The sequence below is a fragment of the Antarcticirhabdus aurantiaca genome (assembly GCF_009765365.1).
In the GTDB taxonomy this organism is placed as follows: Bacteria; Pseudomonadota; Alphaproteobacteria; order Rhizobiales; family Rhizobiaceae; genus Antarcticirhabdus; species Antarcticirhabdus aurantiaca.
The window spans coordinates 224,851-280,587 of record NZ_VTOM01000006.1 but is presented as its reverse complement, the minus strand read 5'-3'; the positions used below and the strand labels follow the sequence as shown (position 1 = coordinate 280,587).

Sequence of the window (55,737 nt, the reverse complement as noted above, 5' to 3'; positions counted from 1 at the left end):
CCATGTTCACGCGGGCGGGCAGGCCATCGTCGGGCCTGTGACGCATGGATCTTCCATGGAGGTCGCGCCTGCCGCTATCGGCAAATCCGAAGAGGTACCGGTGGTGGTCGAAGGGGCAGAAGAGATCGACGCCGCCCTCCTCGCGACCGGGGGGAGCTACGGAAGGTGACGGACAACCCCATGCACAGGGCTATGCTGGCGCCCCGCTGCTGCGCCCATGCTCGAACGACGGGGCGGCCGTGCTGCTCGCCCGCTATGGCGAACGGCCGGTGCCGGATGCACGGTGGGCGCTCAGCGGGAGCCCCGAGAGGAAATCAGAACGCTTGGAAGCACGGCGCCCGCTCGGCAGGGGCAGTCGAGTGGCGGAAGCGTATGAACGAGATCCTACAAGAGAGCCGCAACCTCATCTGCCAGGTGGCGGAATAGTTACTCCGGGCTCGGCCCGGCTGGGACGATCGGGATGGTGAAGGGCGAGGGCGAGGCGACCTTCCGCGACTATGGCGAGCAGCGGTTGCCTAAGCGCATCCTCCACCACATCACGCAGACGACCAAGGGGACGTTTAGCTGACCTAAAGCCAGATCCGAACTCACGGGGTAAAAGCCGAGCGTGCTGAGGTCCCGTTGGCGGGAATGCCAGCAAACCACCGTCGCGCAGAGAGCGCGACGGGGAATGCTCAGCAAGACTACACTTACGATCAGCCGTAGGCGAAACCTTCGCTGATGGCGGGAGCCACCAGCGCCACGTTCTCCGGGCTTTCCGCAAAGCCGGCCAAAACGTCGGCTCGGCTGGCTTTGCCGGACGTCAGCACGTCCATGTAGAAGGCAACGCCGCCTGCCTCGCCGGCCCGACCGAGAACGTTCTGGTAGAGCCTGCCGATGAACTCCTCGTTGGTAGCGTTCGCGCCGTAGACGGAGGCGAACTCCGGCGAGTTGACGAAGTTCTGCGCGATGCTGGAGAATGATCGTCCGCCATCGATGAGGTCGATGTAGAAGCTCAGGCCGCCCGCATCCGGCGCCCTGTCGAAGGCCGCCTGGTAGATGCGGTAGGCAAAGCCGGCGGTCTGGCCCGCCCCGGTGTCGATGGCGAAATTCTGATCGTTGAAGATGAGGCGCTCGATATTGAGGAGCGTGTCCGTGCCGTCGGAAGACGTGATCGTGAAGTTCGACGATCCATTGCGCGTGACTGTGGAAGCCGCGCGGGCGGCATCAATATAAGCGAAGTCGGTTCCCTCTCCGCCATCGATCCGATCGTTGCCGAGGTTGCCGCCGAGTTCGTCGTTGCCGCCGAGCCCGCGAATGTCGTCGTTTCCGTCGAGACCCCGAACGGCGTTGGCACCGTCGCTGCCAACGATCGTGTCAGCGAACAATGAAGCGCGAACTTCGTCGATGAGGGTAAGCGCCTCGCGATTGCCGTAGCCGTCGACCGCGAAGCCTTCACCCAGATTGACGATGACGCCTGCCGCGTCCTGCCTGAAATCGACTTGTTCTACTCCGGCCGCAGAGCCGATGTAGGTGTCCGTGCCTTCTTGGCCGCGGAAGCGGACGAATGACGTACCCTGATTGATGAAGGTGTCGTTGTTGCCACCGCCGACGATCTGCTCGATCCCGAAGAACGTGTCTCGTTTTCCGTTGTCAGCCTCTACTGTTCCCGATCCTTCTCCGGTGAAGGTCGCTCGTATCGTCAAGCCGAGCCGGCTGTAGACGATCGTGTCAAACTGGTTGCCGCCGATGATGGTGTCGTTGCCGAGCCCCGGCAGGAAATCATTCTCCTCGTTCGGACCCTCCAATCGGTTGCTGCCGTCATCGCCCCGGATCGTTGCCATCATTTCCTCCGATCAGCTTAGCTGCTGATGAAGAAACGCACGACGAGGCCCTTGCGGCAAGTACCTGCAGCGGCCAGTTGGATTTTAATATTCTCATGTATAGGCCATGAAAATCGGCGCTTATCACCCGAATGGGGGTTGCCGAGCTATTCGTTATCGAAAGTTCGCCGCGTAGCGTGCTGGCTAGCGCATGGTGCGCGCTTGTGGGCCGCGCGTCAGAATTGGCTCCAAGCCGGCGGCGGGACGAGATTGGGTCGATCGCCCCGCCGCTGGCCGGAAAGCTCAGGGCTGGCGTCAGCGAACAACCGCCCGAGGTGAGAGGATGATCGGCTGAGTCGGTAAAGGCGAAGTTAGCGCCCGCAGTCAGTGCACCAGCCCCCGGCTCCGCGCCTCGGCCATCTGCGCCACGGCCTTATCGAGCTCATCGATCGCCGTCAGCACCTCTCGCCCGGCAGCTGTCAGCCGCGATCGCTTTGGCCAGTCCTCCTTGCCGTGCCACTCAGCTCAGCCGCGCAGCAACATGCGCCAGACGACGTCGATTACAGGCCCGGGCAGCTCGTCGAAGGTGCGGTCGTCGCCGTTGGCCTGGTTCAGGAAGCGCAAGGCTGCAATCTGCTATGACGTTGGATAGACGTCAGACACTCCGCAACGTAAGTTTTGTTGAGTCGGCTTGCAGAGCCGGTGGAGTCGCTCGAGGGTCGCATGGAAGAGGCTGCATTTCTGGCCCTTGTCGAGCGTTGCTACGATACCGCCTTCGATGCCGCTGGTTGGGCAGACTTGCTCCAGGATATGGCGATCGCCTTCGACTGCGTAGGGGGCAACATCGTTCAGTTGGGCGCAGGTGAGCCACTCGTCGCCTACTCGCCCAGCATCGCCCATGCCGCGTCAGCCTATGCAACGGAGTGGGTCGGCCGCGATCCCTGGTTCGCCTACATGCAGCGACATCGACTCGGCGCCGGCTTCTATGTCGATACCGACTACATCGCCCCGGAAGTGCGGGCTCGCGATCCCTTCTACCAGGACTTTCGGCGCTCCCTTGGTATGTCGAGCACGTTGTCTCTGATCTTGCACCCTTACGAAGGGATGCAACTCGGGCTGGGGGCTTCGCGGCTCAGGCACTCTGAGTTCGTGTCGCAGCAAGAGCGAGAGCGCTTCGCCGCGCTCGGGCGACACCTGGGACGTGCTGCTACCCTAAGCTTCCGTCTCAATGCCGCCGAGACCCTCAATCAGAGCCTTCTCGACCAGCTGGGACGCTTTGACTGCGCAGTGGCGATCGTGAGCAAGGGCGGAAAGCTTCTGCGCAGCAACAGCTTGCTGCACAGCCTCGAAGCCGATGGGCTCGCGATCCGCCGCGGCCGCCTTGCGTTGGGGCAGCCTGCTCTCCAAGCCCGCCTCGAGCGCTACATCTCTCAGGCGCTGTTGAGCCCGACGCAAGCGCCACCCGTTGAGGTGCTCGCTCTTCCGAGGCCCGGAAGCGCTCTGCCGCTGCTGTTAAGGGCAGTCTTCCTCGGTGCCCAGGTTGCTGATCGGCGCCTCGGCGCATCTGAACCAGCTGTGGTCCTCCTAGTCCTTAGGCCCGACATGCCAGGATATCCACCGCTCGACCAGGTGCTCGTCGCTCTTGGCCTCACGCGCGGGCAGGCGCGCTTCGCCCTTGCGGTCGGTGCTGGGCACTCGCTGAAGGAGGCAGCGGAGCTGTTCAAGGTCAGTGACGAGACAGCGCGTAGCATGCTCAAGCAGGTTTACGCGCGCCTCGGCATCAACCGCCAGAGCCAGCTCGCGCGCCTGATAGCCAGGGTTGCACCTTTCGAGGCGTGAAGATCATCGCTGATACTGCGCGCGGCAGCTTCAGAAGGGTTGGCCATGATTGCGTTTAGCGTCATCCTCTACCTACTCCTGTCCGCTGCACTGCTGGCAACGGCGGCCAAGTACGCCTTCGGCCCGGTGCCAGCACCACACCATCGGCAAGCCTTGGAGAATGACGGCGTACCTTTGGCGCCGAACCTCCTGGTTCTCTTGAAGGCCCTCTATGTGCCAATGGCAGCTGCTTTTGCAGCTGTGGCCATCCTCATCGCGGCCTTAGCGTTGGGGCCAATTGCGCGAGGTGAGATCTGGGCCAGCATGGCCGCCACCGGAGCCGCATTGGTGCTCGGGCTGCCGACGACCTACGGCACCTGGCATTTCGAGCGGGCAACCGGCGTGCGAGGGCCGGCCAAGTTGGCGGCAGTGCTCACGCTGTTGGCTGTGACCGCCGCCCTGGTGGCATTTACGGCTTAGCGCATGGAACTTGGCGATGCCGGTTCGTGCCATGGGGTATGTCCTGATCGCCGCGAGATATGAGGGCTAGCATCAGCCTGACCTCTCCACACAAAGCCGACGAGACAATTTCCGGCTATTTGCTTCCAGGCGAGCAGCGAGCTGAGCCCTGGCTACTGATGCGGCTGACCAATCACGAGCGCTGTATCCTTGCAGTTTAGCTACCTGTGAACAGCCAATAGCCGACGGCGAAGGCGACGCCAGCGGCAACCAGCCCTCCCAGAACAAGCATGGTCAAGCGGTTGTCGCTCATGGCGTATTTTGCCCCCGCGCGGTCAATCCATGCAGCTTTGGTCTTCGACGCCATCACCCGCGCGCATGCAGGTGGCACGAACAAACTGCTTAAAGCATGATTGCCAGCAGCAGGACCACGAAGGAGGGTGTCTCCATGAGCGAGGAGCGAACGGACGGCGGCACTCGTCGCTGCCCAATGCGCGCATCGTCCTTGCCTGACCAATACGCCTGAACCCAGGCAATCGGGCCAAAACCAAACCGGCGCGATGTGCCCCAGCGCTCCGTGCCGCTTCTTGCCACCTCGTGCGGGCGCGGCGCTCCATGGAAGACGACGAGGCTGGCCGAGGCTGGCGGGAGCCGATTGGGCAGAACGAGGTTGAAGGGATAAAGCCAGACGCAGCTCTTCTTGAAGCTCACGGCCCATTTGTGTGGCCAGTAACGAAGCCCGCGGGCCATGCGGCGGATGAACTGCTGGTCGTTCTTGAAGGCAGCAAAGGAAGCCTCAGGATCAGCGCGGAGCGCTTCGTAGATGTGCTGCTGTTCAGTCGGGCTCCAGGCGAAGACGGAGGATTGGGCGCCGCGATCAGGCCGCAACGCCAACGGCAGGAGGTTCCAAAGACCCGAGTTCCATTCGCGTAGGATGTAAAGGCCACCCTCGGCATGCTGCTGATCGACAAAGCCGTCGAGCGAGCCCGTGACGATGACGTCGAGGTCTAGGAAGAGAGCGCGGTCCTCCTCGATCAGCTTAGGCTGGAACAGGCCGATTTTGGGCCAGCAGCCCATGCGGAAGCGCTTAGGCGGCAGAAAGCTGAGTTCGGGCAATGGGCGCGCAACAATGCCATCGGCAAGGCCAGCCGGATTGTCGGTGAAGCAGTAGAAGCTGAAGGGCTCGGACAGGTTCTGTTTGACACCGCGAAACAGGACGTTGACATATTCAGGGCCGAACGCCGTGCCCCACTTCATACAGACAACGGCGATCAAGCGAGGTACACCTTCAACGGCAATTTAGCCGCGCAGCTAGGTGATGCGCTCAAGGAAGGCAAGGGGAAGCGAGATAGGCTACGTCGGCTCCCGCGCCTAGTCGCTGCCAAAGGGGTGGCGCTTGATCGTCTCGGCGACGTTCCGGTGGATCTCGTCGAGGAAGGCCAAGCTCTTCTGGGGCTCGTCCGCGCCCTGCAAAACCAACAGCTCAGGCTGACGAACGGCAATGCCGTTCTCATGGTTCCTCTACGCTTAGTAGGCGAATATCTGCCGTTAACGTCAATTCTTGTGAGCCCGCGTCGGTTTGTCCAAAGATCGGCTCGCGGTTGTCCTCAGGCTCGCGCTTGTCGCCGGCATCGTCCTCGCGATCGTCGGTCAGTCCTCGTCACCCAACTGGAGGCGTGTGTCAGATCGTTGCGAACTTCGAACTGACGAAGGGCTAACCGCTGCACCTGTTGCAGATCGCGGACGCCGGCGAACAAGGACGCACAGCGCAGAAGCGGAGTGGGGACAAAAGTGGGGACGTACCCATCCACTTCAGAATAAAATCAATTGGATCAATGGTATAAAGACTAAGTGAGGCGTCCTCCATAGACACCATCTTCCCGCGCGCCGGCCGGATCGCGGCGCTGGCGCCATGCACCCCCGTCTGCCGTTCTCAGTCGGCCTTGGCCGCGGCCGGTCCTTGCAGTCCCGGCGGCGGGACCGCCGCTTCGGCGTCGGGGTCGCGCCCCTGGCTCCGGTCGAGCCACCGCATGACGGGCGTCACCGTCAGCCCGTGCAGCAGCACCGAGAAGACGACGACGAGGCCGATGATCGCCCAGAGGTGCTCGCCGCCCTCCACCTCCATGTGGTTCAATCCGTAGGCGACGTAGTAGATCGAGCCGACGCCGCGGATGCCGAAGAAGGCGAGCGTCAGCTTCTCGCCGAGCGACGCCTTGAACCCGGCCAGGCCGATGAGGCCGGCCAGCGGGCGCACCAGAACCAGGATCGCCACCGCGACGACGACGTCCATGGCGCGCAAGGGGGCGAGAAGACCGCTGACGAGCGCGCCGCCGAACAGGATCAAGAGCACCATCATCGCCAGGCGCTCGATCTGCTCGGTGACGTCGTGCAGCTCCTCGTGGAACGCGTGGTTCCGGTGGGCGCCGCGCAGCGTCAGCGCCGTCACGAAGACGGCGAGGAAGCCGTAGCAGTGGATGATCTCGGTGAGGCCGTAGGACACGAAGGTCGCAGCCAGCGCGATCAGCCCGTCGCCGGTCTGGGCGAGCTTGGTTTCCGCCGGGATGTGGAAGGTCAGCCAGCCGAAGGCGTAGCCGACCAGCCAGCCCCCGGCGATGCCCGCGCCGATCTCCCACAGGACGTTGTAGGTGAACCACTCGACGACCCAGGGCTGGCCGGCGATCCCCGCCGTGCCGAGCGCGATGGCGAGGTGCACGAAGGGAAAGGCGGCGCCGTCGTTGAGGCCGGCCTCCGAGGTCAGCCCGAAGCGCACCTCGTCCTCCTCGCCCGTGCGGGGCGGCCCGACCTGGACGTCGGCCGCGAGCACCGGATCGGTCGGCGCCAGGCTCGCGGCCATCAGGAGGGCGGCGAACCAGGGAAGGCCGAGCAGCCAGACGCCGAGAAGCGTGATCGCCGCGATGCTGAGCGGCATGGTGATGCCGAGCAGACGCCAGGTGACGTTCCACCGGCGAAGGCTGAAGACGCGGTCGAGCTTCAGCCCGGCGCCCATGAGCGCGATGATCACGACGAACTCGGTGAAGCGCTCGGTGAAGTCCGGGTAGCGCATCGGCAGCGGCCGGTCGGAGATGACGGGCAGCGAGAACAGCCCCATGCCGATGGCGATGCAGACGATCGGCAGCGACAGCGGCAGCTTCTTCAGCGCGAGCGGCAGCCACGCCACGAGCGCGATCAGGAAGCCGAAGCCCGTCAGAACGAGGATGTAGGGCTCGGGCGCCCATTCGCCGGCAAAGGACATGAGCGTTCAACTGCCGGAGCGCGCCGTCCGATCCTCGGCAAGAGCGTGCCCGAACAACGATCGGAGCGACCTGGGCGGGCCGCGCCTCTCGCTACGACGTGATCAGCTCGCGGATGCGCGCGGCCAGGGTGTCGACGGCGAAGGGCTTGGTCAGCACCGCCATGCCGGCCTCGAGCTGGCCGTTGCTGATCAGCGCGTTCTCGGCGAAGCCCGTGATGAACAGGACCTTCAGGTCCGGGCGGTTCACGCGCGCCGCATCGGCCATCTGGCGGCCGTTCAGGCCGCCGGGCAGCCCGACGTCGGTGATCAGGAGATCGATGCGCGCGTTGGATTGCAGCACCTGGAGGCCGCCGGCGCCGTCGGCCGCTTCGATGGCGGCGTAGCCGAGATCCTCCAGGACGTCCGTCACCAGCATGCGCACGGTCGGCTCGTCGTCGACCACCAGAACCGTTTCGCCGGCCTGGGCGAGCGGCCGAAGGTCCCCTTGCGGCGCGGCCTCGTCCTCTTCCGCATCGCCGCGATGGCGCGGAAGGTAGATGCTGACGGTGGTGCCTTCGCCTTGCGTGGAATGGATGCGCACCTGTCCGCCGGACTGCTTGGCGAAGCCGTAGATCATCGACAGGCCGAGGCCCGTGCCCTGGCCGATCGGCTTGGTCGTGAAGAAGGGGTCGAAGGCCTTGGCGATGACCTCCGGCGCCATGCCGGTGCCGGTGTCCGACACCGAGAGCGACAGGTATTGTCCTTCGGGCATGTCCTGCCGGCGCGCCGCGCCCTGGTCGATCCAGCGATTGGCGGTCTCGATAATGATCCGGCCGCCGTTGGGCATCGCGTCGCGCGCGTTGATGCAAAGGTTCAGGAGGGCGTTCTCGAGCTGGGACGGGTCCACCAGGGCGGGCCACAGGTCGTCCTTGCCGACCGTCTCGATCCGCACGCCGGGTCCGACGGTGCGCTGGATCAGGTCGAGCATGCCGGTGACCAGCGCGTTGACGTCGGTCGCCTTGGGATCGAGCGTTTGCCGGCGCGAGAAGGCCAGAAGCCGGTGGGTGAGCGCGGCGGCGCGCTTGGTCGCGCCTTGCGCCGCGACCATGTACTTCTCGATCTCCTTGATCCGACCCTGGTTGATGCGGTTGTTCATCAATTCCAGGCTGCCGGAGATGCCGGCCAAGAGGTTGTTGAAGTCGTGCGCCAGGCCGCCGGTCAGCTGGCCCACGGCTTCCATCTTCTGGCTCTGGCGCAGCTGCTCCTCGGCGTTCATCAGCTCGGCGGTCCGCGCCGAGATGCGCTGCTCCAGCGTTTCGGTGAGGCCGCGCAGCTGCGCGATGGCGCGGTCGCGTTCCTGCTCGACGGCCCGGCGCTCTTCGACGTCGAGAAGGACGCCGGGAAAGCTCTGCGGCGTGCCGTCGGGGGCGTGGTCGACGCGCCCGTTGGCCTCGATCCAGTAATAGCGTCCGTCATGGCGGCGCACCCGGTACTGGTGCGCGTAAGGTCCGCCGCGCGCGATCACCTCGTTGATCGCCGCGGCCAGGCCCGCCTGGTCGTCCGGATGCACGGTCTCGACGATCTGGGCGAGCGGAATGCCCTCGCGGCCGAGCGCCGGGTCGAGCCCGAAGGCGCGGGCGAAGCCTTCGTCGACGGTGAACCGGTCGGTGGGCAGATCCCAGTGCCAGGTGCCGATGATCGCGCCGGCGGCCAGCGCCAGCTGCACGCGCTCGACGTTCTCGCGCGCCAGGGCCTCGCTGACGAGCAGGCGGTCCTGCGCGTTGCGCCGCTCGGTCACGTCGTTGAAGATGATCGCGATCTGCCGGTCCTCCGGCGGGCCGACCGGCACCGCCCGGACGTCGAACCAGCGCTTGAACGCCTCGGCGTAGCTTTCGAAGTTCGCCGGCTCGCGGGTCCTGGCCACGCGCCCGTAGGTCTCGAACCAGAACGCCTCGAGGTCGGGCGCGAACTCGGTGACCCACTTGCCGCGCAGGTCGACGCCGGCCTCGCGCGCGAACGCGGGGTTGGCCTCGATGAAGCGGTAGTCCACCGGACGGTTCTCGGCGTCGAACTTGACCTCGACGATGGCGAAGGCCGCCTCAATCGTCTCCAGGATCGTCTTGAAGCGCTCCTCGCTGAGGCGCAGGGCGTTTTCCGCGCTGCGCATGCCCGTCAGGTCGAGCATGGCGCCGATCATGCGCACGGCGCGCCCGTCGTCGTCGCGGATGACGTGGCCGCGGTCGAGCACGTCGGCATAGGAGCCGTCCGCCCGCTGGAAGCGGTACTCGTCGGACCAGGCCGTGCCCGTCCCGTCGATGACGGCGTGGATCGAGGCCTCGATGCGGGCGCGGTCGTCGGGGTGGATGCGGCCGATCCACCAGTCGCCCGTCGGCTCGATGGTGTCCCGGGGATGGCCGTAGGCCTGCGTCAGCGCCTCGTTCCACAGCACGTGGTTGCTGGAGAACTCCCAGTCCCAGATCGCGTCGTTGGTCGCCTTCACCGCCAGGCGGTAGCGTTCCTTGGTTTCCTTGAGGGCGAGGCCGGCCAGGTGCTCGCTGGTTCGGTCCCGCAGGATCTTCACGAAGCCGACATGCGTCCCCGCTTCGTCGCGCAGCGGCATCATCTCGCCGGACGCCCAGAACCGCTCGCCGTCCTTGCGCAGGTGCCAGCGCTCGTCCGCGGTGCGTCCGTCCCGCAGCGCCTCCTCCATCTCTTCTTGAACGCGGCCGCTCGCCCGATCGTCGGGCGTGTAGAAGCGGTCGGCGCCGTGGCCGCGCATCTCCGCGGCCGTCCAACCGATGGTGCGCTCCGCGCCCCGGTTCCAGTCGGTGATGAGGCCGGCCGGGTCGGTGACGACGATGGCGAAATCGATGGCGCTCTCGAAGATGGCGCGCTGGCGCGACTCGCTGTGCGACAGCGCGGCCCGACCGACCTCGAGGACGGCGACGGAATCCCGGGATGCGACGAGGTCCGCATGATGGAGCGCATCGCGTTCGGCTTGTGCCGCGCCCGCGCCCGCGCGCGCCGCGTCGATGCCGGCCGCTTCCAGAGCGGCGCGCAGACGCGCGTTTTCAGCCTCGAGCTCGTCGCGCGTCAGAGGAGTCTGCACAGTCTCAGCCATCGATCGTTCTTGCTGGCGCCGCTTCTATCGGCAAGCCATGTCGCGCACAACGCGATCGCCGGACGGCGATTCGAACATCGCGAGGTCGCCTCGAGCGCGGTCGCGCGCTCGCCCTCCATTGCATAGGAGGCGCCGGAATTCGCCGCCTCGCTACCGGACCGAAGCCGCGGGGCCGAAGTTGATCGTCACGGCCATCGAGGCCGCTCTTTCCAGAACGAGGCGACGAGATGGACGACCACACCGCGAACCGTCTCACCCCCGCCTCCTCGGCCGACGACCTGACGCGGGGCGAGCGCAAGGCGGTGGATCATCAGAGCCGGCCGAGCGCCGCGCTGATCCACGAGACCATCCGCGCCGAGGGCGAGCGCGAGCTGGAGCGCAGCGCCGTCGCGCTGATGATGTCGGGGCTGGCGGCCGGCCTGTCGATCGGCTTCTCCGTGGTGGTGCCCGCGATCCTGATGGTGGCGCTGCCGGACACGAGCTGGGAGCACCTCCTCACCTCGCTCGGCTACACCGTCGGCTTCCTGATCGTGGTGCTCGGCCGCCAGCAGCTCTTCACCGAAAACACCCTAACGCCCGTCCTGCCGCTCCTGCGCGGGCCGAGCTGGCGGCGCCTCGGGCTCGTCCTGCGGCTCTGGGCGATCGTTCTCGCCTCCAACATCGTCGCCACCTGGATCTTTTCGGCCGTTCTCGCCTACACGCCCGTCTTCGATCCGGAGACGAAGGAGGCTCTGGCCGAGTTCTCGCGCACGACGATGGCCTCGCCCTTCTGGACGACCTTCCTGAAGGCCGTCTTCGCCGGCTGGCTGATCGCGCTGATGGTCTGGCTGATGCCGGCCTCGGGCGACTCCAAGCCCTTCGTGATCGTCATCGTCACCTATGTCGTGGCGATGGGCCAGTTCGCCCACATCATCGCGGGTTCGGTGGAGGCCTCCTTTCTCGTCCACATCGGCGCGGCGACGCTGCGCGACTATGCCGGAATGTTCTTCCTGCCGACGCTTCTCGGCAACATGCTGGGCGGCGTCGCGCTCGTCGCCTGCTTCAACTTCGGCCAGGTCGCGCCCGAACTTCAGGACACCGACCGCTCCTGATCTCGGGCATGGCGAACCCGTCTCTGGACACGGCCGGTTCCGTCAGATCAGCGCGAACGAGGTGTCCAGGACGCCCGTCCTGGCCACGTCCTCGGGCGAGGAGGCGAAGTTCAGGAGGACGTCGCCGCGATAAAGCCGGCCGTCGTCGAGGCGCTCCACGTAGTAGGCGACGCCGCCGTCCTCCCCGGTCCGCTCCAGGACGTCGCGGTACATCGCCCGGACGAAGTCGGTGTTGCTCAGCGTGCCGTAGCGGCTCTGGAACTCCGGAGAGTTGGCAAACGCGCCCGAGATCGCGCTGAGGCCGAAGCCGTCATTGAGGTGAGCCAGCCAGAAGTTCATGCCTGCGAGGTCCGGCGCCCGGTCGAACAGGCCTTCATAGAGCCGGAACAGGGTCCCGACCGGGCTCTCGGCCAGGCTGATGACGCCGCCGCCGGCCAGGCCGAGCGCTTCGATGCCGCCGAGCTGGAGCACCTCGCCGCCGGCCGCGCCCGTCTGCGTCAGCACGAGGCGGCCGTTCGCGATCGCCATGTCGTAGTCGGCAAGGCTCCTGCCCGCGAGGTCGACGCGGTCGAAGCCGGCGCCCCCTTCGATGACGTCGTGGCCGCCGCCGCCCTTGAAGACGTTGTCGGCGCCGTTGCCGATCATCCGGTTGTTGCCGCCGTTGCCGGCGGCCGTGGCCTTGTCGGTGCCGGTCAAAACGACGTTCTCGATGCCGGTCGGCAGCGTGACGGAGATGGGCGAATTGACCGTATCGACGCCGGGCGTGGCGAAGCTCGCCAACTGCTCGGGCGTGAGCGCCCTGGTCAGCGTCATCGTGGCCGAGCCGTCCGGATTGGTCACGACGGTGACCGGCCCGGACGGGGGCGGGGTCACCACGACGCCGCCGCCCGTCCCGCCCCCGCCGCCGCCGCCGCCGCCGTTGTCGACCACGCCGGTGGATGCGATGGCCAGCGTCGACAGCTCGATGCGGCGATCGGAAAAGGCGATCCATTCCACGTCGACGAGGCGGTCGGTCTCGCCGCCCGGCACGGAGACCACCGCTTCCGTCTGGGAGGTCCTGACGATCCGGTGGTCGGCGAAGGCGCCGGCATAAACGGCGGTGTCGATGCCCGCGCCGCCGTCCAGGCGGTCGTCGCCGCCATGGCTGGTCAGCCGGTCGTCGCCCGCGCCGCCGCGCAGGATGTTGGCCGCCTCGTTGCCGACGAGGATGTCGTCCTGGTTCCCGCCGACGGCGTTCTCGACCGTCACGCCGTGGGCGATGGTGAAGCCGCCGGTCAGGGTCTGCGACGTCGACACCCAGCCGCCGCCGCCGATCTCCGCCTGGAGGGTGGCCGCCCGCAGGTCGATCTTGGCGCGGCTCGGTCCGACATATTCGATAGTGTCCGTGCCGCCGGTGTCCCAGATCGTCGTGTAGCCGCGGTTGGCGTCGACGTCGTCGGAGAAGCGATAGGTGTCGTCGCCCGTGTTCGCCGCGCGGGCGCCGTACATGTGCTGGAGCGTTGCGATGTCGAGCGCGCCGAAGGAGCCGGGTTGGGCGCGGACGGCGGCGCCGGGATCGTTCGCCGGGGTGAAGGGATTGTCCTCGCCCAGGAAGGCGTAGGTGTAGCCCATCGAGGTGTAGAGCGCGGAATTCAGGTTGCCCGTGCCCTTGGAGGCCGGGTCGCTCACGCCCGGCAGGACGGGCGTGCTCGTCACCTCGTGCGGGTGCTTCAGGCCGAGGGCGTGGCCGAGCTCGTGGAACCAGGTCGAGGAATAGGTGCCGAGGCGCACCACCGCGGCGGAGGCCGGAACGTCCGGATGGATGCCCACCGCCGTCTCGACCGAGGTGGCCCACGGCCCCGGAATGCCGGACCATCCGCCGCCGCCCTCGAAGAGCAGGAAGTTGATGGTCCCGGTGCCGCTCACCTCCTGGAAGCGGAGCTGCGTGAAGGACTCGACGTTGGCGACCAGCTCGCGATAGAAGGCCTTCCAATCGCCTTCCTCGAAGTCGGGCACGCCGTTGCGGTTCATGTCGCCCGCGCCGAAGCTGTAGGTCAGAACGGGATCGGCCCAGGCATATTCGATGATCAGGCCGTCGACGACCGGGTTCCCGGACGGCGGGATGAGCTTGAAAGACGTCATGGGATGTTCGCCGCGTTGGAAGCCTGCTTGAGGGCGCCGACGCCCTCCCGGATCCGTGCATTCCTACCACCCAGGGCTGAGGCGGAGGTTGCGCCGGCGCCGCAGGGGAACGATTATCCCTTCCGGATCAATGCTATGCTTGACTTGCCTTATCGCGTAAGCCGGCGCGCGAGACCGCTTGCGGATATTTTTGCATCCGCGAGCCCGTCGCCTCCGTAGCTCGTGCCGACGCACCGGCCGGCGTGCTTTTCGGGAAGCCTCCCGGAACCGGCGGGCGCCTCGGGACCGATATGGAGGAGTTCAGCCCTATGACCCGCATGACCCGCATCGCGCCGAAAGCGATCCTTCTCGCCGCCGCGCTCTCGCTCGCCGCGGCGCCCGCCGCCTTCGCCCAGATGGCCGCGGGCAACCCGACCGTCGGGGGCGCGGCCATGCCCGCCTCGCGCAACATCGTCGAGAACGCCGTCAACTCGCCGATCCACAAGACGCTCGTCGCGGCGGTCAAGGCCGCGGGCCTCGTCGACACGCTGTCGGGCCGCGGGCCCTTCACCGTCTTCGCGCCGACCGACGCCGCCTTCGCCAAGCTGCCGGCGGGCACCGTGGACGAGCTGGTGAAGCCCGCGAACAAGGCCAAGCTCACCAAGATCCTGACCGCCCACGCCGTGCCCGGCAAGCACTCGGCCGGCGAGCTCCTCGGCAAGGCCAGGGCGAACGGCGGCAGGTACGCCGTCAAGACCGTGTCCGGCGACACGCTGACCTTCATGCCCTCCGGCCAGGGCCTCGGCGTCATGGACGAGAGCGGCGGCACGGCCGTCGTGACGATCGCCGACGTCAATCAGTCGAACGGCGTCATCCACGTCGTCAACAACGTCCTCCTGCCGAAGTAAGGGGACGAGCGGCCCGGCGCGAGGCTTTCTCGCGCCGGGCCGGCCGATGGCCGGCGCGAGCGGCTCGGCGCTCAGACGTAGCGGCCGAGAAACAGGTCGCCGAGGGCGCGCTTCTTGCGATATGTGATCCGCCGCTGGCGCACGTGCTCGAGCTTGTTGTGCAGCATGTGGCAGCGCTGGCAGAGCGCCTTGAGATTGCGGGACGCGTTGTTGCCGAGGTCGTGATCGAGGTGCGCCGTCGACAGCGACACCTTGGTGAGCTGCACGGGCGTTTCGGAACTCGGCGGCGCCAGCGAGCGCAGCACCCGGCCGCGGCCCGAGCGCCACGCGTCCCGGTCCGTGTCCCACCACCGCCCGTCGCCGAGATGGGCGACGGTTCGGCCGTGAGGACGCCCGCACCTCTCGCAGCATCCCTTGGCGCGGCCGAAGCGGATGACGTTCGACAACTCCTGCCAGTCGATCGGGTAGAAGTAGCGATGCTGGCGGCGGATCGGCATCGGCGCGGTCCATGAGGGATGTGTCCGCGGCGGCGAGGGCGGAGCCGCGAGGCCGCAGGCGTTGATCCGGTTCTACGGCAAAGGCCTTGCCCAATGGTGACCGCGGCCGCGGCGGCGGCTCGCCTCCGCGCCATGCCCGGCCCCGCCCTCCGCGTCAGCCGACGAAGAAGCGCCGGCGGTATTCGGCCGGGCCGAGGCCGGTCAGCCGCGCGAAGAGCTTGCGGAAGGCCGACGGGTCGCCGTAGCCGACGTCCCAGGCGATCTGGTCGATCGGCCGGCGGGTGAGCTCCAGCTCCTCGCGCGCCTTGGCCACCCGCACGGCCTGAGCATATTCGGTCGGCCGCAGCCCGGTCGCCTTCTTGAAGCGCCGCAGAAAGGTCCGCTCCTCCAGGCCGGCCCGCTCGGCGAGGCCGGCCAGCGCGTGGTCGCGGGCGTGCGTTCCGTGCAGCCAGTGCTGCACCTTGAGGATCGCGCCGTCCCCGTGGTCGAGGCGTGGCACGAAGCGCCCGAACGGCTTCTGCTCGCGCCCCGGCGGATCGATCAGCAGGAAGCGCGTGGTTTCCAGCATGGCCGAGGGGCCGAGCAGGCGCTCCACCAGGGTCAGGCCGAGATCGGTCCAGGCGAGGATGCCGCCGGCGGTGATGATGTCGCCCTCGTCGATCACCATGCGGTCGGCATCGACCCGGACGTCGGGAAAGCGGGCGGCGAGCTCGGCGGCGAAGTACCAGTGCGTCGTCGCCCGCCGCCCTTCCAGGAGCCCGGTGCGGCCGAGCACGAAGGCGCCGGCGCAGACCGAGCAGAGCGTCGCGCCGCCGGCATGCAGGCCGGCGAGCCAGCGGGCCGACGCGTCCACGGCGCGGATCTCGCCGGGCACCACGAGGCTCGGCGGAACGATGACGTGCGACAAGCGGTGCTCGGGCCCGGGATGGCTGTCGTAGACGCAGGCCGGCTCGCCGTCCTCCCCGACCTGCCAGTGCGAGACCCGCACCTCCGGCGGCTCGGGCGCGCCCCCGCCCGCGACCATCATCCCGGCGATGCGGAAAAGGTCGGTCAGCCCGTGGACGGCCGCGAGCTGCGCGTCGGGATAGATGAGAAGGCCGATCTCGGAGAGAACCCGCGTCGCTGCCGCCATTTGTCAGTTCCGCCCCGCTCGATGTCGGTTTCGCCAAGCGCGCCCCGGCATGCCGCGCGCTAGATCCCTTGTCCAGCGAGCGATGCCCGCTTCGCTCGATCAACCCGAAGGGAACTCGACCATGTCCAAGCTCCGGAATGCCGGCCTCGCCTTCGCCGCGATGCTCCTGTCCTCGGCGGCCCTGGCGGCGCCCGCCTTCGCCCAGGCCAAGAACGTCGTCCTCGTCCACGGCGCGCTCGTCGACGGATCGGGCTGGCGCGGCGTCTACGACATCCTCAAGCGCGACGGCTACACCGTTTCGGTCGTCCAGCAGCCGCTGACCGGCCTCGATCAGGACGTCGCCGCCACCAAGCGCGTTCTCGAGCGCCAGGACGGCGACACCGTGCTCGTCGGCCATTCCTACGGCGGCACGATCATCACCGCGGCCGGCGACGACCCGAAGGTGAAGGCGCTCGTCTACGTCGCCGCGCTCCAGCCGGAGAAGGGCGAGACGACGGCCGGCCTCGTCGGCTCGATGCCCTCGCCGACCAGCGACATCAAGCCGACGCCGGACGGTTTCCTGTTCCTCGACCCCGCCAAGTTCCCGGCCGACTTCGGCGCCGACCTCCCCAAGGAGCAGGCCGAGTTCATGGCGCAATCCCAGATGCCGGTGGCGGTCTCCGCCTTCCAGGCGCCGGTGCCCGTCGCGTCCTGGCACGACAAGCCGAGCTACGGCATCGTCGCCAAGGACGACATGACGCTCAATCCCGACCTCCAGCGCTCGATGTACAAGCGCGCCGGCGCCAAGGTGACGGAGATCGAGGGCAGCCACGCTCTCTACATCTCGCAGGCCGAAGCCGTCGCCAAGGTGATCGAGGAGGCGGCCCAGGCCGCGAAGTAAGATCTTGGCGGGGCGGCCGTGCAGCGGCCGCCCCGCTTTTCGCGTTCACGCCGTCCGGCGCCGGTCGCCCCTTGCGCTCTCGCTCGGCGCCTCGCCCTCCGCCCGGCTTCCGCGCAGGAGCGCCGAGGCCTGCGAGGCGGGCATCGGGCGCCCGGTCAGGAAGCCCTGGACGTTGTGGCATCCGTGCTCGATCAGGATCGCGAGCTGCTCCGGCGTCTCAACCCCTTCCGCCGTGCTCGTCAGGCCGTAGCCCTCGCACAGCGACAGGACGGCCCGGACGACGGCCGTCGACCGGCTCGTGCCGTCCAGGCTGTTGACGAAGCTGCGGTCGATCTTGATGCGGGTCAGGGGAAGCTGCTTCACCAGCGCCAGCGACGAGAAGCCGGTGCCGAAGTCGTCCAGCGCGACCTGGACGCCCAGCGACCGCAGCGCCTCCAGGACGTCCCGGATCAGGTCGACGTCGGTGAGGATCGCCGTCTCGGTGATCTCGATCTCCAGGCGGTGCGGGGGTAGGCGGGTGTCGGCGAGCGCCCGCTTCACGATCTCGACGAAGTTGCGGTCGCGAAGCTGGGTCGGCGACACGTTGACGGCGATGCCGAGCTCCTCGTCCCAGGCCGCGGCCTCGCGGCAGGCCGTGCGGAGCACCCATTCGCCGAGCTCCGGCATCAGGCCGAGATCCTCGGCGATCGGCACGAACTCGGCCGGCGAGATCGGCGTCCCCGTCTGGTCGCGCCAGCGCAGCAGCGCCTCGAAGCCGATGGTGCGCATCGCGCCCGCGTCGAGGATCGGCTGGAAGGCCAGCTCGAAGTCGTTCGTGCGCAGCGCCTGGCGCAGCTTCAGCTCCATGACCCCGCGCGACAGAGCGCGCGCGCTCATCGCCTCGTCGTAGACGCGGAAGCGGGCGCGGCCTTCCTCCTTGGCCTTGTAGAGCGCGAGATCCGCGTTGCGCAGGAGGCTCGCCGCATCCTCGCCGTGGGTGGGCGCGTGCGCGATGCCGACGCTAGCCCCGATCATCGCGATGGCGTTCTTGACGGCGAAGGGCTCCGACAGCGCGGCGACGATGCGCGCGGCCAGCCCCGCCGCCATCTCGACCGTCGGGCTGCCGAACTGCAGCACGGCGAACTCGTCCCCGCCGAAGCGCGCGACGAGGCTCTTCGGGCCGGCGAGCGTCTTCAGCCGCGCGGCCACCATCTGCAGGACGTCGTCCCCGACCTGGTGGCCGAAGGTGTCGTTGATCGGCTTGAAGCGGTCGAGGTCGACGTAGTGGACGGCGAGGCTGCCGCCGTAGACGATCTGGCCGATCTCGTCGTCCAGCCTGTCGAAGAAGGTCGTGCGGTTCGACAGCCCGGTCAGGGCGTCGTGGCCGGCCTGATGGGCGAGGCGGTGCTCGGTCTCGCGCTGGCGCGTCAGGTCGCGCGTGATCTTGGCGAACCCCAGGAGGCCGCAGTCCTCGTCGAAGATCGGGTCGATCAGGATGCTCGCCCAGAAGCGCGAGCCGTCCTTGCGGTAGCGCCAGCCCTCCTCGGCGAAATGACCCGTCTCCAGGGCGAGGCGAAGGTTCTCGCGCGGCACGCCGCGCGCCCGCTCGGCCTCGGAATAGAACACCGAGAAGTTTCGGCCGACGATCTCCTCGTCCTCGTAGCCCTTGGCCTTGCGCGCGCCGGCGTTCCAGGTTCGCACCCGCCCGTCCGCGTCGAGCAGGTAGATCGCGTAGTCGGACACGCCCTGCACGAGGAGGCGATAAAGGCGGTCGGCGGTGTCGGACGTGGTCATGCGGCATCTCCTGCGCGGTCGCGCAAGTCTTCTGGAAAGCGGCGAGGGAACGGCGAGGGGCTCGCCCTTCGGCAAGGACCGGTCGGTGCAGGCGGGATCGCCCGGAGGCGGCAGGGCGGGATCGTCACGCGGGGGCCCCGCGCGGGCCGGCGGCGGAGCGCCCGAGGACGGCCCGGCCGTCCGGCGCGATCGAAGCGACCGGGGCGGTGGCGCCGAGGTCGCTGATCGAGCGGACGAGAACTTCTTCCACAAACACGCCCGACCCTCCGGAGAACGGCACCCGCCAGCGTTCTAGGGCCCGGACGATGCGCTCGAAGTTAAGCGCGCCTGACTTTTCCCGATCGTCCTTACCGGCGGGTGGATGCGAGAAACCCGCGGATCGGGGCGCGTCCCGGGCGGCGCCGCGGTCGGCGCGGACCGGTTCGCTTTCGCGCAGACGCAGCGCTATAACGCGACCTCAAGCGCTTGCAGGCGGTGACGTCTCGCGCTCGGGCGCCGTGGTCTGGGAGGGCCGCGGCGCCCACCCTCGCTCGTCGGAACAAGCATGCTTGGGAAACAAACAAAAACGCCTGCCGGGGGAGGACCGGCAGGCGCTGAAGAGTGCCCCTTGGCTGGGAGGAGGATGCCTCGGGGCGATCCGCAGGGAGCTGATGGGAGGAGAAACTACCCTGCGAATGACAAACCGAAGATAAGGATCCGCGTGCGCTGCGGTACCCCTTATTTTTGCATGGCTGGGCTGCAGTCGCGGAGCGGTCACGGTTGCGTGCCCGCGGCCCTGGCTCACGTCACACCAGGACGGAGGGAACCGTGCCGGGCCACAGCTGCTCGATCCCCTTCAGGATCATCTCGACGGCGACGTAGAGGATGATGGCGACGCCGAGATAGGCGATCCAGGGCATCCGCTGCAGCAGGCGGGCGATGAAGCTCGCGGCGAGCCCCATCAGCGCGATCGACAAGACGAGCCCGACGACCAGGACGCCCTGGTGGCCCCCGGCGGCGCCAGCCACCGCCAGAACGTTGTCGAGCGACATCGACACGTCGGCGACGACGATCTGGCGCACGGCCTGCGCGAGCGACTTGGGCGCCGCGGTCTCCTCGCCCGCCTCGGCCTCGGCGCGCCGGCGGCGGGAGGCGCGCAGCTCGCGCCACATGCGCCAGCAGACGTAGAGGAGCAGGAGCCCGCCCCCGACGAGCAGCGCGCCGCCGAAGCCGAGCAGCGCCTGCGTGCTGAGCGCCAGCACGATGCGCAAAACGGTCGCCGCGGCGATGCCCGCGAGAATGGCCTTCGAGCGCTGCTCGCGCGCCAGCCCCGCGACGGCGAGGCCGATCACCAGCGCGTTGTCGCCGGCCAGCACGAGATCGATCATGACGATCTGGGCCAGGGAGGTCAGCGCGTCCAGCGTCAGGAAATCCAAGGGCCGGCGCCTTTCCCCGGTCGGCGGTTCGATGCGCCAGCCGAGATGGAGCAGCGCCGCCCGGCGTGCAGTCGCGATATGCGAAGGCGCGACCGCATCGCCCCGGGGCGCCCGCCTCAGGCGCGGGCGTCGATCTCCAGGTCCTCGATCGATTCGAAGCCTTCGAAGTCGGGATGGCCGAGGTAGAGCGGCTTCGAGCGCGGGGCGCCGGAATGGCTGTCGCGGAAGGCCTGGGAGCGCGTCCAGGTCTCGAAGTCGGCGCGCGAGGCCCAGACCGTGTGCGAGGCGTAGAGGCGATGATCCTCGCGCTCGGGTCCTTTCAGCATGTGGAAGGAGCGGAAGCCCGGCATCGCGTCGAGCTGCGAGCGGCGCCCGCGCCAGATCGCCTCGAACTCCTCCTCCGATCCCTTCACCACCTTGAAGCGGTTCATCGCGATGAACATGGTTCGTGTTCTCCTTGGGGTCACTTCAGCGCCTTGGGCGCGGCGAACTTGATGCTCATGCCGACCTTCGCCTCGAAGCCGGGCGCAGGGAAGGCTTCCGACGATCCGCCGCCGGAATACTCGACGTAGCGCTTGTCGAACAGGTTCTTGACCTCGGCGTGGTAGCGCAGGTTCTCCGTCGGCTCGTAGGCGAGGAAGAGGTCGACGAGGCCGTAGCCGGACGTGGCGAGGGCGGCGTCCGACACCTCGTCGGCGTCCTTGGAATCGACGAGGTGGAATCGCGCGCCGTAGGTCAGCGTGTCGGACAGGGCGCGAAGGCCCGCCGTCGCCGTCAGGCGGTCGGGATAAACGCTGTTCAGCGGCGCGCCCGTGTCCTTGTTCTCGCCCTCGTTCAGCGTGCCGCCCAGCCCGACGAAGCCCCAGCCGGCGTCGTAGGCGGCCTCGACCTCCAGCCCCTGCAGCCGCGCCTCCTCGATGCTGGCGTAGGTGATGGCGTCGAAGGGCAGGCGCGCGACGCAGCGCCCGCGAACGCTCGCCACGCACGGGTTGAGGACGCCCGCGCGGTCGGTCGTCACCGTGTTGATGAAATCCTCGACGTCGTTGCGATAGACCGAGACCTTGGCGCGGAAGGCGTCGCCGGGCATCAGGAGGTCGTCGTAGGACAGGTTGACGCCGGCCTCGAGCGTGCGGCCGACCTCCGGCGACAGGTCGGGATTGGGCAGGAACTCGAAGGCCGCCGGCGCCGGGTGGAAGCCCGACACGATCGCTTCCGACAGGGCCGGCGCGCGCAGCCCCTCGGCGTAGAGGCCGTAGATCTGGAAGCCCTGCACCGGCGTCACGCCGACGCCGATCTTCGGGGAGAAGCGGTCGCCCTCGTTCTCGTTGGCGCCGCTGTCGAGGCTGAAGCGGTCGTAGCGCCCGCCCACCGTCACCTGCAGCCACTCGTCGTAGTCGAACTGCGCCTGCGCGAAGCCGCCGCCGACCGTGCGCCGGCCGGACGGGGTGAAGAGCTCGGTGGTGCCGACCGAGTCCCGCGATTCGACGTCGTCGCGGAACAGGTCGCCGCCGACCGTCAGCGTGGCGAGGAGGCTTTCGGTGAGGATCGCCTCGGCGCTGTTCGAAACGTCGAAGCCGGTGGTCTCGACGTCGACGCTTCGCTCGCCCCCGCCTTCGTCGAGGAAGCGCTGCCGGTAGTCGGTCTCGGTGCGGTAGACCGCGGCGTTCAGGTTGAGAAGGTCGGTGTTGGGATCGTCGACGGCGTAGGACAGGCGGTAGGTGCGGTTGGTCACGTCCGTGTCGCGGTCCGCGCCGCCGCCCGTCGACGAGGTGAAGTCGGTGTCGTAGAGGAGGCCGGACAGCTCCACCTCGTGGCCCTCGAAGGGGCGCAGGCGCGCCTTGGCGACGCCCGAGCCGACGTCGAAGCCGGTGTTCCTCACCTCGTTTCCGTCCCCGTCGTCGTAGTCCTCGACGCGGCGCAGGACGCCGGCGGCGAAGACGTCGACGTCGTCGCTGAGATAGGCGCCCGCTTCCAGCGTGCCGAAGCCGTTCGGCCCGTTGAGCCCGGCGCTGCCGCCGAGCCGCGCGCCGTAGGCCTCGCTCGGGTCCAGGAGGTCGTCGAGGCCCAGCGTGCGCATGGAGATGACGCCGCCGATGGCGCCCGAGCCGTAGGCGTTGGCGACGGGGCCGCGCACCACGTCGACGCCGGCCAGAAGGGCCGGGTCGACGTAGAAGGCGCCGTTGGCGTTGTGCCCCGTCACCTGGAAGTTCTGCCGGGCGCCGTCCACCAGCACGGCGACGCGGCCGTAGTCCTGAAGGCCGCGGATGTTGGGGGACACGCCGGGATCGTCGTCGCGCGAGGCGACCGCCACGCCCGGGATCGTGGCGAGCACCTCGCCGATGGTGTCCGGCTCGAAGCGGCGGATCTCGGGCCGCGTCACCACGCTGACGCCGCCGAGCGAGGTGATCGCCGAGGCCGGCCGGCGGTCCGCCAGCACCGTCACCGTGTCGAGGTTCACGACGATGCCGGATGGGGTGTCCCCGGCCGCGGGCGCCTCCTGCGCGGCGGCGGGCAGCGCGCACAGCGCCAGGAGACCGCCGCCGCGCAGGAGGCGTGTGGCGTGACGGGACGGAAAGCGGCGGGCCATGGGGCGGATCCTCGAAACAACGGGAAGCGGCCGACTGGCTGGCTGGGCGGGGGACGCGCGTGGCTGGCTAGCGGGTCAGGGCGCCGGTCCCGGCGCGTCCTTCCGGTAGAATATGTTGATCTTGACAGTCAACTTTAGCCCGTGCTGTTTCCACGGCCAATCCGGTCCGGCGCCCACGAGCTGTGACGGATCGGCCACAGGAGGCGAGCAGCATGGTCGAAGACGCGCGCGCACCGCAGCCGGCCGGAGCGTCGAGCCGCCCCGACGAAGCCGTGCCCGTCGAGGCGCGAACGCTTCTCGGCGGCCGCCGGGAGCTCCTCATCGCGCACGGCGCCGAGCTCTACCGGCTGCGCCTGACCTCCAACAACAAGCTCATCCTGACGAAGTGAGGACGCCGCCCATGCCGTTCCGCCGCGGGCTCGCCGCCCTCCTTCTCGCCGCGACGAGCCTTCTCGCCGCCACGCCCGCCGGTGCCGGGCCGATCCGCGTCACCGACGCGGCCGGGCGCTCGGTCGAGATCTCCGACACCTCGCGCATCGTCTCGATCGGCGGCGCCGTCACGGAAACCCTTTTCGCGCTCGGCCTCGGCGAGCGGGTGGTCGCGGTGGACACGACGAGCACCTATCCCGCCGCGGCCGAGGCCCGGCCCGACGTCGGCTACATGCGCCAGCTCGGCGCGGAGGGCGTCCTCTCCGCGCGTCCGAGCCTGATCCTGGCAGCCGAGGGCTCCGGCCCGCCCGAAGCGATCGCGGTGCTCCAGGCCGCCGGCATTCCCTTCGTGACCGTTCCCAACCAGCCGAGCGCCGAGGGCGTCGCCGCGCTCATCCGCGCCGTCTCGGCCGCCGCGGGCGAGCCGGAGAAGGGAGAGGCGCTCGCGGCGCGCACGAAGGCCGAGATCGACGCCGTCGCGGCCGCGCTCGCCGCCGCGCCCAAGCCCCGCGTCGCGTTCGTCATGACGCCGCCGCGCGCCGCGCCGCTCGTCGCCGGCCGCGGCACGGCGGCCGACGCCATGCTGCAGCTGGCGGGGGCGACAAACGTCTTCGCCGACCTGTCCGGCTACAAGCCGGCGACGCCCGAGGCCTCGCTCGTCGCCGCGCCCGCGGTGATCGTCACCATGGCGCGAGGGGCCGCCCCCGACGCCGCCATGACGGCGGCCATCGCCGCAGACCCCGCGCTCGGCGGCACGCCGGCGGCGAAGGCCGGCGCGATCCTGTCCTTCGACGGCTCCTATCTCCTCGGCTTCGGCCCGCGCACGGCCGCGGCCCTGCGGGACCTCGCATCCAAGCTCCATCCCGGCCTCGTTCTTCCCGAGCCCGCCGCCGGGTCGAACGGTTGAGAGCGTCCGCGCTCGCCCCGTTTCCCGCCGCGCGGCCGCGCCGGCTCGGCCGGGCGAGCATCCTTGTCGGGCTCGTCCTCCTGGCGCTCGCCGCCTTCGCTTCGCTGTCGCTGGGCGCCGCGGGCCTCGGTCCCGCCGCGGTGGCGCGGGCGCTCGGCACGGCGCTCGGCGACGGGCGCGCCGCCCTCGATCCGACCACGGCCGCCATCGTTCTCGACATCCGCCTGCCGCGCGCCGTTCTCGCGATCCTCGTCGGTGCCGCGCTCGGCCTGTCGGGCGCGGTGATGCAGGGCCTCTTCCGCAACCCGCTGGCCGATCCCGGCCTCGTCGGCGTGTCGTCGGGGGCGGCGCTCGCCGCGGTCACGGTGATCGTGCTCGGGCGCGGGGCGGAAGAACGGCTGCCGCCGGGGCTCGGCCCCTATCTCCTGCCCGTCGCGGCCTTTGTCGGCGGGCTCGCGGCGACGCTCGTCCTCAAGCGCCTCGCGACGGTCTCGGGCCGCACCTCGGTCGCGGCCATGCTGCTCGTCGGCATCGCGCTGACGGCGCTTTTCGGCGCGCTGACGGGCCTTCTCGTCTTCGTCGCCGACGACGGGCAGCTGCGCGAACTGACCTTCTGGACCATGGGCGGCCTCGGCGGCGCGACCTGGGTGAAGGCGCTCGGCGCCCTGCCGCTGATGCTGCCGCTCGCCTGCGCCGCGCCCTTCATGGCGCGGGGGCTGAACGCCGCGGCGCTCGGCGAGGCGGAGGCCTTTCACCTGGGCATCGACGTCGAGCGGCTGAAACGGCTCGGCGTCCTGGCGGTGGCGGCGAGCGTCGGCGCGGCCGTCGCGGTGTCCGGCATCATCGGCTTCGTCGGGCTTCTGGCGCCCCATCTCCTGCGCGTCGCGGTCGGGCCCGACCACCGCGCGCTCCTGCCGGCGAGCGCGCTTCTCGGCGCGACGCTCCTGCTTCTCGCCGATCTGGGAGCGCGCACCCTCGTCGCCCCGGCCGAGCTGCCGATCGGCATCTTGACCGCCTGCCTCGGCGCCCCGGTCTTCCTGTGGCTGGTGCTGAAGCGCCGCGCGACGCTCGGTGCCTGAGATGCTGGACGCGGTGGACTGCTCGGTCTCGCTCGGCGGCGCGCCGGTTCTGTCCGGCGTGACCATCCGCCTCGGCCCCGGCGAGGTCGTGGCCGTGGTCGGGGCGAACGGCGCCGGCAAGTCGACGCTTCTGCGCCTCCTCGCCGGCGAGATTGCCCCGAGCGCCGGCGCGGCGCGCCTCGACGGCCGGCCGCTCTCGACGCTCCACCCCCGCGCGCTGGCCCGGCGGCGCGCCGTCATGTCCCAGGCGAGCCAGCTCGCCTTTTCCTTCACGGCCGCCGAGATCGTGGCCTTCGGCGCCGAGGCCGGCGGCGCGCCGCGGCGCCGCGGCGAGGAGCTGGCGCGGCGCGCGCTCGCCCGCGTCGACCTCGCCGGCTTCGAGAACCGCCCGGTCTCGACCCTGTCGGGCGGGCAGGCCCAGCGCGTCCACCTCGCCCGCGCCCTCGCGCAGGTCGAGGCGGCGGAAGGCGACGGTGACGGCGGTGTGCCGCGTTTCCTTCTCCTCGACGAGCCCACCGCGAGCCTCGACCTTCGCCATCAGCTGCACGCGCTCGGCGTCGCCCGCGCGATGGCCGCCCGCGGCCTCGGCGTTCTCGCCATCCTCCACGACCTCAACCTCGCCATCCGCGCCGCCGACCGGATCGTCGCGCTGGCGGGCGGCCGGATCGTCGCGGACGGAGCGCCCGCCGAGGTGGTGGACGACGGCTTCGTGGCGCGGGTCTACGGCCTCGCCCTTCCCGTCGGCCGCGCTCCGGCACCCGGCATTCCCTTCATCCTTCCCCAGTCGGCGCCGCCCTCCGCCCCGGCCTGACGCAAGACTTGGCGTCACTCGACGAAGGCGATCCAGCGGCCGGCGAGGATGGCGGCGATCCAGGTCGCGGCCGAGACCAGGGCGAGGGCCCGGTCGGGAGCGCCCGGCTCTGCGCCCGCGAGGAGCCGGCGCCAGCCCGGCGTCGCGCGGATGACGAGCGCGTTGAGGATGCCGAGGCCGACGAGCGCGACCTTCAGGAGAAAGGCGGGATTGGCGAGGTAGCCGGCCGGCCGCGTCGAGAACAGGAGCGCGCCGGTGACGAGGGCGAGCCCGACGCCGACCGCCGCGGTGCGGGCGAGGGGCCGCGCGAGGTGCGCGGCGGGGATGGCGCGAAAGGCGCCGAGGATGCGCAGGTCGAGAACGAGGATCGGCCCGGCGACGAGCGCGATGGCGAGGATGTGGAGGGCGTTGACGAGCGGGTAGGCGACGAGCGACTGGCGAAGGAATCGCGCGCCCGGCCAGGCCGCGACGAGCTCGGCGAAGCCCTCCACCGCCGCGTCAGTTCGATCGGATGCGGTCGGGATAGATGTCGTAGGTCCGCTCGCGCACGGTGATGCGCACGGCCTTCATGCGCTTTTCCGAGGCGTCCTCGGACCGGTTGCCGAGCGCGGTGATGCTGTCGCCGACGGCGGCCGATTCGTCCGTGAAGCCGGCGCGGCGCGTCTGATTGGGGTTGCCGAGCTCGACCGTCCAGTCGCCGTCCGCCGCGGCGACGCGCAGCACCGGATGGGGCGGGCCGACATAGATCTCGCGGATCTCGCCGGTGAGCTCGATCTGGTCGGCCTCCGCCCAGGACCAGCCGTGATGGGCGAGCGCCCCGGTGGTGGTGAGCGCGGCGAGCGCCGCGACCCCGACGAGGGTGGTGCGCGGGCGAAGGGCGCGGGCGGCAACGGTCATGGCGGGGCTCACGAGGATCGGCGGTGTCGCGTTCCCCGAAACGTTGTGCCGCGGCCCGCCGCTTCAAATCGCAATCGCGTGAAGCGCAGGGTTCGACCGGTCCTATTCGAACAGGTCCGGATGGGCGGCCTCCGCCTTGGGGAGCGCCCGCAGGATCTCGGTCAGGTGGTGGCGCATCGCGCCCTCCGCCGCTTCGGCATCCCCTGCGTCGATCGCGGCCATGATCGCCTTGTGCTGCTCGATCAGGGGGATCATCGCCTCGGCGCCCGGCAGGGTCAGGTGGCAGACCCGGTCCATGTGGGCCTTGATGTCGCGGATCGATTCCCAGGCGAGGCCGAAGCCGGCGCCCTCCGTCAGTTCCACGTGGAACATCTCGTCGTAGCGCTGGAAGCTCGCATGGTCGCCGCGCGCCGCCACCATCTCCTGCATCACCAGGAGGTCGGCGATCCGCTCGCGGCTCTGCGGCGCGAAGGCCTGCGCGGCGCGGCGCACCACGGCGCACTCCACCGCCTCGCGCACGAAGCGCGCCTCCATCATCTTCCGCGCCGAGAACTTCACCACCACGGTGCCGCGCTGCGGCAGGATCTCGACGAGGCGCGTGCGGGCGAGAGCGATCAGGGCTTCGCGCACCGGCTGGCGCGACACGCCGTAGCGCAGCGCGATCTCCTGCTCCGACAAGCGCGTGCCCGGCGGCAGGTCGAGGGACACGATCGCGCGGCGCAGCTCGGCCTCCACGCGCTGGGCGCTCGACAGCGAGGAGGGGAGTCCCGGCGGCGCGGCGATCGACAAGCTCATGGATGCGGTTCTCCCTCGCGGCTTGCGCGCCATTCAAGCCTATACTACCATACAAGTCGCGCCGGGCAATCCGAGCCCGCTGCACCATTCTCGTGCCCGCCGTCTGGGAGGACAAGCGACGCGTGTCGTGGCGGGGGCACTTCTTCGGGAGGATCGTCATGACATTCCGCGCAATCGCCCTCGGCACGGTCGCCGCGCTCGCCCTTCTGGCCGCCGGCCCGGCCTCGACCTCCGCTCTCGCGCAGGAGGTCACCCTGCGCTCGGCCGACATCCACCCCGACGGCTACCCCACCGTCGAGGCGGTGAAGTATTTCGGCGAGCTCCTCAAGGAGCGCACCGACGGGCGCATCGCCGTCCAGGTCTTCCACTCCGCCCAGCTCGGCCAGGAGAAGGAAACCATCGAGCAGACGCGCTTCGGCGTCATCGACCTCAACCGCGTCAACATGGGGCCGTTCAACAACCTCGTCCCCGCGACCGTCGTCCCGGCGCTGCCCTTCATCTTCCGCGACACCGCGCACATGCGCACCGTCATGGACGGGCCGGTCGGCGAGGAGATCCTGAAGAGCTTCGAGCCGCTCGGCCTCGTCGGCCTTGCCTTCTACGATTCGGGCGCGCGCTCCTTCTACAATTCCAAGCACCCGATCAGGACGCTCGACGACATGAAGGGCCTCAAGGTCCGCGTCATCCAGTCCGACCTCTTCCTCGACATGGTCAACGCGCTCGGCGCCAACGCCACGCCCATGCCTCCGGGCGAGGTCTATTCGGCCCTCCAGACCGGCGTCGTCGACGGGGCGGAGAACAACTGGCCCTCCTACGAGAGCTTCCGCCACTTCGAGGTGGCGAAGTATTATTCGATCACCCAGCACTCGCTCTCGCCGGAAGTCTTCGTGATGTCGAAGACGAGCTACGACCGGCTGACCCCCGAGGACCAGCAGATCGTGCGCGCCGCCGCCAAGGAGTCGGTCGCCAGGATGCGCGAGCTCTGGGAGGCCCGCTCCGGCGAGGCCGAGGCCAAGGTCCGCGCCGCCGGCATCGAGGCCAACGAGGTCGACAAGGCGCCCTTCGTCGCGGCCATGCAGCCGATCTACGAGAAGTATGCCGGCACCCCCGAGCTCAAGGCCATGGTCGAGGCGATCCGCACCACCGAGTGAGGCGGCGCGTTCTCCCGTCCGGTGGGGCGCCGACGCGCCCCGCCGACCCGTCATCTCCCGTCCCCATCGACAGGCACCTCCATGCGCGTCCTCGCCTCCGCGCTGCCGCCCCTCCTTTCGCGTTTGTCGAACCTCGCGCTCTGGATCTCCGGCGTCGGCCTCGTGCTCATGACCCTCTTCGTCGGCTGGCAGGTCTTCGGCCGCTACGCGCTGAACGCCTCGCCCAGCTGGACCGAGCCGGCCTCGCTCCTCCTGATGAGCTGGTTCATCCTCCTCGGCGCGGCGGTCGGCGTTCGCGAGGGCAACCATCTCGGCTTCGAAACCGGGCTCCACTACGCGCCTCGCCCGCTTCGCCTCGCCATGCTCTTCGTGACGGAAGTCCTCGTGATCCTCTTCGGCGCCGGCATGGCCTGGTACGGGGCACAGCTCACGATCGAGACCTGGCCCGCCAAGATGGCCGGCCTCGCGGTGCCCCAGGGCATGGACTACCTGCCGCTCGCCGTCGGCGGGGCGCTGATCACCCTCTTCGCGGCCGAGAAGCTCGCGCGCCTCGTCCTCCTCGGCGAGGCCGAACCGCTGGTCGCGCCCGACGCGGACCCGCAAGCGGCCGACATCCCCCTCGACCGCCCCATCATCATCCGGCCGGAGTGACGCCCATGGCCCTCGCGATCCTCTTCGGCACCTTCGCCCTTCTTCTGATGATCGGCACGCCGGTCGCCTTCTGCCTCGGCATCGCCTCGCTCGCCACCGTCCTCTACATGGGCCTGCCGCCCGTGGTCGTGTTCCAGCAGCTGAACGCGGGCATGAACGCCTTCGCGATGATGGCGATCCCCTTCTTCATCTTCGCCGGCGACCTGATGATCCGCGGCGGCATCGCCGACCGGCTGATCCGCTTCGCCGCCTCCATGGTCGGGCACCTGCGCGGCGGCCTCGGCCAGGTCAACATCGTCGCCTCGACCTTTTTCGGCGGCGTGTCGGGCTCGGCCATCGCCGACGCCTCGGCGGTCGGCGGCATCATGATCCCGCAGATGGAGAAGCGCGGCTACGCCAAGGACTACGCGGTCAACGTGACCGTCAACGCCGCGATCATCGCGCTGCTCGTGCCGCCCTCGCACAACATGATCATCTACGCGATCGCCGCCGGCGGCATCGTGTCGGTCGCCGACCTCTTCACCGCCGGCATCATCCCCGGGCTGCTTCTCGCCGCCGCGCTGATGGTGACCGCCTACGTCGTCGCGGTCCGCCGCGGCTATCCGTCGGAGCCCTTCCCGGGCGTCGCCATGGTCTTCGCCTACCTCCTCTCGGCGATGCCCGGCATCCTCCTCATCGGCCTGATCTTCGGCGGCGTGCGCTCCGGCATCTTCACGGCGGCCGAAAGCTCGGTGATCGCGGTCTTCTACGCCGCGGCCGTGACCGCCTTCGTCTACCGCGAGCTCACCTGGACCGACTTCGTCCACGCCACCCTCGGCGCGGTGCGAACGACGGCCATGGTGCTCCTCGTCATCGGCACGGCGACCTCCTTCGGCTGGCTCATGGCCTTCCTCCAGGTGCCGCAGGCGGCAATCGCCTTCATGCAGTCGATCTCCGACAACCCGATCGTCGTCCTTCTCCTGATCAACATCGCGCTCCTTCTCCTCGGCACCTTCATGGACATGGCGCCGATGATCATCATCTGCACGCCGATCTTCCTGCCCGTGGTGAAGGCCTTCGGCATCGACCCGGTCCACTTCGGCATCGTGATGATCCTCAACGCCGGCATCGGCCTCAACACGCCGCCCGTCGGCTCGGTGCTCTTCGTCGGCTGCGCGGTCGGCAAGATCACCATCGGCGAGGCGATGAAGACGATCTGGCCGTTCCTGGGCGCCAGCGTCGCCGTTCTCCTCCTCGTCACCTACGTGCCGGCACTGTCCATGTGGCTGCCGAGCCTGTTCCGCTGAAAAGGCATCCCATGACCGAAACGTCCGTCGACATCCGCCAGGTCTGCCACCCCGAAGCCGTCCGCCGCTTCGACACCGCCGAGCTGCGCCGCCACTTCCTGATCGAGAGCCTGTTCCGCCCGGGCGAGGTGACGCTCACCTACAGCCACATCGACCGCCTCGTCGTCGGCGGCGCCGTGCCCGGGCCCGAGCCTTTGCCGCTGCCCGCCCCGAAGGCGATCGGCACGGCGAGCTTCCTCCAGCGCCGCGAGCTCGGCATCGTCAATGTCGGCGGGCCCGGCCGGGTCCGGATCGGCGAGGAGACCTACGCGCTGTCGGCCCGCGACGCGCTCTATGTCGGCATGGGTGCCGGCGAGGTCGTCTTCGAGAGCCTGGATCCTGAAAAGCCGGCTAAGTTCTACCTCGTCTCGACCCCGGCCCACGCCTCGTATCCCACCGTCGCGATCAATGCCGAGACCGCCCGCAAGGTGCGGCTCGGCGAGGACAGGACGGCCAACCGGCGCACCATCAACCAGTACATCCACCCCGACGTTTGCCGCTCCTGCCAGCTCCTTCTCGGCCTCACCGTCTTCGAGGAGGGGAGCCTGTGGAACACGATGCCGGCCCACGTCCACGACCGACGCTCGGAGGTCTACCTCTACTTCGACCTGCCCGCCGGCCAGCGCGTCGTCCACCTGATGGGCGAGCCGCAGGAAACGCGCCACCTCGTCGTCGCCAACGAGGAGGCCGTCCTGTCGCCCGGCTGGTCGATCCATTCCGGCGTCGGCACCAGCGCCTACGCCTTCATCTGGGCGATGGGCGGCGACAACCAGGACTTCACCGACATGGACATGGTGGCGATCGAGGACCTGCGCTGATGGCGGCATCGCCCTTCGACCTCCGGGGCAAGACCGCCCTCGTCACCGGCGCCAACACCGGCCTCGGCCAGGCGATCGCGGTTGCGCTCGCGCAGGCCGGCGCCGGCATCGTCGCGGTCGGCCGCTCGGCCATGGACGAGACGCAGGCGCTTGTCGGACAGGCCGGCGCCCCCTTCCGCGCCGTCTTGGCCGACCTGTCCAGCATCGAGCCGGTGGAGCGCGTGGTGGCGGAAGCTTCCGAGCCCGGCCGCGTCGACATCCTCGTCAACAATGCCGGCATCATCCGCCGCGCCGATGCCATCGACTTCACCGAAGCCGACTGGGACGCGGTGATGGACGTGAACCTCAAGACGACCTTCTTCCTGACGCAGGCCCTTGCCCGGCGCATGCTCGCGGACGGGCGGGGCGGCAAGGTGATCAACATCGCCTCGCTTCTGTCCTTCCAGGGCGGCATCCGCATTCCCTCCTACACCGCCTCGAAGAGCGGCCTTGCCGGCCTGACGCGCTTGCTCGCCTGCGAGTGGGCCGCCAAGGGCATCAACGTCAACGCCATCGCGCCCGGCTACTTCGTCACCAACAACACCGAGGCGCTTCGGTCCGACGAGGCGCGAAACGCCGCGATCCTGTCGCGCATCCCCGCCGGCCACTGGGGCGAGCCGAGCGAGATCGGCGGGGCCGCCGTCTTCCTCGCCTCGCCCGCTTCCGACTACGTCCACGGGATCGTGCTGCCGGTCGACGGCGGCTGGCTCGCCCGCTGAACACGATGAGGACAAGCCCGATGAACCGACTGAACGAGCCCTTCGCCCACGACGCGGACCTGCCCTGGGAGCCGGCGGGGGAGGGGGTCACCCGCAAGGTGCTGACCTACGGCCCGGGCGTGATGATGGTGCGCGTGCGCTTCGAGGCCGGCGCCGTCGGCCCGCTCCACAGCCACCCGCACATCCAGTGCTCGCTCGTCGAGAGCGGCGCCTTCGAGATCGAGATCGCCGGCGAGCCCCGGCGCCTGACCGCCGGCGACAGCTTCCTCGTGCCGCCCGATGCGATCCACGGCGCCAGGGCGCTGGAAGCCGGCGTCCTCCTCGACGTCTTCACCCCCATGCGCGAGGACTTCGTCCCGGCGAGGTGAGGCAAGCTCCCTTCTCCCGCTGGCGGGAGAAGGTCCCGGCAGGGGGATGAGGGTGGCTCATCGCAGGCGCTGCGTCGTGCGGGTTCTTTGCATGGCCGCTTCGCGGCCGACACCCTCACCCGGCCCTTCGGGCCACCCTCTCCCGCAAGCGGGCGAGGGTCGCAGCGCCTTGTGCTGAAACGCTCACGCGCTTGCCCCCGCACCCTCGCTCCCCCTAGATGTCTGCCGATCCGCCCCGGCCCGACTCGGGGCTATGACGACCGCGAGGGCGAGGAATGGCGACGACGCCGGAGGAACTGTTCCGCTATCTTAGTGTGCAGGGGATCGAGGTCTCGACCGTCACCCACCCGCCGCTCTTCACCGTCGCCGACAGCCAGGCCCTGCGCGGCACCATCCCCGGCGCCCACACCAAGAACCTCTTCGCCAAGGACAAGAAGGGCCGCCATTTCCTCGTCGTCGCCGACGAGGAGGCGCAGATCGATCTGAAGGCCCTGTCCAAGATGCTCGGCGCGGCCGGCCGCCTCTCCTTCGCCAGCCCCGAAGCGATGATGGAGCTCCTCGGCGTGACCCCCGGCGCCGTCACCGCCTTCGGCGTCATCAACGACGAGTCCCGCCGCGTCGAGGTCGTGCTTGATCGCACCCTTCTGTCGCACGATATGGTGAACTGCCATCCCTTGACGAACGAGGCGACGACGTCGCTTCGGCCGGCGGACCTGATGGCGTTCTTTCGATCCACCGGGCACGAACCCCTCGTTCTCGATCTGCCCGCCCCGGAGGCAAGGCCCGAGAACCCGAGCGACACGCAGGGCGACGCATGAGCAATTCTCCTTTCGGTTTCGGCGGCGGCAATGCCCGGGGCGGCAATGGCGGCGGCTACGGCAATCCCTACGGCGCGCAGACCGTCTCCAAGGCGCCTGCCGGCGCGGCGCCCGCGCCGGACGCGGAGGCGGCCGACCTCGTCAAGGACACGACCACCGCGAAGTTCTCCGCCGACGTCCTCCAGGAATCGCGCCGCCAGCCCGTCCTCGTCGACTTCTGGGCGCCCTGGTGCGGCCCCTGCCGCCAGCTGACGCCGATCCTCGAAAAGGCCGTGCGCGCGGCCGGCGGCCGCGTGAAGCTCGTCAAGATGAACATCGACGAGCACCCCTCGATCGCCGGCCAGCTCGGCGTCCAGTCGATCCCCGCCGTGTTCGCCTTCGTCGGCGGCCAGCCGGTGGACGGCTTCATGGGCGCGCTGCCCGAGGGCGAGGTGAAGGCCTTCATCGACCGCCTCGTGGCGATGGCGGGCGGCGGTGGCGAGGCCGGGGGCGACCCGGTCGCCGAGGCGCTCTCCCAGGCCCGTGCCATGCTGGCGGCGGGCGACGCTTCCGGCGCCGCGCAGCTCTTCGCCGCCGTCCTCCAGCACGAGCCGGAGAACGGCCCGGCGACGGCGGGCCTTGCCGAGTGCTTCCTCGACGCCGGCGACGCGGCCCGCGCCAAGGCGCTGGTCGACGCCCTGCCGGCCGAGGCGAACGAGGACAAGGCGCTGGCCGCGGTGCGCACCCGGCTGAAGCTCCTCGACGAGATCGCCAAGCTCGGCGACCCCGTCTCGCTCGCCGGCCGGCTCCAGGCGAACCCGGACGACCACCAGGCGCGCTACGACCTCGCCCTCATCGCCCAGGCCAAGGGGAACCGCGACGAGGCGGCGACGCAGCTCCTCGAGATCATCCGGCGCGATCGCGCCTGGAACGAGGACGGCGCGCGGCGCAAGCTCCTGGAGTTCTTCGACGCCTGGGGGCCGACCGACCCGGCGACGAAGGAAGCGCGCCGCCGCCTTTCCTCGCTGCTCTTCTCGTAACGGTTCGCGCGCCCGCTTCGCTTTTTTCCTCCGGGACTTGGCGGCGGGCGGCCGCGATCCAGATCACCATCCCCGCGGCCCCTGCGCCGCGCGGCCAGGGGAGCATGTCGACGTGGTTCAAGCCGGAAACCGCACCTTTGCGGACGAGAAGGATCTGCCGGAGATCGTTCCGGTGTTTCCGCTCGCCGGCGCGCTGCTTCTGCCCGGCGGGCAGATGCCGCTCAACATCTTCGAGCCGCGCTACCTCGCCCTGATCGACGACGCCATCGCCTCCGACCGCCTGATCGGCATGATCCAGCCGCGGCTCGACGGCGCGCAGCGCGCCGACGGCGAGCCCGAGCTCTGCGCGGTCGGGTGCCTGGGGCGCATCACCTCCTTTTCCGAGAGCGGCGACGGGCGCTACATCATCACGCTGCACGGCGTCGTGCGCTTCCGCGTCGACGCGGAGCTGCCGAGCGACGATCCCTATCGCCGCTGCCGGATCGCGCCGTTCCTGAGCGACCTCGACCCCTCCGCTGGGGCCGCGGAGGTCGACCGGAGCGAGCTCCTGCGCGCCTTCCGGCTCTATCTCGAGGCCAACCAGCTCGAAGCGGACTGGGAAAGCGTCACCAAGTCCTCCAACGAGACCCTGGTCAACGCGCTGTCGATGATGCTGCCCTACGGCCCGCCGGAGAAGCAGGCGCTCCTGGAAGCCGGCGATCTCAAGACGCGCGCCGAAACGCTCGTCGCCATCACCGAGATCGGCGTCGCCCGCGAGCGCACCGACGACGGCAGCACGCCGACGCTGCAATAGGGACGGATCAGGCATGACCGACGAGACACCAGCGGCGCCCGTGCAGCCCGCCGCGCCGCGCTCCCGCGACACGCGGCCCGACCCCAAGCTCCTGGAGCTTCTGGTCTGCCCGCTCACCAAGACGACCCTCAGCTACGACCACCGGCGCAACGAGCTCGTCTCCGCCGCCGCCAAGCTCGCCTTTCCCATCCGCGACGGCATCCCGATCATGCTGGCCTCGGAAGCGCGCAAGCTGGACGACTAGGGGCTCCGCCGCGCCCAGCCGGGCGGACGCGGCCGGCGCGGCTTGATCGCCGGGAAGGCTGCGCCTAACCAGGAGCGCACGAACAGCCTTCACGAAGGATCCCGCCATGGCCGATCTCGACGCCGTCCTGTCCTGCCTGGACCTCAATCTCGACCGGTCGGTGGAGCGCCTCAAGGACCTCCTGCGCATCCCCTCGATCTCCACCGACCCCGCCTATGCCGGCGACTGCCGGCGCGCGGCCGAGTGGCTCGCGGGCGACCTCGACGCGATCGGCTTCAAGGCCCGCCTCGTCGAAACGCCGGGGCATCCGATGGTGGTCGCCCACCACGACGGCGCCGGCGAGGGTGCGCCGCACGTCCTGTTCTACGGCCACTACGACGTCCAGCCGGTGGACCCGCTGAACCTCTGGGAGGCCGATCCCTTCGATCCGCGGGTCGTGACCATGCCCGACGGAACCGCCCGCATCGTCGGGCGGGGCTCGGCCGACGACAAGGGCCAGCTGATGACCTTCGTCGAGGCCTGCCGCGCCTTTATCGCCGAGACCGGCTCGCTGCCCTGCCGCGTCACGATCTTCCTGGAAGGCGAGGAGGAATCCGGCTCGCCCTCGCTCCTGCCCTTCCTCGACGCCCACCGCGAGGAGCTGACCGCCGACGTCGCGCTGATCTGCGACACCGGTATGTGGGACCGCGAAACACCGGCGATCTCGACGGGCCTTCGCGGCCTCGTCGGCGAGGAGATCACGATCCGCGCGGCCTCGATGGACCTGCATTCCGGCATGTTCGGCGGTGCGGCGGCCAACCCCATCACCATCCTCGCCCGGATCCTCGGCAGCCTCCACGACGAGACCGGCCGGGTGACGATCCCCGGCTTCTACGACGGCGTCTCGGAACTGCCGGACGACATCCGCAAGCTCTGGAACGAGCTGCCCTTCTCCGAGGCCGAGTTCCTCGGCGCGGTCGGCCTGTCGGTGCCGGCGGGCGAAGAGGGGCGCTCGGTCCTGGAGAAGATCTGGGCCCGCCCGACGGCGGAGGTGAACGGCATCGAGGGCGGCTATACCGGCCGCGGCTTCAAGACGGTGCTCCCGGCCGAGGCTCGGGCGAAGGTCTCGTTCCGCCTCGTCTTCGACCAGGATCCGGCGGCGATCCGCGAGAACTTCCGCCGCTTCGTGCGCGAGCGCCTGCCGGCCGACGTGACCGTCGAGTTCCACGAGCACGGCGGCTCGCCGGCGATCCAGCTGCCCTTCGATTCCGACGTCGTCGCCACCGCCCGCCAGGCGCTGTCGGACGAATGGCCGAAGCCTGCGGTGCTGATCGGCATGGGCGGCTCGATCCCCGTCGTCGGCGAGTTCAAGCGCCGCCTCGGCATGCCCTCGCTCCTCGTCGGCTTCGGCCTCGACGACGACCGCATCCATAGCCCGAACGAGAAGTACGAGATGACGTCCTACGCCAAGGGCCAGCGCTCCTGGGCGCGCATCCTGGCCGCGCTCGGGGCGCGTTGAGCCTGCTCGCGAACGCGAAAAAGGGCCGGGGGATCGCCGATCCCCCGGCCCTTCGTTGAGCGCGTCGCGGTTCGGCTTACGGGGCCGGGGTCAGCGAGTTGACCATCGCCTGGACCGCGGCGTCGTTCGTCTCGCCGCCTTCCTGGCTCGCCCAGTAGGTGATGATCAGAAGGTTCTGGGGCGAGGCGGTCACGGCCGCCAGCGTGATCTTGACCGGACCGTTCTCGTCCTGGCCGTTCCAGCTGGTGAGGCCGGCCTGCATGCCGTTGATCGTTCCGGTGCCGTCCTGCTGGCTCGCCGCGTCGATGGTCACGCCGTTCTCGTCCAGGAAGCTCGCCGCGTCGGTCAGCACCTTCTCGGCGGACTCGGACGCGGCGACGTCGACGTAGAAGGACACGGTCTCGTCCGGCGAGAAGGCCTGGATTCCTCCGGCCTCGGTCTCCTCGCCCGTCCAGCCCTCCGGCACGGTGATCGACGCGACCGGCGCGTCGCTCGGGAACTGGAGGGTCTCGGCGCTGGCGGCGGAACCGAGAGCGAGGGCGGCAAGCGCCCCGAGGAGAAGGGTCTTCATCGCTGAGATGGCTTTCGTGAGGTGACAGCCGCGCCGGCCCCGCGCCCGTTCCACGGGCCGCCAGCCGCCGTTAGCCGCGCAACGTCTGCGCGTCCCTGCCTTAAGGGAAGTCGGTCGCCACGTCCTCACGTTCCGTGGCCGTGGATGGGTTTCCTCGGCGAAACTCGTCGAACTGGTGAATCGAAGCCTCCCGCGACCTGCCGCGGGAGGCCTTGGCGGGGCGCGCTACTCGATCTTGACGCCGGCTTCCTCGATCACCGGCTTCCAGCGGGCGATCTCGGTCTTGACGTGCTCGGCGAGCTGTTCGGGCGTGCCGCCGACCGTGGTCGCGCCGACCTCGGCGAGGCGGGCCTTCAGCGCCGGATCGGAGATCGCCTCGTTCGCCGCCTGGTTCAGCTTGGCGATCACCTCCGGCGGCGTGCCGGCGGGGGCGAAGAGCGCGTTCCAGGTGTTGGTCTCGTAGCCCGGGACGCCCGCCTCCTCCATGGTGGGGACGTCCGGGAAGCTCGCGGCGCGCGTCTTCGTCGTCACCGCCAGGGCCTTGAGCTGCCCGGCCTTGATGTACTCGGTCGAGGAGGGAAGGTTGTCGAAGTTGATCGGCACCGCGCCCGAGATCGCGTCGATGAGCGCCGGGCCCGAGCCCTTGTAGGGGACGTGCACCATCTCGGTGCCGGTCAGCTTCATGAAGAGCTCGCCCGACAGGTGCAGCGGCGTGCCGTTGCCCGAGGACGACCAGGTCTCGCCGCCCGGGTTCTCCTTCAGCTTGGCGATCAGCTCCTGCACCGTGTTGGCCGGATAGTCCTTGTTGACGGTGAGGACGTTCGGCACGGTGACGAGGAGGGCGATCGGCTCGAAGTCCGTCACCGGGTCGAAGGGCAGGTTGCTGTAGAGCGAGGGGGCGAGGGCGTGGGTGGCGATCGTGCCCATCAGGATCGTGTAGCCGTCGGGCTCGGCCTGCGCGACGTAGCCCGCGCCGAGATTGCCGCCGGCCCCGCCCTTGTTGTCGACGAGCACCTGCTGGCCGAGCGTCTCGCTCATCTTCTGGGCGATGAGGCGCGCCACGAGATCGGTCGAGCCGCCCGCCGCGAAGGGCACGACCAGCGTGACCGGCTGCGAGGGGAAGTCGCTCTGCGCGTGGGCCGGATTGCCGAAGACGAGGGCCGAGCCGACGGCGAGCGCGGCGACCGCGCTGGCCAGGAATGATCTGCGTTTCACCAAACATCCTCCCAAATCGAAACTCGCAGCCGCGCCGGGTGCCGCTTTCCGGCAGCCTTACGCGGACGCGCGCCGAAGTTAGACCATCGCAGCCCTGAGCTGAACCGGAGGGGCGGGAAAAAGCCGCCGATCGCATCGATTCGCATGTGGCTCCGCTGCCACGCTGGCGCGGCGAAGCGCAGCCGCGACGCTTTCGCGGCGTCGGCGTGCCCGGATGCAGCTTGCCGGTAAGGGCCCCTGCGGTACACCGGATGCCGAGGCGCGCAGGTCCTCGACCCTCCCGCGACCCTTATCCGGAGACCGTTCATGAGCCGCCGCGCCGTTCTTTCCTTCGCCGTTCTCGCTCTGGCTGCGGCGAGCGACGCGCCGGCGCTGGCCGCCGACCCCTACGAACTGCCGCCGCAGGGCGTGGCCACGCCCGACGAGCGCATCGACGCGGTGTTCGAACTCGGCGCGGGCGTCGCGGTCTCGCCCGAATACGAGGGCTCGGACGACTACGAGGCCTCGCCCTGGCCGATCCTCGGCCTCGACTATCTCAGCATCCCCGGCCTCGTCACCTTCGGCAGCATCAACCCGCAGGGCGGCGGCCTCTCGATCGGTCCGTCCTTCGGCTACAACGGCGAGCGGGACGACGACGACCTCGACGGTCTCGACGACGTCGACGCGACCTACGAGGCGGGCCTGAAGCTCGGCTACGAGTGGGAGAACGCCGAGATCTACGGCGAGGCGCGCTACGCCTTCGGCGGTGCGGAGGGCTTCGTCGGCGCGCTCGGCGCCAACGCCATCGCCCGTCCGAGCCAGGCGCTGCTCCTGAAGGCCGGCCCGCGCGCCACCTTCGCTTCCGACGACTACATGGACACCTATTTCGGCGTCGACCCGGACGAGTTCGTCCGTTCGGGGGGCAAGTTCGACGCCTTCGAGGCCGATGGCGGCTTCAAGTCGGTCGGCCTCGAGGCCTCGGCGCGCTACGAGTTCGCGCCCACCTGGTTCCTCAATGCCGAAGGCTCCTACATGCGCCTCGTCGGCGACGCCAAGGACTCGCCCGTCGTGCAGGAGGAGGGCTCGGAGGACCAGTTCACGTTCGGCCTCGGCCTGTCCAAGCGCTTCTCCGTCGACCTGTTCTGACGATCCCACCGGGAAGCCGAGAGCCGCAAGGACGGCGACGGCGACGAGGAAACGGCGCGGGCCGGCCGGCTCGAGATGTTGGCCGCCATGGCCCTGTCTCGCGCGGCGATCGATCGGCCCAGGGGAATTCCGCGTCCCGAGCTGAAGGGGGGCAAGCAAGCGGAGCGCCGCACGTCCGCAACCCGAGCGTGCCTGCTGGTCCTGACGGACTGGCGGCCCCTCTGGCTAACGACACGTTAAATCGCCGCATTTAGTCTCCACCCGTCCCGGTCGCGCCCGCCCCGCCGCTTCCCTTGCAGGAGAGCTGCGGACAGGTGGGCCGATCGGATTTCGTCCACGGCAGGAGTTGCCCCGAAAAGAAGGGCGCGGCGGTGGGCGGCGAGGGGATGCGGAGGCGTTCGCGCTTCGCGCCGCCGGCACCTGCCGGCGCGCGGGAAGCCGTCCGCCGCGAATGCTGCGAACGGGGATCAATGGCGCGACGTAACGGCCAGGAGCGCATCGAGCCGACCTTCGGCGGCGCGGCGAACGACCGCGACGAGGGACACTTCTCGATCAGCACCGACGACAGGGCGGTGGTGGGGCCGGCGCGCGCAACCGCCCGCCGTGCCAGCCCGCGCGATCCCGGCTTCGGCGGCCCAGATGGGGCCGGCCGCGGCCGCGACGAGTTCTTCGACGGGATCGACGACCACGAGGACGATTCCATGGCCCGCGCCGCAGCGTCCCGTTCCACGCGCGCCGCGCCCAAGGCGGCCAAGACCCGCGCGGCGACCAAGAGCGGCGGCGCCCGGCGCGGCTGGTTCGGCGGGCGCGGCGGCGGCGGCTCGTCCTCGGGCGGCGGCGGCCGGGCTCCCAAGCGCCGGCGCTCCTTTCTCGGCCACGTGTTCCGCTTGTTCCTGTTCATGGGCCTCTGGGGCGGCGTCGCGGTCGCCTGCGTCGTCGGCTGGTTCGCGGTGAAGCTGCCGCAGGAGGCCTGGGAGATCCCGGCCCGGCCGCCCAACGTCAAGATCGTCTCGGTGACCGGCGACCTCGTCGCCAATCGCGGCATCACCGGCGGCAAGGAGGTGGCGCTCGACCAGATGAGCCCCTTCATCCCGCAGGCGGTGATGGCCATCGAGGACCGGCGCTTCTACGACCATTGGGGCGTCGACCCCATCGGCATCGTGCGCGCCTTCTCGCAGAACATGGCGGCGGGCGAGACCGTCCAGGGCGGCTCGACGCTGACCCAGCAGCTCGCCAAGAACATCTTCCTCAATCCCGACCAGACCATCCAGCGCAAGATCCAGGAAGCGGTCCTGTCGCTCTGGCTGGAATCGCGCTTCTCCAAGGATCAGATCCTGGAGATGTACCTCAACCGCGTTTATTTCGGCTCGGGCGCGACGGGCGTGGACGCGGCGGCCCGGCGCTACTTCAACAAGAGCCCGGACGAGGTCGACCTCGGCGAGGCGGCGCTTCTCGCCGGCGTCCTGAAGGCGCCCTCGCGGCTGTCGCCCGCCAACGACCCGGCCGCGGCCCAGGCTCGCGCCGAGGTCGTGCTGCAGGCGATGCTCGAGGAGGGCTTCATCACCCGCGAGCAGTTCGACGCCGCCCGCAGGCGAGAGCCGACGCAGGCCAAGGCCTTCTGGACGGGCGCCGAGAACTACGCCGCCGACCTCGTGATGCGCGACATCAAGGCCCTCGTCGGCGAGGTGAAGGAGGACGTCGTCGTGGAAACGACGCTCGACCTCGACCTCAACGCCGCCGCCGAGAAGGCCATCCGCCAGACCGTCGACGGCGCCAAGCAGAACGTTTCCCAGGGCGCGCTCGTCGCCATCGACGGCACCGGCGCCATCCGGGCGATGGTCGGCGGGCGCGACTACGCGTCCTCGCAGTTCAACCGGGCGGTCGACGCCAAGCGCCAGCCGGGCTCGGCCTTCAAGCCCTTCGTCTACGAGGCGGCGCTCGAATTCGGCTGGCGGCCGGAATCGATGATGAACGACACGCCGGTGCGGATCGGCAACTGGCAGCCGCAGAACTACGACGGCAAGTTCCGCGGCCAGGTGACCATGGCCGAAGCGGTCGCGAAGTCCTTGAACACGGTGGCCGCCAAGATCACCGCCGACGTCGGCCCGGCGACCGTGATCCAGACCGCCAACCGGCTCGGCATCGCCTCGCCGATGGTCGACAACGCGTCCCTGGCGCTCGGCACCTCCGAAGTCTCCCTCATGGAGCTGACGGGCGCCTATGCCCCTTGGGCGAACGGCGGCTATCTCGCCAAGCCGCACCTCGTGAACCGCGTGACCACCGAGAACGGCCGCGTCCTCTACGAGCGCGGCGCCGAGGTGCCGCCGATCGTCGTGCCGAGCGAGGACGTCGGCATGATGAACTCGATGCTGATGGGCGTCGTCACCAAGGGCACGGGCCGCAAGGCGCAGGTCGAGGGCTGGCAGACCGCGGGAAAAAGCGGCACGACCCAGGACTTCAAGGACGCCTGGTTCGTCGGCTACACCTCGAACCTCGTCGCCGGCGTCTGGCTCGGCAACGACAACGGCGCCCTGATGAAGAAGGTGACGGGCGGCTCGCTGCCGGCCGAGGCCTTCTCGCGCTTCATGACGGCCGCGCACGAGGGGCTCAGCCCCATGCCGCTGCCCGGCAACTACGTGATCGGGGCCGAGCACCCGCCGCTGACGGCGAGCGCCGGCCAGCCGCAGGGCATCGATCCTCAGGGCAACCCGGTCGGTCTCGACCCGGCCGCCGGCGGCCAGCTGCCGACGAGCGCCGACCCTTACGCATCCGGCATCGACCCGTTCGACGCCTCCGGCCAGCCGATCCAGCCGCCGGCAGGGCAGCCTCAGCCCCAACCCCAGCAGGCAAGCCGCGGCGAGCCGGCCTATACCGAATATCCGATGCCGGACGATCCGACCTATCGCGGCGAGAGCGCCGATCCGGAGCTGTCGCCCTACGGCGCCGATCCGGGCCTGCCGGAATATGGCGAACTGCCGCCGGACGAATACTACTACGACGAAGCGGGCGGGCGCCCGATGCCGCCCGGCGACGTCTACGTCGAGCCGCCCGCGCGCATCGATCCGAGCCAGCTTCCGCCCGACGCGGTTCTGGAAGGGCGCGCCGGCGATCGCTCGTTGTTCCGCGGCCTCTTCGGCGGCTAGAACGCCGAGAAGCGCCGCGCTCCTCCCCGTCGCTCGTTCACGAACAAACGAAGGCCCGGCGCTTCCGTCGAAGCGCCGGGCCTTCCTGCATTGTCGCGTCGCTTTGGTCGCCTACGCCGCCGAGGACGCACCGCCGGCGCGCTGCTGGCCCTGGTCCTTGTCCTGGCCTTGGCCTTGGTCGCCGCGAGCGCCCTGCGTCTCGTTCTTGACCTCGGAGCGCGCCGTCTCCACGGCCGTGCGGGCGACGGAGCCGACCTTCTCGGCCAGGGTCTCGCCCTCGCCGGTGGGTTTCAGGCCCTTCTTCTCGGCCTCTTCGCTCGCCGCCTGATAGGTCTTCTCGGCGACCGATTCGGCCCGGTGCATCGCGTCGCGGCCGTAGGCATAGGCCTCGTCGCGCAGCCGGTCGCGCGCGTCGCCGAACAGTTCGTCCTCGCGGCGGGTCGAGGGGATCGCCGCGCCGATCGCCGCGCCGATGGCGAGCGCAACCGCGCCGACCACCAGCGGCTCCTCCGCCAGCGTGTCGAGGAAGCTGCGGCGCACCCGGCGCCCGGCATAGGCGAGGTTGTCGCCGGCGCTGCGAAGGCCGCGCTCGGCCGCTTCTTCCGCCCGCCAGGCGGCCTCGCGGGCGCTCTCACCGAAGCGCGAAGCGCTGCCATAGGCCGAGCGCGCCGCACCCGAGACCGCGTCCGCCGTCGAAGAGGCGGCGCCGGAGATGCCGTCGGCCGTCGAGGAGGCCGCGCCCGAAATGCCGCTCGCGGCCGAGGAGGCGGCACCCGAGATGCGGCTTCCGGCCGAGCTTGCCGCATCGCGCGCCCGCTCGCTCAAGCCCGGACCATCGTGCTCGCCGCCGCTCGGGCCGGTATAGCCGACGGTCCCCGGACGGTGCGATCCGTAAGCCTGGCCCGATGAGAAGTCGCGGGCGCGGTCCGCGCCGTAGTCCGAGGCGTAGCCGCGGGCCGTGTCGCGCCCGTAGCCGCTGCTGCCGCGATAAGCGTGGTCCGCGTCGCGACGACCCTGGCCGTCCGGCGGAAAGGCTTCCTCGAAGCGGTCGTAGCGCCAGTCGTCGTAGGACCGACGCAGGTTTCCGGCGCCGTCGCGCACGCCCGGCCCTGCAAAGAGCCAGGCGAGACCGGCGCCGACGAGGCCGAGGGCGAGCGGATTGTCGCGCACCTGACGGCCGAAATTGCGGGCGAGATCCGCGCCGTTGCCGTTGCGGACCAGCGTCGTGACCTCGTCGACGATGCTGTTCACCGACAAGCGGTCGCGCAGCGCGTCGAGCGTGGCGTCGACATTGGCGCGGCGGGACTCTGCCTCGCGCTCGAGACGATCGGTTTCCGTGCTCATCGGGTCTGGTCCTTCACGAGTTCGGTGTCCTTGCCGAGCTGGCGGACGGTGCGGTCCGGCGTCAGGCTGGTGGGTTCGAGGTCCTTCTTGCCCTTCATCAGGAGAATGGCGCCGATCACCGCGAAGAGGACGCCGACGGCCAGCGCCGCCCAGGCGGTGTCGATGTACTTGCCGAGCGCCACCACGAGCGCCTGCGACAGGACGAAGAGGGAAACCAGGAGGCAGATGGCGCCGGCGGCGATGGAGCCGCCGCCGACCTGGGCCTGCCGCATCTTGTCCGAGAGCTCGGCGCGCACGAGCTGGCCTTCCGTGCGGAAGAGCTCGCCCGCTTCGCGGATGAGGCCGGCAAGGAGGTCCGGCACGGCCCGAAGGCCGTTGTCGCCGGGAGGCGCCGAGCCCGCGGCGCCTGAAGCCGCCGCGGTGTCGCGATAATCCTGGGTGTCGCGGTAATCAGCGGCCATCGTTCGATCCTCCCGTTCCGGTGCCGCCGGCATGCCTGATCGGGGGCGTGGTGCCGGAGCTTGCCGTCGTGGTCGAAGCGCCGCCGCTTGCGCCCGCCCCGCTCATCCCGGAGCCGAAGGCGTTCGAGCCGGTGAGGCCCGCGCCCGTCGTTGAGCCGGCGGTCGCCGCCGGTCCGACCGAGCCGGCACCGGTGCCCGGCGCGCCGAAGCTTGAACCCGAGCCCGAACCCGTGCTCGACCCTGCCCCCGTGCTGCCCGTGCCGGTCAGTCCCGCCGCAGCGCCCGTCGTGCCGGACACGGTGCCGCCGAGGCTGGTGTCGCCGCTGCGCAACGTCGAGGCCGTGCCGGGCCCCTGCGTGCCGTAGCTGCCGGAGGATGAGGTGCCGGAGGCGTGGGCGCGTGCGCCCGCGCGGTTCTGCGAATAATCGTTGCGGTCGTCGGAATAATCGTAGCCGCGGCGGCCGTAATCGCGCTCGTCGCGGTCGTAGCCGCGATCGCCGCGATAACCGTCGGGATGCTCGCTCGAAGCGCGGGCGAAGCGGCCGATGGCGACGCCGGCCAGCGCCGCGCCGATCAGGAAGGCGGCCGGCTGGCGGCGGGCGAAGCCGGACACCGAGCGGGCGATGTCCTCGATGCTCTGGCCCTTCAGCGAGCGCGACACGTCCTCGAGGCCGCCCGCGGCCTGGCGGACGAGGTTGGCGGCCATCGACTGATCGCGGCCGCCGAGCTCGTCGGAGGCCTTCTTGATGGCGGCGGCGAAGTCCTCGATGCTGCCGGCGGCGAAGTCCTTGGCGCCCTCGGCGCGGGCTCCGGCTTCCTCGCGGGCCTTGGCGGCGAGGTTCGAGGCTTCGTCGCGCGCGGCGCGGTAGCCCTGGCTCGCCTGGCGCTTGGCCTCTTCGGCCTCGCGGTCGACGGCGCTGCGCGCCTGTGCCGCGTCGTCCTTGGTTCGATCGAAGGAGGCCGATCCCGAGGATCCCTCCGGCTTGTTCCAGTCGGTGGTCATGATGTCAGCCTCAGCGAAGTCCGAGAAGCGAAAGAACGGCCAAGACCACGACGATCAGGCCTATGAGGTAGATGATGCTGTGCACGGTCGTTCCTCCTTCGACTGTCCCGCGAGAATTGGGCCTCTCGGGCTCTGTACAGGGCGCGGAACACTCACGCGTTCGTGTCGCCTCCTAACCAAAGGAAGGGGCCGGCGGTTCCGCGTCGATCGGTGGCAGGGCACAGATCTTGACAGAGGTGCGGAAGGCGGTTGCTGCGCGGCGTCGAATTGGCCTCACGAAGCCGCGAGCGCTCGTCTTGCGTGCCCCTCGGGCGGTTCATATATAGCCGCCATCGACGCCCCGCCGGCCCGTGCCGGCAAAGGCTCAAGGAATTCAACGCATCCGAAGGAGCCGCCCACCGGCACGCCTCGATGGAGGGTCCGGGCGGTTCGCTCAACAAGGAGATGAGGCTCATGGCGAAGGTTATCGGTATCGACCTTGGCACGACCAATTCCTGCGTCGCCGTCATGGACGGCAAGAACGCGAAGGTCATCGAGAATGCGGAGGGCGCGCGCACCACGCCCTCGATGGTCGCCTTCACCGAGGACGGCGAGCGCCTCGTCGGCCAGCCCGCCAAGCGCCAGGCGGTGACGAACCCGGAAAACACGCTCTTCGCGGTGAAGCGCCTGATCGGCCGCCGCTACGACGACCCGACCGTCGCCAAGGACAAGGGCCTCGTGCCCTACAAGATCGTGCGCGGCGACAACGGCGACGCCTGGGTCGAGACCCACGGCGACAAGTACTCGCCCTCGCAGATCTCCGCGATGATCCTTCAGAAGATGAAGGAGACCGCCGAGTCCTATCTCGGCGAGAATGTCACGCAGGCGGTCATCACGGTTCCCGCCTACTTCAACGACGCCCAGCGCCAGGCCACCAAGGACGCCGGCAAGATCGCCGGCCTCGAGGTCCTGCGCATCATCAACGAGCCGACGGCGGCCGCGCTCGCCTACGGCCTCGACAAGAACGACGGCAAGACGATCGCGGTCTACGACCTGGGCGGCGGCACCTTCGACGTGTCGGTGCTCGAGATCGGCGACGGCGTCTTCGAGGTGAAGTCGACCAACGGCGACACGTTCCTCGGCGGCGAGGACTTCGACATGCGCCTCGTCGACTACCTGGCCTCCGAGTTCAAGAAGGACCAGGGCATCGACCTGAAGAACGACAAGCTCGCCCTTCAGCGCCTGAAGGAAGCGGCCGAGAAGGCCAAGATCGAGCTGTCCTCGGCCTCGCAGACCGAGATCAACCTGCCCTTCATCACGGCCGACCAGACCGGCCCGAAGCACCTGACCCTCAAGCTCACCCGCTCGAAGTTCGAGAGCCTCGTCGACGATCTCGTCCAGCGCACCGTCGGCCCGATGAAGGCCGCGCTCAAGGATGCCGGCCTCTCGCAGAGCGACATCCACGAGGTCGTCCTCGTCGGCGGCATGACGCGCATGCCGAAGGTGCAGGAGGTCGTGAAGAACTTCTTCGGGAAGGAGCCCCACAAGGGCGTCAATCCCGACGAGGTGGTTGCGATGGGCGCCGCCATCCAGGCGGGCGTCCTCCAGGGCGACGTCAAGGACGTCCTGCTCCTGGACGTCACCCCGCTCTCGCTCGGCATCGAGACGCTGGGCGGCGTGTTCACCCGCCTGATCGACCGCAACACGACGATCCCGACGAAGAAGGGGCAGGTGTTCTCCACCGCCGAGGACAACCAGAACGCCGTGACCATCCAGGTCTACCAGGGCGAGCGTGAGATGGCCGCGGACAACAAGCTCCTCGGCCGCTTCAACCTCGAGGGCATCCCGCCCGCGCCGCGCGGCGTGCCGCAGATCGAGGTCACCTTCGACATCGACGCCAACGGCATCGTCAACGTGTCGGCCAAGGACAAGGGCACCAACAAGGAGCAGCGGATCACGATCCAGGCCTCCGGTGGTCTCTCTGACGCCGACATCGAGCAGATGATCAAGGAAGCCGAGGCCAATGCCGAGGCCGACAAGAAGCGGCGCGCCGGCGTCGAGGCGAAGAACCATGCCGAGAGCCTCGTGCATTCGGCCGAGAAGAGCCTCGCCGACTACGGCGACAAGGTCTCCGAGGCCGACCGCACCGCCATCCGCACGGCGATCGACGACCTCAAGGCCGAGCTCGAGAAGAGCGATGCCGACGCCGACGCGATCAAGGCCAAGACCGACCGCGTCGCCGAGACCTCGATGAAGCTCGGCCAAGCCATGTACGAGGCCGCGCAAGGAGCGGACGACGGCGAGGCCGACGCGGCCGCCGCCTCTCGCGCCCGCCAGCAGGCGGCCAAGGACGACGACGTGGTGGATGCCGACTTCGAGGAGGTCGACGAGGACCAGAACCGCAAGAAGTCGGCCTGATCCGACGAAGCGCGTTTCAAGCATGAAGGGCCCGGCCGCCGCGAGGCGGTCGGGCCCTTTCGCGTTCTGGCATGCCGGGCGGCGGTTTACCCTTTCTTAAGGAATGATCGGGGCGTTAACGCCTTGCGCCGGCCCGCGGGCCTATACTGGTCCCGACGGTCGGTTGCGGGGCAGGGGCGCGATGCATTTTCGGATCTTCGACGCGTGGCGCCTGACGGCAGCCCTGCTGATCATGACCTACCACTTCCTCTATGCCGGCCCGATGGCGCACGAGACGCCCGGCATCGCCTTTCTCTACCGCCTACTGCCGCTCCTCGACATGTTCTTCATGATGTCGGGTTTCTTTATCGCCGCCCGCTACGCCCGGCGCCTGTCGAGCCCGGCGGACTTCGTCGGCTTCATGCGCCGGCGCATCGCGCGGGTCTATCCGCTCCACCTCCTGACGCTCGGCTTCTTCGCCGTCATGGGCCTCGTCTTCGCGAGCGGCCTCGTGGCGAGCGCCGAGCCGGAGCGCTGGGATCTTTCGGCGCTGCCCGCCAACATCCTGGCCCTGCACGCCCTCGGCACGACGAGCGCGCTGACCTTCAACTACGTGTCCTGGTCGGTCAGCGCCGAGATCTTCTGCTACGCGCTGTTTCCGCTCGTCGTCTTCGCCCTCCGCCGTGGCGGCCTTGGCGGCCTCGTCCTCCTCCTCGCGGTCTGGGTGGCGGGGCTGGAAGCCGCCTCGGCCGCCGGCTTCTTTCCGCGGGAGCACTGGCTGAAGGCCGACACCTTCGGGGCCTGGCGCGCCTTCGCAGACTTCGTTCTCGGCGCGATCGTCGCGGTGCTCGTCGAGCGCAGGCTCGCCGCGGCGGCCGGCCGGCCGCTCTCCCATCGTCCAGGCTTCCTGGCGCTCGGCCTCGCAGTCGCCACCATGCTCCTCCAGGCGAGCCCCTATCTCACCATCGCCCTCTTCGCCGCGGCGATGCTGTTCACCGCCTGCGCCGAGAGCGCCCGCCCGGACTCCACGCGCATCCTCGCCCCGCTCGCCCCGGTCAGCCGCCTCGCCTTCAGCATCTATCTCCTTCATCCCGTGATGGAGACGCTGTTCCTGTCGCTGCTCTGGAAGCGGGTGCTGTCGCCGCCCGAGCCGAGCCTGCTTCTCTTCTACGCCTATCTCGCCGTGCCGATGGCGGCGACGATCGTGGTGGCGCTCCTGTCCGAACGCTTCGTCGAGCCGCGCCTTGCCCGTCTGGTTGCGGGGCCTGCGCGCCCGCGGCCGATGCCGGCCTGCGTTCCGGCCTGAGGCGGGGCGGCGAGGGCGATCGGGGAGACCCGCCGAACTTTGCCAGGATCGCCGCTCTATGGTAACCGCCGTGCACCGTTCCTACATGCCGGACGGCTCGCCGCGACGGCGCCCTTGACCGGCGCCGCGCTTCTTTTTGCGAGCTGTTGTTTCGCTTGAGCGCTGGAAAGTTCTGGATGAAGGCCGATTACTACGAGATGCTCGGCGTCTCCCGCGAGGTCGACGAGAAGGGCTTGAAGAGCGCCTTCCGCAAGCTCGCCATGCAATATCATCCCGACCGCAATCCGGGTAACGCCGAAGCCGAGCACAAGTTCAAGGAGCTCGGCGAGGCCTACGAGGTCCTCAAGGACCCGCAGAAGCGCGCCGCCTACGACCGCTTCGGCCACGCCGCCTTCCAGAACGGCGGCGGCCCCGGCGCCGGCGGCTTCCGCGGCGACTTCGCCTCCTCCATGGCCGACATCTTCGACGACATCTTCGGCGAGATGATGGGCGGCGGCGGGGGGCGGCGCGGGCGCGCCGGCGGATCGGGCCGCGAGCGCGGCTCGGACCTTCGCTACAACATGGAGATCAGCCTCGAAGAGGCCTTCGCCGGCAAGACCGCCGAGATCTCCGTTCCCACCACCATCCAGTGCGACGTTTGCTCGGGGACCGGCGCCAAGCCCGGCACTGCGCCCAAGGCCTGTCCGACCTGCGGCGGCGTCGGGCGCGTTCGCGCCGCGCAAGGCTTCTTCTCCATCGAGCGCACCTGCCCGACCTGCGCGGGACGCGGCGAGATGATCGCCGACCCGTGCAAGAAGTGCGCGGGCGAAGGGCGCCTGCCCGAGGAGCGCGCGCTCTCCGTCAACATTCCGGCCGGCATCGAGGACGGCACGCGCATCCGCCTCGCGGGCGAGGGGGAGGCGGGTCTTCGCGGCGGGCCGGCGGGCGACCTCTACATCTTCCTGTCGGTGAAGCCGCACGAGTTCTTCCAGCGCGACGGGTCGGACCTGTTCTGCAAGGTGCCGATCTCCATGACCAAGGCCGCGCTCGGCGGCCACATCGACGTTTCGACCCTCGACGGCAACACGACGCGGGTGCGCATCCCCGAAGGCACGCAGACCGGCAAGCAGTTCCGCGTCAAGGCCAAGGGCATGCCGGTCCTGCGCTCGCCCCAGACCGGCGACCTCTTCATCCAGGTCACGATCGAGACGCCGCAGAACCTGTCGCGGCGCCAGCGCGAGCTCCTGGAGGAGTTCGACCAGATCTCCTCGACCGAGAACTCCCCGCAGTCCAACGGCTTCTTCGCCCGCATGAAGGAGTTCTTCGAGGGCCTCGGCGAGACGTGATGCCTCCTCGTCATCGATCCGACTTGCGGATCGGCTAGGAGCGCTTAAGTCGCTTCGAACGGGTCGTCGGCAACTTTAGGGTCGCGCGACACGATCGAGGCGGCTATGTCGCTGCCACGAGGTGGGAGGAGACGATTCGATGCGGCAATCGGTGGCGCGCCAGCAACCCGCCCGCAGGCGGCGCGAGGCCCTGGTCGAGGCCCGCGAGCGCGTCTTCGACGAGGCTCGCTTCTTCGGCCGCTGGCTGCGCTCGCCCCTGACGATGGGCGCCGTCACCCCCTCCTCGCGCCTTCTCGGCCGCACCATGGCGGGTTTCGTGCCCGACCCCGCGACCTTCGACGACCAATCCTGCGTGGTCGAGCTCGGCCCCGGCACCGGCGTCGTCACGCAGTGCCTGATCGAGCGCGGCGTGCCGGAGAGCCGGCTGGTCTGCGTCGAATACTCCCCCGACTTCTGCCGCCTCCTGTCCGAGCGCTTTCCCGCCGCCCGCATCGTCGAGGGCGATGCCTACGCCCATGGCGAGGCGCTCGACGCCCTCGTCGGCGGCCGGCGCATCGAGGCCGTGGTGTCCAGCCTGCCGCTCTTCACCCGGCCCGACACCCAGCGCGAGGCGCTGATCGGCGCGGCGCTCGACGCGGTTCCCGCGGGCCGCCCCTTTGTCCAGTTCTCCTACGCGCTGACGCTGCCGGTGAAGCCGGCGCGCTTGGCGGCCGAGGTCCGGCTGAGCCCCTGGATCAAGCTCAACCTGCCGCCGGCCCGCGTCATCGTCTACGAGCGTCCCGGCGCCTGACGCGGGGTCCCGTCCTTTCATGCCTTCGAAGCCGTCACGGAGCGGAACATCCATGGCCGAGCCGCAGAACCGATCGGGCGCCGACACCAAGGGAGCCGCGGACTGGCTGCGCTTCCTGGCCACCTGGGCGCGCGATCCGAAGAAGATGGGCGCCGTCGCCTCGTCGAGCCGCGCCTACTGCGCCATGATGGTGCGCCACGCCAGCATCGGCGTCGACGGCCCGATCCTGGAGCTCGGCCCCGGCCTCGGCGTCGTGACGCGGGCGCTGCTGGAGGCCGGCGTCGACCCCGCGCGGATCACCTCGATCGAGTACGATCCGACCTTCGCCGAAACGCTGAAGACCCGCTTTCCCCGCGTCAACGTCGTCTGGGGCGACGGCTTCGACCTCGACGCCACGCTCAAGGACGGCGGGGAGACGCGCTTCGCCGCGATCCTCTTCGCGATCCCCATCCTCCAGATGAAGCAGGCCGAGCGGCAGGCGCTGTTCTCGTCCTATGTCCGGCGCCTGCGGCCGGGCGGCAACATCACCCAGCTCTCCTACGCGCCGACAGCGCCGGTGAAGGCGGTGCCGGGGCTCTTCGAGCCTTCGTCCTCGCCGCTCGTCTGGGCCAACATTCCGCCGGCGCGCGTCTGGATCTACACGCCGACCGGCCCGGCGGCCGGCCATTGACGCGCATCCTCGTCCTCGCCGGTTCGAACCGCACCGGCTCGCTCAACCGGCGCCTGGCGGACGAGGCGGTCGGGCTTCTCGCCGCGAGCCAAGCGGTGGAGGTCGTCCGGCTCGACCTCGCCGACTACCCCCTGCCGATCTATGACGGCGACGTGGAGGCCGCCTCCGGCCTGCCGGACGCGGCGCTCAAGCTCGCGGGTCAATTGACGGCGAGCGACGCGGCGCTTCTCGTCAGCCCCGAATACAACGCGTCCGTTCCGCCCCTCCTGAAGAACGCCCTCGACTGGGCGAGCCGGGTGCGCCGCCTCGACAACCGTCCGGTGCTGCCCTTCCGCGGCCTCGTGGTGGGCCTCGCCTCCGCCTCGCCCGGCCGCTTCGGCGGCGCGCGGAGCCTGTCGCACCTGCGCGACATCCTCGTCTCGCTCGGCTCCGAAGTGATCGCGCGCCAATGCTCGATCGTCCAGGCGGGCGAGGCCTTCGATGCCGAAGGCCGGCTGTCCCGCCCGAACGACCGCGACGCCCTGGAGAAGCTCGTCGAATCGCTCGTCGACATCGCCATCGCGCTTCGGCGCGCCGGCTGATCATTCAGCCCGGAACGGGCTCGACCGCTGGTTGTTTTTCTCGATCCCCAACGAGAAGGACCACGGGTCATGACGCTGGAACAGGGTACTTCGAACCCCGGCCGAGTGCCGGGTGCAAGCGGGCCGGCCGCGTCGGCGACGCTGCAGCGGGAACTGCGGGACCATTGGAAGGGCTATGTCTTCCACGGCATCCTGATGATCGTCGCCGGCGCCCTCGCCATCCTCGCGCCCTTCGCCGCGACGCTCGCCTCCACGCTGTTCTTCGGCTGGCTCCTGGTCTTCGTCGGCATCGCCGGCATCGTCGCGGCCTTCGCCTCGCGCCAGTCGCCCGGCTTCCTGTCGCGGCTGGCGCTCTCGGTTCTCGCCCTGATTCTCGGCGGCGTCATCCTCTACAACCCGGCCGCCGGCGCGGTGACGCTGACCTGGGCGATGGCGGCCTACTTCATGCTGTCCGGCTTCCTCAACTTCTCGTTCTCCGGCGCGGCGCCGGGCGGGCGGAACTGGTGGCTGGTGATCTCCGGGATCATCGACGTCGCGCTCGCCGTGTTCCTGATCCTCGGCCTGCCGGGCACGGCGGTCTGGGCGCTCGGCCTGTTTATCGGCATCTCGTTCCTGTCGTCGGGGATCGCGCTGCTCTTCGCCGCGATCTCGGCCCGCCGCGCGGGGTGAGCCGCGCGGTCGCTCAGACGTGCTGGCCGCCGTTGATGTGCAGCTCGGCGCCGGTCACGTAGGAGGACTGCTTCGAGCACAGGAAGTAGATGACGTCCGCGACCTCGGCCGTCTGGCCGAGGCGACGCAGCGGGATGTCGTCGATCATCTTCTCGGTGCCGGGCGACAGGATCGCCGTCTCGATCTCGCCCGGCGCGATGGCGTTGACGCGGATGCCGTGCGGGCCGAAATCGGCCGCCATCTCGCGCGTCAGCGAGTTCAGCGCCGCCTTGGACGTCGCGTAGGCGGTGCCCGCGAAGGGATGCACGCGGCTCCCGACGATGGACGTCACGTTGACGATCGAGCCCTGCGCGTTGGCGAGCTCGCGGTGGAGGCCGCGCGCCAGCATGATCGGCGCGAAGAAGTTCACCTGGAAGACGTCGCGCCAGACATGCATGGGCGTCGCGATCGAGTCGAGCCGCGCGCCCTTGTCGTCCTTGGGCGAGATGCCGGCATTGTTGACGAGCGCGTCGAGGCGCGAGCCGTTCGCTTCCAGCCGCCGGCGGATCTCCGAGACGGCGAAGCCGACGTCCTCGGGATCCGACAGGTCGACGCGGATGTGGTCCTCGGGGCCCGCCGGCCAGGGGCAGTTCTCGGCAAAATCCTGGCGCGAGCAGGTGATGACCCGCCAGCCCTCGCGCGAGAAGCGCTTCACCGTCGCGTGGCCGATGCCGCGCGAGGCGCCCGTCAGAACCAGGGTCCTGCGCTCGTCCTTGGCCCCGTCCGCCATCGTTCCGCTCCGACTGATGCCTGCGCCCGCAGCGCGAGGGCGCGCCGCTGTTTTCCCGCAGCGGCCGCGCCATAATCCTTGACCCGTCTCCTTAAGGCTCCCCGCGCTCATGCGAAAGACGCTTCTCGCCCTCGCCCTCCTTCTCGGCGGTTCAGTCGCGCCCCTGCCGGTTGCCGCGCAGGCGACGGCCGACTGGCAGGCGGTCCTCGACGCCGCGCGGGGCGACACCGTCGCCTTCAACGCCTGGGGCGGCTCGCCCAACATCAACACCTATCTGGAATGGGCGAACGAGCGGCTGCAGGCCGAGTACGGCGTGACGCTGACCCACGTGAAGCTCGAGGATACCGCGACGGCCGTGTCCCGCATCCTCGCCGAGAAGAGCGCGGGCCGGGCGGAGGGCGGCGCGGTCGATCTCGTCTGGATCAACGGCGAGAACTTCGCCGCGATGAAGGAGGCAGGGCTTCTGGGAAGCCCCTTCGCCGCTGACCTGCCGAACGCCGCCCTTCTCGACACGGCCAATCCGAGCCTCTCTGCCGACTTCACCGTGCCGACCGACGGGCTGGAGAGCCCCTGGGGCGGGGCCAAGCTCGTCTTCTTCGCCGACACCGCGCGCACCGGTCCCGCCGCCGCCATGCCGCGTTCGGCCGGCGCCCTCCTCGAATGGGCGAAAGCGAACCCCGGCCTCGTATCCTACCCCGCGCCGCCCGACTTCACCGGCACGACCTTTCTCAAGCAGGTGCTGATCGAGCTGACGCCCGATCCCGCCGTTCTGTCGCGGCCGGTCCAGGAGGCCGACTTCGCCGCCGCCACGGCTCCCCTCTGGGCCTTTCTCGACGCGCTGAAGTCCGTGTCCTGGCGGCAGGGGCGCGACTATCCCGAGAACTACGCCGCGATGAAGCAGCTCCTCGCGGACGGGGAGCTCGGGATCATCTTCGCCTTCAACCCCGCCGAGGCGTCGAGCGCCATCGCCAGCGGCGAGCTGCCGGACACGGTGCGCTCCTTCACCTTCGAGGCGGGCACGCTCGGCAACACCCACTTCGTCGCGATCCCCTTCAACGCCGCCAACCGCGAGGCGGCGATGGTGGTCGCGAACTTCCTCCTTTCGCCAGAAGCGCAGGCCCGCAAGGAAGACCCGCGCATCTGGGGCGACCCGACCGTTCTCGACATGGCGAAGCTTTCCGAGGCCGACCGCGCCGCCTTCCAGGCCATCGAC

Annotated in this window: 52 protein-coding genes (2 of these 52 cut by a window edge); 31 read left to right on the top strand and 21 right to left on the bottom strand. The window is 69.6% G+C overall.

Annotated elements, in window-relative coordinates; translation table 11 throughout:
* A protein-coding gene (locus FZN60_RS09730; protein WP_158873275.1) for a hypothetical protein crosses the window boundary here: on the top strand, positions 1–169 show its 3' end. It extends 467 nt beyond the left edge of the window; the window shows 169 of its 636 coding nt (coding positions 468–636); its start codon lies beyond the left edge, outside the window; the stop codon is at positions 167–169.
* A gap of 526 nt (positions 170–695) precedes the next feature.
* Here FZN60_RS09730 and FZN60_RS09725 read toward each other — a convergent pair.
* Positions 696–1,823: a DUF4214 domain-containing protein gene (locus FZN60_RS09725; RefSeq protein WP_158873274.1), complete on the bottom strand. Its 1,128-nt coding sequence runs from the start codon at positions 1,821–1,823 to the stop codon at positions 696–698.
* Between the two features lie 702 nt (positions 1,824–2,525).
* Between FZN60_RS09725 and FZN60_RS09720 the strand changes: the two genes are divergently transcribed.
* Complete coding sequence (locus FZN60_RS09720) at positions 2,526–3,641, top strand: helix-turn-helix transcriptional regulator (RefSeq protein WP_158873273.1); 1,116 nt, start codon at positions 2,526–2,528, stop codon at positions 3,639–3,641.
* Between the two features lie 45 nt (positions 3,642–3,686).
* Entirely contained in the window at positions 3,687–4,100 is a 414-nt protein-coding gene (locus FZN60_RS09715) for a hypothetical protein (RefSeq protein ID WP_158873272.1), read from the top strand.
* 381 nt (positions 4,101–4,481) lie between these two features.
* Here the strand turns inward: FZN60_RS09715 and FZN60_RS09710 are convergent, their stop codons facing one another.
* The 3 genes from FZN60_RS09710 to FZN60_RS28875 form a co-directional block, all read right to left on the bottom strand.
* On the bottom strand, positions 4,482–5,354 hold the full coding sequence (locus FZN60_RS09710; protein WP_158873271.1) for a glycosyltransferase: 873 nt from the start codon (positions 5,352–5,354) through the stop codon (positions 4,482–4,484).
* 658 nt (positions 5,355–6,012) lie between these two features.
* Positions 6,013–7,332: a cation:proton antiporter gene (locus FZN60_RS09705; RefSeq protein WP_158873270.1), complete on the bottom strand. Its 1,320-nt coding sequence runs from the start codon at positions 7,330–7,332 to the stop codon at positions 6,013–6,015.
* 91 nt (positions 7,333–7,423) lie between these two features.
* Entirely contained in the window at positions 7,424–10,432 is a 3,009-nt protein-coding gene (locus tag FZN60_RS28875) for a PAS domain-containing hybrid sensor histidine kinase/response regulator (RefSeq protein ID WP_158873269.1), read from the bottom strand.
* A gap of 227 nt (positions 10,433–10,659) precedes the next feature.
* Between FZN60_RS28875 and FZN60_RS09695 the strand changes: the two genes are divergently transcribed.
* Positions 10,660–11,523 carry a formate/nitrite transporter family protein gene (locus FZN60_RS09695; protein WP_158873268.1) on the top strand — a complete coding sequence of 288 codons (864 nt, stop codon included), beginning with the start codon at positions 10,660–10,662 and terminating at the stop codon, positions 11,521–11,523.
* 42 nt (positions 11,524–11,565) lie between these two features.
* On the opposite strand, the gene FZN60_RS09690 is transcribed toward FZN60_RS09695, so the two are convergent.
* Positions 11,566–13,644 carry a DUF4214 domain-containing protein gene (locus FZN60_RS09690; protein WP_158873267.1) on the bottom strand — a complete coding sequence of 693 codons (2,079 nt, stop codon included), beginning with the start codon at positions 13,642–13,644 and terminating at the stop codon, positions 11,566–11,568.
* A 308-nt stretch (positions 13,645–13,952) separates the two neighbouring features.
* Here FZN60_RS09690 and FZN60_RS09685 point away from each other — a divergent pair, with 308 nt between their 5' ends.
* Positions 13,953–14,531, top strand: coding sequence for a fasciclin domain-containing protein (locus tag FZN60_RS09685; protein WP_422570125.1), 579 nt, complete (start codon positions 13,953–13,955; stop codon positions 14,529–14,531).
* 71 nt (positions 14,532–14,602) lie between these two features.
* Here FZN60_RS09685 and FZN60_RS09680 read toward each other — a convergent pair whose 3' ends face one another.
* Positions 14,603–15,028, bottom strand: coding sequence for a hypothetical protein (locus FZN60_RS09680; protein WP_158873266.1), 426 nt, complete (start codon positions 15,026–15,028; stop codon positions 14,603–14,605).
* Between the two features lie 154 nt (positions 15,029–15,182).
* A complete protein-coding gene (locus FZN60_RS09675) occupies positions 15,183–16,160 on the bottom strand; it encodes a GlxA family transcriptional regulator (protein WP_158873265.1) in 978 nt (325 codons plus the stop codon).
* 121 nt (positions 16,161–16,281) lie between these two features.
* Here FZN60_RS09675 and FZN60_RS09670 point away from each other — a divergent pair, with 121 nt between their 5' ends.
* Positions 16,282–17,040, top strand: a complete 759-nt coding sequence (locus FZN60_RS09670) for an alpha/beta fold hydrolase (protein WP_158873264.1) — start codon at positions 16,282–16,284, stop codon at positions 17,038–17,040.
* A 45-nt stretch (positions 17,041–17,085) separates the two neighbouring features.
* Here the strand turns inward: FZN60_RS09670 and FZN60_RS29220 are convergent, their stop codons facing one another.
* The 5 genes from FZN60_RS29220 to FZN60_RS09650 all read right to left on the bottom strand — a co-directional run bounded on the left by FZN60_RS29220 (position 17,086) and on the right by FZN60_RS09650 (position 22,815).
* Positions 17,086–18,813, bottom strand: coding sequence for a putative bifunctional diguanylate cyclase/phosphodiesterase (locus FZN60_RS29220; protein WP_158873263.1), 1,728 nt, complete (start codon positions 18,811–18,813; stop codon positions 17,086–17,088).
* 124 nt (positions 18,814–18,937) lie between these two features.
* Positions 18,938–19,069, bottom strand: a complete 132-nt coding sequence (locus FZN60_RS29130) for a hypothetical protein (RefSeq protein WP_255475924.1) — start codon at positions 19,067–19,069, stop codon at positions 18,938–18,940.
* 529 nt (positions 19,070–19,598) lie between these two features.
* Positions 19,599–20,228, bottom strand: coding sequence for a YjbE family putative metal transport protein (locus FZN60_RS09660; RefSeq protein ID WP_255475923.1), 630 nt, complete (start codon positions 20,226–20,228; stop codon positions 19,599–19,601).
* 116 nt (positions 20,229–20,344) lie between these two features.
* Entirely contained in the window at positions 20,345–20,671 is a 327-nt protein-coding gene (hmuQ, locus tag FZN60_RS09655; RefSeq protein ID WP_158873262.1) for a heme-degrading protein HmuQ, read from the bottom strand.
* Positions 20,672–20,691: 20 nt separating this feature from the next.
* Positions 20,692–22,815, bottom strand: a complete 2,124-nt coding sequence (locus FZN60_RS09650) for a TonB-dependent hemoglobin/transferrin/lactoferrin family receptor (protein ID WP_158873261.1) — start codon at positions 22,813–22,815, stop codon at positions 20,692–20,694.
* 212 nt (positions 22,816–23,027) lie between these two features.
* Between FZN60_RS09650 and hemP the strand changes: the two genes are divergently transcribed.
* Genes hemP through FZN60_RS09630 form a run of 4 tightly spaced genes read left to right on the top strand, consistent with a single transcriptional unit; the run spans position 23,028 to position 26,041 of the window.
* Entirely contained in the window at positions 23,028–23,204 is a 177-nt protein-coding gene (gene hemP / locus FZN60_RS09645) for a hemin uptake protein HemP (RefSeq protein ID WP_158873260.1), read from the top strand.
* Between the two features lie 11 nt (positions 23,205–23,215).
* Complete coding sequence (locus FZN60_RS09640) at positions 23,216–24,151, top strand: heme/hemin ABC transporter substrate-binding protein (RefSeq protein WP_158873259.1); 936 nt, start codon at positions 23,216–23,218, stop codon at positions 24,149–24,151.
* Entirely contained in the window at positions 24,148–25,230 is a 1,083-nt protein-coding gene (locus tag FZN60_RS09635) for a FecCD family ABC transporter permease (RefSeq protein WP_158873258.1), read from the top strand. Before FZN60_RS09640 ends, FZN60_RS09635 begins: the two co-directional genes overlap by 4 nt.
* A gap of 1 nt (position 25,231) precedes the next feature.
* Entirely contained in the window at positions 25,232–26,041 is an 810-nt protein-coding gene (locus FZN60_RS09630) for a heme ABC transporter ATP-binding protein (RefSeq protein WP_158873304.1), read from the top strand.
* A gap of 14 nt (positions 26,042–26,055) precedes the next feature.
* On the opposite strand, the gene FZN60_RS09625 is transcribed toward FZN60_RS09630, so the two are convergent.
* The 3 genes from FZN60_RS09625 to FZN60_RS09615 form a co-directional block, all read right to left on the bottom strand.
* Entirely contained in the window at positions 26,056–26,532 is a 477-nt protein-coding gene (locus FZN60_RS09625) for a DUF2214 domain-containing protein (protein ID WP_158873257.1), read from the bottom strand.
* A gap of 7 nt (positions 26,533–26,539) precedes the next feature.
* Positions 26,540–26,938: a DUF6152 family protein gene (locus tag FZN60_RS09620; RefSeq protein ID WP_158873256.1), complete on the bottom strand. Its 399-nt coding sequence runs from the start codon at positions 26,936–26,938 to the stop codon at positions 26,540–26,542.
* A gap of 102 nt (positions 26,939–27,040) precedes the next feature.
* Positions 27,041–27,733, bottom strand: coding sequence for a GntR family transcriptional regulator (locus FZN60_RS09615; RefSeq protein ID WP_158873255.1), 693 nt, complete (start codon positions 27,731–27,733; stop codon positions 27,041–27,043).
* A gap of 158 nt (positions 27,734–27,891) precedes the next feature.
* On the opposite strand from FZN60_RS09615, the gene FZN60_RS09610 reads away from it, so the two are divergent.
* The 11 genes from FZN60_RS09610 (at position 27,892) to FZN60_RS09560 (ending at position 37,176) form a co-directional block, all read left to right on the top strand.
* Positions 27,892–28,884 carry a TRAP transporter substrate-binding protein gene (locus tag FZN60_RS09610; protein WP_158873254.1) on the top strand — a complete coding sequence of 331 codons (993 nt, stop codon included), beginning with the start codon at positions 27,892–27,894 and terminating at the stop codon, positions 28,882–28,884.
* A gap of 81 nt (positions 28,885–28,965) precedes the next feature.
* Positions 28,966–29,535: a TRAP transporter small permease gene (locus FZN60_RS09605; protein ID WP_158873253.1), complete on the top strand. Its 570-nt coding sequence runs from the start codon at positions 28,966–28,968 to the stop codon at positions 29,533–29,535.
* A 5-nt stretch (positions 29,536–29,540) separates the two neighbouring features.
* On the top strand, positions 29,541–30,821 hold the full coding sequence (locus FZN60_RS09600; RefSeq protein ID WP_158873252.1) for a TRAP transporter large permease: 1,281 nt from the start codon (positions 29,541–29,543) through the stop codon (positions 30,819–30,821).
* A gap of 11 nt (positions 30,822–30,832) precedes the next feature.
* Positions 30,833–31,678: a 5-dehydro-4-deoxy-D-glucuronate isomerase gene (gene kduI, locus FZN60_RS09595; protein WP_158873251.1), complete on the top strand. Its 846-nt coding sequence runs from the start codon at positions 30,833–30,835 to the stop codon at positions 31,676–31,678.
* Positions 31,678–32,436 (top strand): 2-dehydro-3-deoxy-D-gluconate 5-dehydrogenase KduD, encoded by a 759-nt coding sequence (kduD, locus tag FZN60_RS09590; RefSeq protein ID WP_158873250.1) that lies wholly within the window; start codon positions 31,678–31,680, stop codon positions 32,434–32,436. The genes kduI and kduD overlap by 1 nt, the downstream gene beginning before the upstream one ends.
* Positions 32,437–32,456: 20 nt before the next feature.
* A complete protein-coding gene (locus tag FZN60_RS09585; protein WP_158873249.1) occupies positions 32,457–32,804 on the top strand; it encodes a cupin domain-containing protein in 348 nt (115 codons plus the stop codon).
* Between the two features lie 275 nt (positions 32,805–33,079).
* On the top strand, positions 33,080–33,622 hold the full coding sequence (locus FZN60_RS09580; protein ID WP_158873248.1) for a prolyl-tRNA synthetase associated domain-containing protein: 543 nt from the start codon (positions 33,080–33,082) through the stop codon (positions 33,620–33,622).
* Entirely contained in the window at positions 33,619–34,641 is a 1,023-nt protein-coding gene (locus FZN60_RS09575) for a thioredoxin family protein (RefSeq protein ID WP_158873247.1), read from the top strand. Before FZN60_RS09580 ends, FZN60_RS09575 begins: the two co-directional genes overlap by 4 nt.
* Before the next feature lie 112 nt (positions 34,642–34,753).
* Positions 34,754–35,434, top strand: coding sequence for an LON peptidase substrate-binding domain-containing protein (locus FZN60_RS09570; RefSeq protein ID WP_158873246.1), 681 nt, complete (start codon positions 34,754–34,756; stop codon positions 35,432–35,434).
* A 13-nt stretch (positions 35,435–35,447) separates the two neighbouring features.
* Entirely contained in the window at positions 35,448–35,678 is a 231-nt protein-coding gene (locus FZN60_RS09565; RefSeq protein ID WP_158873245.1) for a Trm112 family protein, read from the top strand.
* A 106-nt stretch (positions 35,679–35,784) separates the two neighbouring features.
* On the top strand, positions 35,785–37,176 hold the full coding sequence (locus FZN60_RS09560) for a dipeptidase (protein ID WP_158873244.1): 1,392 nt from the start codon (positions 35,785–35,787) through the stop codon (positions 37,174–37,176).
* 76 nt (positions 37,177–37,252) lie between these two features.
* On the opposite strand, the gene FZN60_RS09555 is transcribed toward FZN60_RS09560, so the two are convergent.
* Both FZN60_RS09555 and FZN60_RS09550 read right to left on the bottom strand, forming a co-directional pair.
* Positions 37,253–37,747, bottom strand: coding sequence for a histidine kinase (locus FZN60_RS09555; protein ID WP_158873243.1), 495 nt, complete (start codon positions 37,745–37,747; stop codon positions 37,253–37,255).
* 225 nt (positions 37,748–37,972) lie between these two features.
* Positions 37,973–38,962, bottom strand: coding sequence for a Bug family tripartite tricarboxylate transporter substrate binding protein (locus tag FZN60_RS09550; RefSeq protein WP_158873242.1), 990 nt, complete (start codon positions 38,960–38,962; stop codon positions 37,973–37,975).
* Between the two features lie 306 nt (positions 38,963–39,268).
* Between FZN60_RS09550 and FZN60_RS09545 the strand changes: the two genes are divergently transcribed.
* Complete coding sequence (locus FZN60_RS09545; protein ID WP_158873241.1) at positions 39,269–40,087, top strand: MipA/OmpV family protein; 819 nt, start codon at positions 39,269–39,271, stop codon at positions 40,085–40,087.
* A gap of 470 nt (positions 40,088–40,557) precedes the next feature.
* A complete protein-coding gene (locus tag FZN60_RS09540) occupies positions 40,558–43,230 on the top strand; it encodes a transglycosylase domain-containing protein (protein ID WP_158873240.1) in 2,673 nt (890 codons plus the stop codon).
* Between the two features lie 111 nt (positions 43,231–43,341).
* On the opposite strand, the gene FZN60_RS09535 is transcribed toward FZN60_RS09540, so the two are convergent.
* Genes FZN60_RS09535 through FZN60_RS09525 form a run of 3 tightly spaced genes read right to left on the bottom strand, consistent with a single transcriptional unit; the run spans position 43,342 to position 46,038 of the window.
* A complete protein-coding gene (locus FZN60_RS09535; protein ID WP_158873239.1) occupies positions 43,342–44,574 on the bottom strand; it encodes a DUF3618 domain-containing protein in 1,233 nt (410 codons plus the stop codon).
* On the bottom strand, positions 44,571–45,035 hold the full coding sequence (locus FZN60_RS09530) for a phage holin family protein (protein ID WP_158873238.1): 465 nt from the start codon (positions 45,033–45,035) through the stop codon (positions 44,571–44,573). The genes FZN60_RS09535 and FZN60_RS09530 overlap by 4 nt, the downstream gene beginning before the upstream one ends.
* On the bottom strand, positions 45,025–46,038 hold the full coding sequence (locus FZN60_RS09525; RefSeq protein WP_158873237.1) for a F0F1 ATP synthase subunit B: 1,014 nt from the start codon (positions 46,036–46,038) through the stop codon (positions 45,025–45,027). The genes FZN60_RS09530 and FZN60_RS09525 overlap by 11 nt, the downstream gene beginning before the upstream one ends.
* 453 nt (positions 46,039–46,491) lie before the next feature.
* Here FZN60_RS09525 and dnaK point away from each other — a divergent pair, with 453 nt between their 5' ends.
* The 7 genes from dnaK (at position 46,492) to FZN60_RS09490 (ending at position 53,755) form a co-directional block, all read left to right on the top strand.
* On the top strand, positions 46,492–48,435 hold the full coding sequence (dnaK, locus tag FZN60_RS09520) for a molecular chaperone DnaK (protein WP_158873236.1): 1,944 nt from the start codon (positions 46,492–46,494) through the stop codon (positions 48,433–48,435).
* Positions 48,436–48,616: 181 nt separating this feature from the next.
* Positions 48,617–49,720, top strand: a complete 1,104-nt coding sequence (locus tag FZN60_RS09515; RefSeq protein WP_158873235.1) for an acyltransferase family protein — start codon at positions 48,617–48,619, stop codon at positions 49,718–49,720.
* A gap of 176 nt (positions 49,721–49,896) precedes the next feature.
* Positions 49,897–51,045: a molecular chaperone DnaJ gene (dnaJ, locus tag FZN60_RS09510; RefSeq protein ID WP_158873303.1), complete on the top strand. Its 1,149-nt coding sequence runs from the start codon at positions 49,897–49,899 to the stop codon at positions 51,043–51,045.
* A 139-nt stretch (positions 51,046–51,184) separates the two neighbouring features.
* Positions 51,185–51,835, top strand: a complete 651-nt coding sequence (locus tag FZN60_RS09505) for a class I SAM-dependent methyltransferase (RefSeq protein WP_158873234.1) — start codon at positions 51,185–51,187, stop codon at positions 51,833–51,835.
* Between the two features lie 52 nt (positions 51,836–51,887).
* Entirely contained in the window at positions 51,888–52,505 is a 618-nt protein-coding gene (locus tag FZN60_RS09500; RefSeq protein WP_158873233.1) for a class I SAM-dependent methyltransferase, read from the top strand.
* On the top strand, positions 52,502–53,086 hold the full coding sequence (locus FZN60_RS09495; protein ID WP_158873232.1) for an NADPH-dependent FMN reductase: 585 nt from the start codon (positions 52,502–52,504) through the stop codon (positions 53,084–53,086). The genes FZN60_RS09500 and FZN60_RS09495 overlap by 4 nt, the downstream gene beginning before the upstream one ends.
* A gap of 69 nt (positions 53,087–53,155) precedes the next feature.
* Entirely contained in the window at positions 53,156–53,755 is a 600-nt protein-coding gene (locus tag FZN60_RS09490; RefSeq protein WP_158873231.1) for an HdeD family acid-resistance protein, read from the top strand.
* A 13-nt stretch (positions 53,756–53,768) separates the two neighbouring features.
* On the opposite strand, the gene FZN60_RS09485 is transcribed toward FZN60_RS09490, so the two are convergent.
* Complete coding sequence (locus tag FZN60_RS09485; RefSeq protein WP_158873230.1) at positions 53,769–54,524, bottom strand: SDR family NAD(P)-dependent oxidoreductase; 756 nt, start codon at positions 54,522–54,524, stop codon at positions 53,769–53,771.
* Between the two features lie 109 nt (positions 54,525–54,633).
* Between FZN60_RS09485 and FZN60_RS09480 the strand changes: the two genes are divergently transcribed.
* On the top strand, positions 54,634–55,737 hold the 5' portion of the coding sequence (locus FZN60_RS09480; RefSeq protein ID WP_158873229.1) for an ABC transporter substrate-binding protein. It continues 111 nt past the right edge of the window; only the first 1,104 of its 1,215 coding nucleotides appear in the window; the start codon lies at positions 54,634–54,636; its stop codon lies off the right edge, out of view.

What these genes read in the sequence shown, in the direction of transcription:
- FZN60_RS09725 (WP_158873274.1), bottom strand. Translation starts at nt 1,823, where the DNA reads ATGGCAACGATCCGGGGCGATGACGGCAGCAACCGATTGGAGGGTCCG.
- FZN60_RS09720 (WP_158873273.1), top strand. Translation starts at nt 2,526, where the DNA reads ATGGAAGAGGCTGCATTTCTGGCCCTTGTCGAGCGTTGCTACGATACC.
- FZN60_RS09715 (WP_158873272.1), top strand. Translation starts at nt 3,687, where the DNA reads ATGATTGCGTTTAGCGTCATCCTCTACCTACTCCTGTCCGCTGCACTG.
- FZN60_RS09705 (WP_158873270.1), bottom strand. Translation starts at nt 7,332, where the DNA reads ATGTCCTTTGCCGGCGAATGGGCGCCCGAGCCCTACATCCTCGTTCTG.
- FZN60_RS28875 (WP_158873269.1), bottom strand. Translation starts at nt 10,432, where the DNA reads ATGGCTGAGACTGTGCAGACTCCTCTGACGCGCGACGAGCTCGAGGCT.
- FZN60_RS09695 (WP_158873268.1), top strand. Translation starts at nt 10,660, where the DNA reads ATGGACGACCACACCGCGAACCGTCTCACCCCCGCCTCCTCGGCCGAC.
- FZN60_RS09690 (WP_158873267.1), bottom strand. Translation starts at nt 13,644, where the DNA reads ATGACGTCTTTCAAGCTCATCCCGCCGTCCGGGAACCCGGTCGTCGAC.
- FZN60_RS09685 (WP_422570125.1), top strand. Translation starts at nt 13,953, where the DNA reads ATGACCCGCATGACCCGCATCGCGCCGAAAGCGATCCTTCTCGCCGCC.
- FZN60_RS09680 (WP_158873266.1), bottom strand. Translation starts at nt 15,028, where the DNA reads ATGCCGATCCGCCGCCAGCATCGCTACTTCTACCCGATCGACTGGCAG.
- FZN60_RS09675 (WP_158873265.1), bottom strand. Translation starts at nt 16,160, where the DNA reads ATGGCGGCAGCGACGCGGGTTCTCTCCGAGATCGGCCTTCTCATCTAT.
- FZN60_RS09670 (WP_158873264.1), top strand. Translation starts at nt 16,282, where the DNA reads ATGTCCAAGCTCCGGAATGCCGGCCTCGCCTTCGCCGCGATGCTCCTG.
- FZN60_RS29220 (WP_158873263.1), bottom strand. Translation starts at nt 18,813, where the DNA reads ATGACCACGTCCGACACCGCCGACCGCCTTTATCGCCTCCTCGTGCAG.
- hmuQ (WP_158873262.1), bottom strand. Translation starts at nt 20,671, where the DNA reads ATGTTCATCGCGATGAACCGCTTCAAGGTGGTGAAGGGATCGGAGGAG.
- FZN60_RS09650 (WP_158873261.1), bottom strand. Translation starts at nt 22,815, where the DNA reads ATGGCCCGCCGCTTTCCGTCCCGTCACGCCACACGCCTCCTGCGCGGC.
- hemP (WP_158873260.1), top strand. Translation starts at nt 23,028, where the DNA reads ATGGTCGAAGACGCGCGCGCACCGCAGCCGGCCGGAGCGTCGAGCCGC.
- FZN60_RS09640 (WP_158873259.1), top strand. Translation starts at nt 23,216, where the DNA reads ATGCCGTTCCGCCGCGGGCTCGCCGCCCTCCTTCTCGCCGCGACGAGC.
- FZN60_RS09630 (WP_158873304.1), top strand. Translation starts at nt 25,232, where the DNA reads ATGCTGGACGCGGTGGACTGCTCGGTCTCGCTCGGCGGCGCGCCGGTT.
- FZN60_RS09620 (WP_158873256.1), bottom strand. Translation starts at nt 26,938, where the DNA reads ATGACCGTTGCCGCCCGCGCCCTTCGCCCGCGCACCACCCTCGTCGGG.
- FZN60_RS09615 (WP_158873255.1), bottom strand. Translation starts at nt 27,733, where the DNA reads ATGAGCTTGTCGATCGCCGCGCCGCCGGGACTCCCCTCCTCGCTGTCG.
- FZN60_RS09610 (WP_158873254.1), top strand. Translation starts at nt 27,892, where the DNA reads ATGACATTCCGCGCAATCGCCCTCGGCACGGTCGCCGCGCTCGCCCTT.
- FZN60_RS09605 (WP_158873253.1), top strand. Translation starts at nt 28,966, where the DNA reads ATGCGCGTCCTCGCCTCCGCGCTGCCGCCCCTCCTTTCGCGTTTGTCG.
- FZN60_RS09600 (WP_158873252.1), top strand. Translation starts at nt 29,541, where the DNA reads ATGGCCCTCGCGATCCTCTTCGGCACCTTCGCCCTTCTTCTGATGATC.
- kduI (WP_158873251.1), top strand. Translation starts at nt 30,833, where the DNA reads ATGACCGAAACGTCCGTCGACATCCGCCAGGTCTGCCACCCCGAAGCC.
- kduD (WP_158873250.1), top strand. Translation starts at nt 31,678, where the DNA reads ATGGCGGCATCGCCCTTCGACCTCCGGGGCAAGACCGCCCTCGTCACC.
- FZN60_RS09585 (WP_158873249.1), top strand. Translation starts at nt 32,457, where the DNA reads ATGAACCGACTGAACGAGCCCTTCGCCCACGACGCGGACCTGCCCTGG.
- FZN60_RS09580 (WP_158873248.1), top strand. Translation starts at nt 33,080, where the DNA reads ATGGCGACGACGCCGGAGGAACTGTTCCGCTATCTTAGTGTGCAGGGG.
- FZN60_RS09575 (WP_158873247.1), top strand. Translation starts at nt 33,619, where the DNA reads ATGAGCAATTCTCCTTTCGGTTTCGGCGGCGGCAATGCCCGGGGCGGC.
- FZN60_RS09565 (WP_158873245.1), top strand. Translation starts at nt 35,448, where the DNA reads ATGACCGACGAGACACCAGCGGCGCCCGTGCAGCCCGCCGCGCCGCGC.
- FZN60_RS09560 (WP_158873244.1), top strand. Translation starts at nt 35,785, where the DNA reads ATGGCCGATCTCGACGCCGTCCTGTCCTGCCTGGACCTCAATCTCGAC.
- FZN60_RS09555 (WP_158873243.1), bottom strand. Translation starts at nt 37,747, where the DNA reads ATGAAGACCCTTCTCCTCGGGGCGCTTGCCGCCCTCGCTCTCGGTTCC.
- FZN60_RS09545 (WP_158873241.1), top strand. Translation starts at nt 39,269, where the DNA reads ATGAGCCGCCGCGCCGTTCTTTCCTTCGCCGTTCTCGCTCTGGCTGCG.
- FZN60_RS09540 (WP_158873240.1), top strand. Translation starts at nt 40,558, where the DNA reads ATGGCGCGACGTAACGGCCAGGAGCGCATCGAGCCGACCTTCGGCGGC.
- FZN60_RS09535 (WP_158873239.1), bottom strand. Translation starts at nt 44,574, where the DNA reads ATGAGCACGGAAACCGATCGTCTCGAGCGCGAGGCAGAGTCCCGCCGC.
- FZN60_RS09530 (WP_158873238.1), bottom strand. Translation starts at nt 45,035, where the DNA reads ATGGCCGCTGATTACCGCGACACCCAGGATTATCGCGACACCGCGGCG.
- FZN60_RS09525 (WP_158873237.1), bottom strand. Translation starts at nt 46,038, where the DNA reads ATGACCACCGACTGGAACAAGCCGGAGGGATCCTCGGGATCGGCCTCC.
- dnaK (WP_158873236.1), top strand. Translation starts at nt 46,492, where the DNA reads ATGGCGAAGGTTATCGGTATCGACCTTGGCACGACCAATTCCTGCGTC.
- FZN60_RS09515 (WP_158873235.1), top strand. Translation starts at nt 48,617, where the DNA reads ATGCATTTTCGGATCTTCGACGCGTGGCGCCTGACGGCAGCCCTGCTG.
- dnaJ (WP_158873303.1), top strand. Translation starts at nt 49,897, where the DNA reads ATGAAGGCCGATTACTACGAGATGCTCGGCGTCTCCCGCGAGGTCGAC.
- FZN60_RS09505 (WP_158873234.1), top strand. Translation starts at nt 51,185, where the DNA reads ATGCGGCAATCGGTGGCGCGCCAGCAACCCGCCCGCAGGCGGCGCGAG.
- FZN60_RS09500 (WP_158873233.1), top strand. Translation starts at nt 51,888, where the DNA reads ATGGCCGAGCCGCAGAACCGATCGGGCGCCGACACCAAGGGAGCCGCG.
- FZN60_RS09490 (WP_158873231.1), top strand. Translation starts at nt 53,156, where the DNA reads ATGACGCTGGAACAGGGTACTTCGAACCCCGGCCGAGTGCCGGGTGCA.
- FZN60_RS09485 (WP_158873230.1), bottom strand. Translation starts at nt 54,524, where the DNA reads ATGGCGGACGGGGCCAAGGACGAGCGCAGGACCCTGGTTCTGACGGGC.